This is a genomic window from Arthrobacter antibioticus, assembly GCF_030063205.1.
Taxonomy (GTDB): domain Bacteria; phylum Actinomycetota; class Actinomycetes; order Actinomycetales; family Micrococcaceae; genus Specibacter.
The window spans coordinates 398,499-456,169 of sequence record NZ_JASISQ010000002.1; the positions used below are offsets into that span (position 1 = coordinate 398,499).

49 protein-coding genes, 1 tRNA gene and 1 pseudogene (1 of these 51 only partly in view) are annotated in these 57,671 nt (G+C 58.3%); 40 read left to right on the forward strand and 11 right to left on the reverse strand.

The window, feature by feature from the left end; genetic code table 11:
* From QMG40_RS06985 to QMG40_RS07020, 8 genes are all read left to right on the forward strand, one after another.
* Nucleotides 1-1,372, forward strand: the 3' portion of a protein-coding gene (locus tag QMG40_RS06985; protein ID WP_283529774.1) for a sulfate adenylyltransferase subunit 1. Its footprint begins 2 nt before the window's first position; 1,372 of the gene's 1,374 nt are visible here — the last part of the coding sequence; its start codon straddles the left edge of the window (only 1 of its three bases is visible, at nt 1); its stop codon occupies nt 1,370-1,372.
* Between the two features lie 233 nt (nt 1,373-1,605).
* Nucleotides 1,606-2,601 (forward strand): urea transporter, encoded by a 996-nt coding sequence (locus tag QMG40_RS06990; RefSeq protein WP_283529779.1) that lies wholly within the window; start codon nt 1,606-1,608, stop codon nt 2,599-2,601.
* 82 nt (nt 2,602-2,683) lie between these two features.
* Nucleotides 2,684-3,775, forward strand: coding sequence for a GTP pyrophosphokinase (locus QMG40_RS06995; protein ID WP_283529781.1), 1,092 nt, complete (start codon nt 2,684-2,686; stop codon nt 3,773-3,775).
* A gap of 132 nt (nt 3,776-3,907) precedes the next feature.
* Nucleotides 3,908-5,095: an ABC transporter substrate-binding protein gene (locus QMG40_RS07000; protein WP_459252965.1), complete on the forward strand. Its 1,188-nt coding sequence runs from the start codon at nt 3,908-3,910 to the stop codon at nt 5,093-5,095.
* The gene (locus QMG40_RS07005) at nt 5,092-5,889 is read left to right on the forward strand and encodes an ABC transporter ATP-binding protein (protein WP_283529784.1); all 798 of its coding nucleotides are present in this window, start codon (nt 5,092-5,094) and stop codon (nt 5,887-5,889) included. Before QMG40_RS07000 ends, QMG40_RS07005 begins: the two co-directional genes overlap by 4 nt.
* Nucleotides 5,882-6,778: an ABC transporter permease gene (locus QMG40_RS07010; RefSeq protein ID WP_283529792.1), complete on the forward strand. Its 897-nt coding sequence runs from the start codon at nt 5,882-5,884 to the stop codon at nt 6,776-6,778. The genes QMG40_RS07005 and QMG40_RS07010 overlap by 8 nt, the downstream gene beginning before the upstream one ends.
* A gap of 113 nt (nt 6,779-6,891) precedes the next feature.
* Entirely contained in the window at nt 6,892-8,172 is a 1,281-nt protein-coding gene (gene cobA, locus QMG40_RS07015; protein WP_283529799.1) for a uroporphyrinogen-III C-methyltransferase, read from the forward strand.
* A 33-nt stretch (nt 8,173-8,205) separates the two neighbouring features.
* Nucleotides 8,206-9,675, forward strand: coding sequence for an FAD-dependent oxidoreductase (locus QMG40_RS07020; protein WP_283529807.1), 1,470 nt, complete (start codon nt 8,206-8,208; stop codon nt 9,673-9,675).
* Between the two features lie 32 nt (nt 9,676-9,707).
* Here QMG40_RS07020 and QMG40_RS07025 read toward each other — a convergent pair whose 3' ends face one another.
* Nucleotides 9,708-11,156, reverse strand: coding sequence for a PucR family transcriptional regulator (locus tag QMG40_RS07025; protein ID WP_283529814.1), 1,449 nt, complete (start codon nt 11,154-11,156; stop codon nt 9,708-9,710).
* Between the two features lie 91 nt (nt 11,157-11,247).
* Here QMG40_RS07025 and QMG40_RS07030 point away from each other — a divergent pair, with 91 nt between their 5' ends.
* The 5 genes from QMG40_RS07030 (at nt 11,248) to QMG40_RS07050 (ending at nt 17,464) form a co-directional block, all read left to right on the forward strand.
* A complete protein-coding gene (locus tag QMG40_RS07030; RefSeq protein ID WP_283529823.1) occupies nt 11,248-12,729 on the forward strand; it encodes a gamma-aminobutyraldehyde dehydrogenase in 1,482 nt (493 codons plus the stop codon).
* A gap of 83 nt (nt 12,730-12,812) precedes the next feature.
* Nucleotides 12,813-14,174, forward strand: coding sequence for a 4-aminobutyrate--2-oxoglutarate transaminase (gene gabT / locus QMG40_RS07035; RefSeq protein WP_459252966.1), 1,362 nt, complete (start codon nt 12,813-12,815; stop codon nt 14,172-14,174).
* Nucleotides 14,175-14,382: 208 nt separating this feature from the next.
* Complete coding sequence (locus QMG40_RS07040) at nt 14,383-15,432, forward strand: hypothetical protein (protein ID WP_283529837.1); 1,050 nt, start codon at nt 14,383-14,385, stop codon at nt 15,430-15,432.
* Nucleotides 15,433-15,581: 149 nt separating this feature from the next.
* The gene (locus QMG40_RS07045; RefSeq protein WP_283529844.1) at nt 15,582-16,646 is read left to right on the forward strand and encodes a hypothetical protein; all 1,065 of its coding nucleotides are present in this window, start codon (nt 15,582-15,584) and stop codon (nt 16,644-16,646) included.
* Nucleotides 16,643-17,464: a universal stress protein gene (locus QMG40_RS07050; protein ID WP_283529852.1), complete on the forward strand. Its 822-nt coding sequence runs from the start codon at nt 16,643-16,645 to the stop codon at nt 17,462-17,464. Before QMG40_RS07045 ends, QMG40_RS07050 begins: the two co-directional genes overlap by 4 nt.
* A gap of 31 nt (nt 17,465-17,495) precedes the next feature.
* On the opposite strand, the gene rarD is transcribed toward QMG40_RS07050, so the two are convergent.
* Complete coding sequence (gene rarD / locus QMG40_RS07055; protein WP_283529859.1) at nt 17,496-18,482, reverse strand: EamA family transporter RarD; 987 nt, start codon at nt 18,480-18,482, stop codon at nt 17,496-17,498.
* A gap of 269 nt (nt 18,483-18,751) precedes the next feature.
* On the opposite strand from rarD, the gene QMG40_RS07060 reads away from it, so the two are divergent.
* The 3 genes from QMG40_RS07060 to QMG40_RS07070 all read left to right on the forward strand — a co-directional run bounded on the left by QMG40_RS07060 (nt 18,752) and on the right by QMG40_RS07070 (nt 22,603).
* Entirely contained in the window at nt 18,752-20,167 is a 1,416-nt protein-coding gene (locus QMG40_RS07060) for an FAD-dependent oxidoreductase (protein WP_283529866.1), read from the forward strand.
* A 119-nt stretch (nt 20,168-20,286) separates the two neighbouring features.
* On the forward strand, nt 20,287-21,795 hold the full coding sequence (locus QMG40_RS07065; RefSeq protein ID WP_283529873.1) for an amino acid permease: 1,509 nt from the start codon (nt 20,287-20,289) through the stop codon (nt 21,793-21,795).
* 13 nt (nt 21,796-21,808) lie between these two features.
* The gene (locus tag QMG40_RS07070; RefSeq protein WP_283529877.1) at nt 21,809-22,603 is read left to right on the forward strand and encodes an oxygenase MpaB family protein; all 795 of its coding nucleotides are present in this window, start codon (nt 21,809-21,811) and stop codon (nt 22,601-22,603) included.
* A 70-nt stretch (nt 22,604-22,673) separates the two neighbouring features.
* Here QMG40_RS07070 and QMG40_RS07075 read toward each other — a convergent pair whose 3' ends face one another.
* Complete coding sequence (locus QMG40_RS07075) at nt 22,674-23,309, reverse strand: DUF2461 domain-containing protein (protein WP_283529879.1); 636 nt, start codon at nt 23,307-23,309, stop codon at nt 22,674-22,676.
* Between the two features lie 151 nt (nt 23,310-23,460).
* Between QMG40_RS07075 and QMG40_RS07080 the strand changes: the two genes are divergently transcribed.
* The gene (locus QMG40_RS07080; protein ID WP_283529881.1) at nt 23,461-23,925 is read left to right on the forward strand and encodes a Fur family transcriptional regulator; all 465 of its coding nucleotides are present in this window, start codon (nt 23,461-23,463) and stop codon (nt 23,923-23,925) included.
* A 5-nt stretch (nt 23,926-23,930) separates the two neighbouring features.
* Nucleotides 23,931-25,430 (forward strand): catalase, encoded by a 1,500-nt coding sequence (locus tag QMG40_RS07085; protein ID WP_283529883.1) that lies wholly within the window; start codon nt 23,931-23,933, stop codon nt 25,428-25,430.
* Between the two features lie 91 nt (nt 25,431-25,521).
* Here the strand turns inward: QMG40_RS07085 and QMG40_RS07090 are convergent, their stop codons facing one another.
* The gene (locus QMG40_RS07090; RefSeq protein WP_283529886.1) at nt 25,522-25,908 is read right to left on the reverse strand and encodes an ankyrin repeat domain-containing protein; all 387 of its coding nucleotides are present in this window, start codon (nt 25,906-25,908) and stop codon (nt 25,522-25,524) included.
* Entirely contained in the window at nt 25,905-26,801 is an 897-nt protein-coding gene (locus tag QMG40_RS07095) for a hypothetical protein (RefSeq protein ID WP_283529888.1), read from the reverse strand. The genes QMG40_RS07090 and QMG40_RS07095 overlap by 4 nt, the downstream gene beginning before the upstream one ends.
* Before the next feature lie 116 nt (nt 26,802-26,917).
* On the opposite strand from QMG40_RS07095, the gene htpX reads away from it, so the two are divergent.
* The 4 genes from htpX to QMG40_RS07115 all read left to right on the forward strand — a co-directional run bounded on the left by htpX (nt 26,918) and on the right by QMG40_RS07115 (nt 30,638).
* Nucleotides 26,918-27,784 carry a zinc metalloprotease HtpX gene (htpX, locus tag QMG40_RS07100; RefSeq protein ID WP_283529890.1) on the forward strand — a complete coding sequence of 289 codons (867 nt, stop codon included), beginning with the start codon at nt 26,918-26,920 and terminating at the stop codon, nt 27,782-27,784.
* A gap of 115 nt (nt 27,785-27,899) precedes the next feature.
* Nucleotides 27,900-28,616 (forward strand): histidine phosphatase family protein, encoded by a 717-nt coding sequence (locus QMG40_RS07105; protein WP_283529892.1) that lies wholly within the window; start codon nt 27,900-27,902, stop codon nt 28,614-28,616.
* Entirely contained in the window at nt 28,597-29,967 is a 1,371-nt protein-coding gene (locus tag QMG40_RS07110) for a sensor histidine kinase (RefSeq protein WP_283529894.1), read from the forward strand. The genes QMG40_RS07105 and QMG40_RS07110 overlap by 20 nt, the downstream gene beginning before the upstream one ends.
* The gene (locus QMG40_RS07115) at nt 29,964-30,638 is read left to right on the forward strand and encodes a response regulator (protein ID WP_283529896.1); all 675 of its coding nucleotides are present in this window, start codon (nt 29,964-29,966) and stop codon (nt 30,636-30,638) included. The genes QMG40_RS07110 and QMG40_RS07115 overlap by 4 nt, the downstream gene beginning before the upstream one ends.
* A gap of 154 nt (nt 30,639-30,792) precedes the next feature.
* On the opposite strand, the gene QMG40_RS07120 is transcribed toward QMG40_RS07115, so the two are convergent.
* Nucleotides 30,793-31,281 carry a YajQ family cyclic di-GMP-binding protein gene (locus tag QMG40_RS07120; protein ID WP_283529898.1) on the reverse strand — a complete coding sequence of 163 codons (489 nt, stop codon included), beginning with the start codon at nt 31,279-31,281 and terminating at the stop codon, nt 30,793-30,795.
* A gap of 251 nt (nt 31,282-31,532) precedes the next feature.
* On the opposite strand from QMG40_RS07120, the gene QMG40_RS07125 reads away from it, so the two are divergent.
* From QMG40_RS07125 to QMG40_RS07140, 4 genes are all read left to right on the forward strand, one after another.
* Entirely contained in the window at nt 31,533-31,856 is a 324-nt protein-coding gene (locus QMG40_RS07125; RefSeq protein ID WP_283529900.1) for a hypothetical protein, read from the forward strand.
* A 206-nt stretch (nt 31,857-32,062) separates the two neighbouring features.
* Nucleotides 32,063-32,147, forward strand: a tRNA-Tyr gene (locus QMG40_RS07130).
* A 140-nt stretch (nt 32,148-32,287) separates the two neighbouring features.
* Nucleotides 32,288-33,046 (forward strand): hypothetical protein, encoded by a 759-nt coding sequence (locus QMG40_RS07135; RefSeq protein WP_283529902.1) that lies wholly within the window; start codon nt 32,288-32,290, stop codon nt 33,044-33,046.
* A 114-nt stretch (nt 33,047-33,160) separates the two neighbouring features.
* Nucleotides 33,161-33,802: a sunset domain-containing protein gene (locus tag QMG40_RS07140; RefSeq protein ID WP_283529905.1), complete on the forward strand. Its 642-nt coding sequence runs from the start codon at nt 33,161-33,163 to the stop codon at nt 33,800-33,802.
* 71 nt (nt 33,803-33,873) lie between these two features.
* On the opposite strand, the gene QMG40_RS07145 is transcribed toward QMG40_RS07140, so the two are convergent.
* A complete protein-coding gene (locus QMG40_RS07145; protein WP_283529907.1) occupies nt 33,874-34,116 on the reverse strand; it encodes a hypothetical protein in 243 nt (80 codons plus the stop codon).
* Nucleotides 34,117-34,332: 216 nt separating this feature from the next.
* On the opposite strand from QMG40_RS07145, the gene QMG40_RS07150 reads away from it, so the two are divergent.
* Nucleotides 34,333-34,716: a thioredoxin family protein gene (locus QMG40_RS07150; protein WP_283529909.1), complete on the forward strand. Its 384-nt coding sequence runs from the start codon at nt 34,333-34,335 to the stop codon at nt 34,714-34,716.
* Nucleotides 34,717-34,832: 116 nt separating this feature from the next.
* Here QMG40_RS07150 and QMG40_RS07155 read toward each other — a convergent pair whose 3' ends face one another.
* The 3 genes from QMG40_RS07155 to QMG40_RS07165 form a co-directional block, all read right to left on the reverse strand.
* Nucleotides 34,833-35,114 (reverse strand): putative quinol monooxygenase, encoded by a 282-nt coding sequence (locus tag QMG40_RS07155; RefSeq protein WP_283529912.1) that lies wholly within the window; start codon nt 35,112-35,114, stop codon nt 34,833-34,835.
* Nucleotides 35,115-35,161: 47 nt separating this feature from the next.
* On the reverse strand, nt 35,162-36,115 hold the full coding sequence (locus QMG40_RS07160) for a DNA-3-methyladenine glycosylase family protein (protein ID WP_283529914.1): 954 nt from the start codon (nt 36,113-36,115) through the stop codon (nt 35,162-35,164).
* 213 nt (nt 36,116-36,328) lie between these two features.
* Nucleotides 36,329-37,321 (reverse strand): LysR family transcriptional regulator, encoded by a 993-nt coding sequence (locus QMG40_RS07165; RefSeq protein WP_283530136.1) that lies wholly within the window; start codon nt 37,319-37,321, stop codon nt 36,329-36,331.
* A gap of 178 nt (nt 37,322-37,499) precedes the next feature.
* Here QMG40_RS07165 and QMG40_RS07170 point away from each other — a divergent pair, with 178 nt between their 5' ends.
* From QMG40_RS07170 to QMG40_RS07185, 4 genes and pseudogenes are all read left to right on the forward strand, one after another.
* The gene (locus QMG40_RS07170; protein WP_283529916.1) at nt 37,500-40,958 is read left to right on the forward strand and encodes a bifunctional proline dehydrogenase/L-glutamate gamma-semialdehyde dehydrogenase; all 3,459 of its coding nucleotides are present in this window, start codon (nt 37,500-37,502) and stop codon (nt 40,956-40,958) included.
* A gap of 140 nt (nt 40,959-41,098) precedes the next feature.
* Nucleotides 41,099-42,484, forward strand: a pseudogene (locus QMG40_RS07175) (cystathionine beta-synthase).
* 31 nt (nt 42,485-42,515) lie between these two features.
* Entirely contained in the window at nt 42,516-43,697 is a 1,182-nt protein-coding gene (locus QMG40_RS07180; RefSeq protein WP_283529918.1) for a cystathionine gamma-synthase, read from the forward strand.
* Nucleotides 43,698-44,107: 410 nt separating this feature from the next.
* Nucleotides 44,108-44,785: a LysM peptidoglycan-binding domain-containing protein gene (locus tag QMG40_RS07185; RefSeq protein ID WP_283529920.1), complete on the forward strand. Its 678-nt coding sequence runs from the start codon at nt 44,108-44,110 to the stop codon at nt 44,783-44,785.
* A 262-nt stretch (nt 44,786-45,047) separates the two neighbouring features.
* On the opposite strand, the gene QMG40_RS07190 is transcribed toward QMG40_RS07185, so the two are convergent.
* Nucleotides 45,048-46,448: an amidohydrolase gene (locus QMG40_RS07190; RefSeq protein WP_283529922.1), complete on the reverse strand. Its 1,401-nt coding sequence runs from the start codon at nt 46,446-46,448 to the stop codon at nt 45,048-45,050.
* Between the two features lie 99 nt (nt 46,449-46,547).
* On the opposite strand from QMG40_RS07190, the gene QMG40_RS07195 reads away from it, so the two are divergent.
* The 9 genes from QMG40_RS07195 to QMG40_RS07235 all read left to right on the forward strand — a co-directional run bounded on the left by QMG40_RS07195 (nt 46,548) and on the right by QMG40_RS07235 (nt 57,549).
* A complete protein-coding gene (locus QMG40_RS07195) occupies nt 46,548-47,297 on the forward strand; it encodes an SDR family oxidoreductase (RefSeq protein ID WP_283529924.1) in 750 nt (249 codons plus the stop codon).
* Between the two features lie 103 nt (nt 47,298-47,400).
* Nucleotides 47,401-47,535: a K(+)-transporting ATPase subunit F gene (kdpF, locus tag QMG40_RS07200; RefSeq protein WP_283529926.1), complete on the forward strand. Its 135-nt coding sequence runs from the start codon at nt 47,401-47,403 to the stop codon at nt 47,533-47,535.
* 8 nt (nt 47,536-47,543) lie between these two features.
* Complete coding sequence (gene kdpA, locus QMG40_RS07205) at nt 47,544-49,199, forward strand: potassium-transporting ATPase subunit KdpA (protein ID WP_283529929.1); 1,656 nt, start codon at nt 47,544-47,546, stop codon at nt 49,197-49,199.
* Nucleotides 49,196-51,310, forward strand: a complete 2,115-nt coding sequence (kdpB, locus tag QMG40_RS07210; protein ID WP_283529931.1) for a potassium-transporting ATPase subunit KdpB — start codon at nt 49,196-49,198, stop codon at nt 51,308-51,310. The genes kdpA and kdpB overlap by 4 nt, the downstream gene beginning before the upstream one ends.
* 4 nt (nt 51,311-51,314) lie before the next feature.
* The gene (gene kdpC / locus QMG40_RS07215; protein WP_283529933.1) at nt 51,315-51,896 is read left to right on the forward strand and encodes a potassium-transporting ATPase subunit KdpC; all 582 of its coding nucleotides are present in this window, start codon (nt 51,315-51,317) and stop codon (nt 51,894-51,896) included.
* Nucleotides 51,897-51,917: 21 nt separating this feature from the next.
* On the forward strand, nt 51,918-54,494 hold the full coding sequence (locus QMG40_RS07220) for a DUF4118 domain-containing protein (RefSeq protein ID WP_283529935.1): 2,577 nt from the start codon (nt 51,918-51,920) through the stop codon (nt 54,492-54,494).
* The gene (locus tag QMG40_RS07225; protein ID WP_283529937.1) at nt 54,491-55,165 is read left to right on the forward strand and encodes a response regulator; all 675 of its coding nucleotides are present in this window, start codon (nt 54,491-54,493) and stop codon (nt 55,163-55,165) included. Before QMG40_RS07220 ends, QMG40_RS07225 begins: the two co-directional genes overlap by 4 nt.
* A 198-nt stretch (nt 55,166-55,363) precedes the next feature.
* A complete protein-coding gene (locus QMG40_RS07230) occupies nt 55,364-56,833 on the forward strand; it encodes an MFS transporter (protein ID WP_283529940.1) in 1,470 nt (489 codons plus the stop codon).
* Nucleotides 56,834-56,895: 62 nt separating this feature from the next.
* Entirely contained in the window at nt 56,896-57,549 is a 654-nt protein-coding gene (locus QMG40_RS07235) for an MOSC domain-containing protein (protein ID WP_283529942.1), read from the forward strand.
* The last annotated feature ends 122 nt before the right edge of the window (nt 57,550-57,671 follow it).

The following is a 57,671-nucleotide window of genomic DNA, read 5'->3' on the forward strand; positions in this document are numbered from 1 at the left end:
GAGCGCAACTATCAACGAGACACCACTGGCCCAAGCCACTCTGTTTCGCTTCGCCACGGCGGGCTCCGTCGATGACGGCAAGTCCACGTTGGTGGGCCGCCTGCTCCACGATTCCAAGGCCATCCTGGCAGACACCCTTGACGCCGTCACCCGCACCTCTGCGGCCCGCGGTTTCGGTGGGGAAAATGGCAGCACCCAGAAGATCGACTTGGCTCTGCTCACCGATGGCCTGCGTGCCGAGCGCGAACAGGGCATCACCATCGATGTGGCTTACCGCTACTTCGCCACGGACCGCCGTAGCTTCATTCTTGCCGATTGCCCCGGACACATCCAGTACACCAAGAACACGGTGACGGGCGCTTCGACGGCGGATGCCGTCGTCGTACTGATCGATGCGCGCAAAGGCGTGCTTGAGCAGACCCGGCGCCACCTTTCGGTGCTGCGCCTGCTGCGGGTGCCCAATGTGGTGGTGGCCGTGAACAAAATCGATCTGGTGGGTTTCAGTGAGAACATATTCCGGGACATTGAAAACAATGTTCAGGAAGTTGCGGCCAACATTGGGCTCACTGACGTTGTGGTGGTCCCTGTGTCCGCGCTGGAGGGTGACAATGTTGTCCAGCGCTCCGCTCACACCCCTTGGTACACCGGTCACAGCCTGCTTGATCTGTTGGAGACGCTGGCCACGACCGATGAACTGGAGCGTGGGCTTGAGCCGTTCCGGTTCCCGGTTCAGCTAGTGATCCGTCCCCAGGGGGCACTGGCGCCTGAGCTTGCTGACGCGGACGACGCCGGAGCCTCCTTTCGCGACTATCGCGCCTATGCCGGGCAGATAGCTTCCGGAGAGGTATCCGTGGGCGATGAAATTACGGTGTTGCCCTCGGGACGCATCGCTTCGGTGGTGGGCATCGACTTTGCCGGGCGTGCGCTGGATACGGCTGTGGCGCCGCAGTCAGTGTCGTTGCGTCTGAGCGAGGAGATCGACATTGCCCGTGGAGACGTCATCGCAGCAACCGGCACCTTTGGGGAAGTCAGCCAAGATGTTTACGCCGAACTGTGCTGGCTGTCCGCTAAACCGCTGCGCGAGGGGGCCAAAGTGCTGATCAAACATGGCAGCAAAACTGTGCAGGGGTTGGTTCGTGCGGTGACGGGCAAGCTGGATTTGGAGTCTTTTGCGTATGCAGGAGCTTCCGGTCTGGAACTAAACGACATTGGCACCGCCCAAATTCGTTTGGCTTCACCGCTGCCTGTGGAATCATACGCCCGCCACCGCCGGACCGGAGCGTTCCTAGTGATCGATCCGCAGGATGGGAACACCCTGGCGGCCGGACTAGTCAGAGACCACCCGGGTGATCGCGACCGTTACAGTATCTAGCGCCACGTGTGTGAAAAAAGCCGCCGGTTGCGGGTAAAGCCCCCCATTGACGGGGTTCTTTACCCGCAACCGGCGGCTTTTTGGGCTCTGCGATCCGTTGACGTGGAAGTGTTGATGGCTCTGGACAAAGTCTTCATGTTCTTCGGGAACGTGTTCAATGCAGATTTGGCACCGAATCCACTTACCTGCGCGCCGTGTGTCAGAGTACTTAGAACCGAGAGTAAAGTCTCGATGTGGAACATAATCAACAAGCCGCCCGACCATCGAGGGGACCCCTGCCCCGGGGAGCGGCCGGTACGCTTCTGCGTGGTTTCTCGCAGATCTTCTTTCAGGCTCAAATACTCCCGGGCCTGCTCATTCTTGCTGCCTTCGCCGTGGCCAGCTGGCAGATGGCGCTGCTGGCAATACTGGGCGCCGCAGCTTCCACCGCGAGCGGGGCATTGATGCGGGCACCGGCCGCAGTGGTGCGTGCTGGGGACCATGGTTTTTGTGGAGCGCTAGTGGGCGCGGCAGCTTTCGCAGCCATCGGTGGCGGTGTGCCTGGAGCCATTGCTGCGGTTCTGGGAGGCGCTGCGTGCGCGCCCGTCACATGGGTGGTTCAAAGAGTATTCCGCACAGCCCTACTCGAGCCCCTCAAACTGCCCTCCATTACCGCACCGTTCTGCATTGTTGCCGGCATCTTGTTCTTTGCCACGGCTGAGCGCCGCGTGGCTCCGGCCTACATTGCGTTGGATGGATCCCCCCTTGCACTTTTTCTGCGCTCCATTTTGGCCAATGTCTCCCAAGTGATGCTCATTGACTCCGTCATTGCTGGCGGGTTGATCCTGGCAGCCTTATTTTTCTCCCAGTGGAAAGTTGGGGTGGCAGCAATCTTAGGCAGCGTGCTGACAAGTGTGATGGCCGCGGTCATTGGCGCGGAGCCCCTGTTATTGGGACATGGCATGCTGGGATACTCCAGTGTGCTGGTGGCTATTGCGATGGCTGCGTTATTCGTGGCTGGTTCTTGGCAACCATGGGCATTGGCAGCGATTGGAGCGCTGCTTGCCGGTGCGCTTTCGATGCTCTTTCAGGGTGTGCCCGCCCTCTACACCTGGCCGTTTGTGGTGGTCACCTGGCTGCTGCTGATTGTGGTTCACCTTGTGCCGGTCCTGAAACGGGCGCCGGGGCACGTAAGCGCCGGTACAGATCTGGTTGGTCCTGGGAGCAGGAGCCTGCCAACGGCTTTGTGAGCCAACACTATGCCGATACGCAGAGGGGTTCGCTTTAGTATGGCTCCTTGGACGCTGGCAAGAGTTGGGCTGGACAACCCCTGTGAAGGTGGGAGAATTTGAAAACAAGGGCCGGGTGGCTGGCCCTGCCGGGAATGGCAAGGGGGACACCATCAACAGTTCGATCGCAACGGGCGCGGGGGCAGCCGTGGAAGACCAACGTTTCCAGGCAGCAGCCCTGAGACAAGCGGCCCAGGCAATCCGCAACACGATCGTGGGCCGGCTCCATGATGACGGTCTTAATCACCATGACGTGCAGTTCAGGGTCAAGAAGGCCGAATCCGTAGCCGAAAAATTGGCTCGCCGTGATGAGCACGGCAATCTGAAATATCCCGGCGGCCTGGAATGCTTGGATGACTTGATCGGGGTCCGGGTTATCTTGTTCGTGGAATCTGACATAGAGGCGGTGGCGATTGCGTTGAGCAGCCAGTTCACTTGTTTGGATGATGAAGATAAAACTGCCATGATGCGAAAAAACGGTGGCATTGGCTACGCCGGGCGCCACCTGACGCTGCAGATCCCGGCGGATGGTGCACCCAGCGGATGCCAGGAGTTCCCCAGTTACCGATTTGAGGTGCAGATCCGCACTGTCCTCCAGCATGCCTGGGCTGAATTTGAGCACGATATTCGTTTCAAGGGCTCAAGCGGGGACAACGCCGAGATTAGCCGCGCTTTCACCATGGCTTCCACTCTCATTGAACTTGCAGACCAGCAGTTCGTGAACATCAGCGACACCTTAAAGCGGCTGCAGGCCGAAGGCGCTATTGCCAGCGTTCCTGAAACGCAGTTGCTCGACGCCGGGTCCCTCCAAAATGTGCTGACCCGCGCCTTTCCTAAATACCGCAGTAGCAAGGAAAACCAGTACGACTGGATGGTCCGGATCCTTGCGGCCAACGGAATCGATACTGTCAGTGCCGCAGAAGAGTGGTTCCAGTCCATCGACCCGCAGCGCGTGGCCCAGCTCATGGCGTATAGGTTCTCCCCGGGGCAGGTACGCATTGCCGATGATCTCTTGCTGGAATCGTTTGGGGAGTCTTATGTTGACGCCACCAAGGAGGTTGGCAGCGACACCAACCGTGAAACCAAACTGCGCTCGCGGTTGCGCAGGCTCCGGACAGACACGGATCACGGTTAGCCGAGACCGCACTTTCCGGTGTGAAGTGAGCCGGGTTCGCAACATCAACTCTTTGTGACGTTGCATGAACCTGCGTGACCTTGGGAGTCCCCTTCATTGAAGCGGGGCAGCCATATTCCCTACCGTTTAGGCATGAATACAAGGGGAAGCCAATCCGGCGGGCACCAGCCAGAAGCGTCATCGGCCCGTCCTGGACTGCCACTGCGGCGCATCGTGGCCGGAGAGCAGCCTCAACACAAGTGGCGCACCATGGAGATTTTTATCGTGGCAGCCCTTGTGGCCCTGATCGGAGCCGGGGCCGCCGTGGCAGGAGTGAACTCGAAAGAGGTAGCTGCCGAAACCGTGGCCACAAGAACCGCACCAGCGGCTCTGCTCAAGCTGGGTTATTTTGGCAACCTCACTCACGCACCGGCCCTGGTTGGCGTTGAAAAAGGATTTTTTGCCAAGGATTTAGGTGCAGCCGCACTGCAAACACAGGTCTTCACCAATGGTCCTTCAGCCGTCGAGGCGCTCAACGCCGGTGCCATTGATGCCGCCTACCTTGGCCCCAACCCTGCACTGAATTCATTTGTGCAAAGCGGTGGCGAGTCCATCCGCATCATTGCTGGGGTTGCTTCCGGGGGAGCGCAGTTCGTTGTCCGCCCGGATATCACCGATGTTTCCCAACTCCGTGGCAAGACCATCGCCACCCCGCAATTGGGTGGCACCCAGGATGTGGCACTGCGTAAGTGGCTGGGCGACCGCGGACTATCCACCAACACTTCTGGTGGGGGAGATGTCAGCATTAATCCCACAACTAACGCCCAGACGCTGCGGTTGTTCCAAGAGGGGAAGATCGACGGCGCCTGGGTGGCCGAACCCTGGGCCTCCCGACTGGTGGAACAAGCCGGCGCCAAAGTACTTGTTAACGAAGCTGATCTCTGGGAGAACGGAGAGTTCAGCACCACGGTGTTAGCTGTCAACAAGAGATTTTTGGCGCAGCATCCGCAAACGGTGGAGGCGTTGCTGGCAGGACATGTTGAGTCGGTCAGCTGGCTGCGTGGGCACCCAGAGCAAGCTGGCACGGTCATCAACGAGGCGCTGACCGTGGCCATTGGTCAACCGTTGGAGGAGAAGGTCATTGCTCGGTCGCTGTCCGAGCTGGTTTTTACCTATGATCCGCTGGCCGGCACTTTCCCCACCCTGCTAGAGCATGGAGTCAGTGCAGGGGTTTCCAAACCGGCGGACCTCAACGGGCTCTTTGAACTGACATTGCTTAATAAGGTACTCAAGGCTGCCGGGGAACAACCCGTAACGGCAGCGGGATTAGGTGCGGAATGACTGAACTGCTGATTGCTGACCGCCCCGCCGGAACTAACAGCGCAAGCGGGGCCGACGGCGTGGGCCGGGCACCCGCCGTCGTCCTGGAAAACTTGGGTAAACGCTTCGGGACAGGGCCGTTGGTGCTGGAGGATGTGAGCGCTACGGTGCACCAAGGTGAATTTGTGGCACTGCTTGGGGCCTCAGGCTGCGGGAAGTCCTCGCTGCTGAACATCATTTCAGGTCTTGACACACCCTCCTCCGGTGCACTTGAAGTTCCGGAGGCGGGTGCAGCATTCATGTTTCAAGACCCGTCCCTGTTTCCATGGCTCAGCGCACGTGGCAACGTGGAACTTGCCCTGAAACTCCGCGGTGTACATAAAGCCGAGCGGAAGGCGCGTGCGGCCGAGTTACTTGAGTTGGTGAATCTGGGCCATTCGGTAAACAAACGTCCCCATGAACTTTCCGGCGGGATGCGCCAACGCGTGGCGCTGGCCAGGGCGCTGGCGCAGGACAAGCCATTGCTGTTGATGGATGAGCCATTTGGCGCACTTGACGCCATCACCCGGGACCTGCTGCACAACGAACTTGAACGGATCTGGAAAGAAACCGGCAGGACCATTATTTTTGTGACTCACAACGTGGCCGAAGCCGTGCGGTTGGGCCAGCGTGTGCTGCTACTTTCTTCCAGACCCGGACGAGTTGTGGCGCAGTGGGAAGTCACCGAAGAACATCAAACCAATGTCAGCGCGGCAGGGGAGCTCACCGGGGACATCACCGCTCGACTGCGCGAGGAGATCCGCCGACATGCCTGAAACAGTAACCTCCCCCCTGAATGAGTTCAGTAGCGCCCATGAGCTGCGTTCCCTGGAAGCGGGATTGGATTCCCTGCAGTCTGAGGCTGTTGAACGCCGGGGGATCGATATGTCCAGGGTGTTGTTGCCCTTGGCCGCGCTCCTTGTCCTGGTGGTGGCTTGGCAGTTTTATGTTTCGTTGGGGCTGCGGCGCCGCGACCTGGTGCCGGGTCCACTGGATGTGCTGGCATCATTGGGGACACTGTGGCAAGAAGGCGCCTCACAAGGCGCTATTTGGACGTCGTTGCAGCGCGGAATCATCGGCTTCACCATTAGCATTGTGGTGGCCACTCCCATTGGTCTGTTGCTGTCCCAGGTCCGGATCCTGCGCCGCGCATTCGGACCGCTGATCTCCGGTCTGCAAGTCTTGCCGTCCGTGGCATGGGTACCGGCAGCCATCGTTTGGTTCGGGCTCACCGACGCCACCGTTTATTTCGTCATGTTCATGGGGGCCATCCCCTCAATTATCAATGGTTTGATTTCCGGTGTGGATCAAATCCCGCCGCAATATCGACGCATGGGACAGATCCTGGGTGCTTCGCGTTGGGAGATGGCCGTGAATGTGGTGCTTCCGGCCGCACTACCTGGCTACGTTGGCGGACTGAAACAGGGCTGGGCGTTCTCGTGGCGTTCCCTCATGGCCGCAGAGATTATCGCCATGGGCGGCAGCCTCGGCTTTGGTTTGGGTTCGCTGCTGGAGCAGGGCCGCCAGCTCTCCGACATGGGCATTGTCATGTCAGCGATTCTGATCATTCTTTTTGTGGGCATTGCCGTTGAATTACTGGTCTTTGCCCCGGTGGAAAAACGGCTGTTGCATGGCCGTGGTTTGCTGGCTGGAAGTACCCGATAACGGTTGCACGCACGCACTCACGGTGCGGCTTGAATATGTCCCCCTGTGACTTCCCATGAACGGGTATAACGCCCACTTTCTCACTCAATACCTCACTTATCTAAGGTCATTTCATGGCAATTGTGGATCTTTACCCAACCTCCCTGCGGCTGCTTGGCCGTCCCGTCCTTGTAGTGGGCGGGGGCACCGTGGCAGCACGTCGTGCCAAGGCCCTGCTCGACGCCGGAGCTCACGTGACCTTGGTGGCTCCGGTTCTCAGCGCCCCGGCTCAGGCGTTGGCTGCCGCAGGATTGATTAGCTGGCATGCCCGGAACTACAAAAGCTCCGACATGGCCAACATTTGGTACGCGGTGGCAGCCAGCCAAAAAAAGGATGTGGATACCCAAGTTGCGCACGATGCCGAACTTAACAAGACCTGGTGCGTGAACCATTCCGACGCCACCGAGTCGAGCGCATGGACGCCGGCCGTGGCCACGGTGCAGGACATTAAAGTGGCAGTTAACGCCGGGGGAGACCCGCTGCGGGCAGTTTCCATCCGAAACGCCATCGCCGCGGCCCTGGAAAGCGGGGATCTGCCGTTACGGCGTTATCGGAATACCGCCGCCGCAGCTACCCAAGCCCAGCACAAGAGACTAGGTTCGGTGGCTCTTGTGGGTGGCGGTCCCGGTGCCGAAGACCTCATCACGGTACGTGGGCGCAGGCTCCTGGCCGAGGCCGATGTTGTCGTGGCCGACAGGCTTGGCCCGCGAGGACTGCTTGACACTCTTGGCGATGATGTCAGAATCATCGAGGTAGGAAAAACACCCGGACACCACCCCGTCCCGCAGTCTGAAATAAATGCCATCCTTGTCCACGAAGCACAGGCGGGGAACCGGGTTGTCCGCCTTAAGGGCGGGGATCCGTACGTGCTGGGCCGTGGTGGCGAGGAAGCCATCGCCTGCCGGGAAAGCGGCGTTGATGTTGAAGTCGTCCCTGGAGTCACCAGCGCGGTGAGCGTTCCAGCCGCAGCCGGGATTCCTGTCACACACCGTGGCCTGGCCAAGGCCTTCACCATGATCAGTGGCCACGAAGAACTTGAAAACGTCCCGCAGGGTAGCGAGCACACAGTGGTGTTACTGATGGGGGTGGGTACGCTCAACCGTTCCATACCGATCTTGGCCGCCGCCGGCCGTGGGCAGGACTGCCCAGTAGCTATCATTGAAAACGGTTATGCCAAGGACCAGCGCGTCACCATCGGCACTTTAGGCACTATTGTCCACCTCGCCCAAAGGGGTAAAGTCCGCAACCCGGCAGTGGTGGTGGTAGGTGATGTGGTTCGGGTCAGCCCGTTGGCACCGGCGCAGCTCGCCACGGCACACTACGGTACGCGGGAAACTATCAGAACCTTCTCTTAGACTTATCCATAGACCCCTTTGAAGCACACAGAAATGAGCACAGCCGTGTCAGTAAATACCTCAGTGACCAGCGCAGCGCCCGGAACCCCCGAGCGTCCGCTGCGCATTGCCGTTATTGGTTCAGGCCCGGCCGGGGTCTACGCGGCGGATATGTTGACTAAAAGCGCTGATGTGCGCGACGGATTGGTCCTCAGTATTGACCTTTTTGACCGCTATCCCGCCCCCTATGGCCTCATTCGTTACGGTGTTGCCCCGGACCATCCGCGGATCAAGGGCATCGTGAAAGCCCTCTACAAGGTCCTTGACCGCGGCGATATCCGCTTCTTTGGCAACGTGGATTACGGCACAGATCTTGCACTGGAAGACCTCCAAAAGCACTATGATGCCGTCATTTTTGCCACAGGTGCCATCAAGGACACCGATCTGAACATCCCCGGCATTGAACTAGAGGGTTCTTTTGGCGGCGCCGATTTTGTCTCTTGGTACGACGGGCATCCCGATGTTGCTCGCGAATGGCCACTGCACGCCAAAGAAATCGCCGTCATCGGCAACGGCAACGTGGCCCTTGATGTGGCACGCGTTTTGTCCAAACATGCCGACGACCTGCTGGTGACGGAAATTCCGGCGAACGTCTACGCCGGACTAAAAGAATCTCCTGTCACTGACGTGCACATTTTTGGTCGCCGCGGCCCGGCCCAGGTGAAGTTCACACCCATGGAGCTGCGCGAGCTCAGCCATTCTCGCGACGTTGACATTGTCCTCTACGAGGAGGATTTTGACTTCGACGAGGCCTCCGACATCGCTGTCAAGACCAACAATCAGGTCAAAACCATGGTCAACACGCTCACCAACTGGCTTGTTGAGCAGGAGGACGACGCCGCCGATCCCACCACGGGTGCGTCCCGCCGTCTGCACTTGCACTTTTTGCATAATCCTGTGGAGGTGACCGGTGAGGATGGCAAGGTCACAGGTATTAAGTTCGAGCGCACTGAGCTCGATGGCACAGGCAACGCCCGCGGCACAGGGAAGTTCATCGACTACCCGGTTCAGGCCGTTTACCGCTCCGTGGGCTATTTTGGTTCCGCCCTGCCGGACGTTGAGTTTGACCACCGTCGCGGGGTTGTCCAAAACGACGCCGGACGCGTGCTCAGTGCTGACGGCACCCATGTGCCGGGTATCTATGCCACGGGCTGGATCAAGCGTGGACCGGTTGGCCTGATTGGCAGCACCAAGGGCGACGCACTGGAAACCATTACGCACCTGCTCTCCGACCGCGAGTCCCTGCCTGTGGCGGCAGAGGCAGCCCCGGAGGCAGTGGTTGAACTGTTGGACTCCCGCGGTGTGGAGTTCACTACGTGGGAGGGGTGGCTGGAACTTGACGCCCATGAGTGCGCACTTGGCGTGGCGGCTTCGGAAGGCGGGCCGGTCCAGCGCGAACGGGTGAAAGTGGTTTCCCGCGAGGAGATGGTGGATGTTTCCCGTGGAGCATCGATCCTCGGATAAACCGACATGGTTGCCCCCGCACGTTGGATGATTTATGCGGGCGGGGATAACCTGCGCACTGCCAGAGCCAACCATAACTGCACACGGTCGGCGGTCAAAGCAGGATCGTAGCCGGTGAGCTCGGCGATCTGAGTGAGTCGGTAACGCACAGTGTTCCTGTGCAGTGCCAGAGTCTGGGCAACAGCCGCCACAGAACCATTGAGCCGTAAATATGTTTCCAAGGTCTCAACAAGTTCCGCCCCGTGGGTTGCATCGAAGGCAGTGAGAGGTCCCAGCGCCTCAGCAGCCATGTCCGCCATGGGGACGTCTTCGCTAGCGAGCAGCAAAGACGTCAGACTCAAACGCTCAGGAACATTGACTTCCAAACCGCGTGTGGCGGCCTCGCGTGCTTCGAAATAGCTCCACCGCAAGCCGTTGGCTTGGGAATAGGCGCCGCCAATTCCTACCGCGGCAGAGACACCTATATGGTGCATTTGGTGGCTCAAGGCCCTGCCCAACACGGCAGGATCGCCAGCCGCGGTTGGAATGACAAATAAAAGTTCGTCTTTGCCCTCGGAGCTGACAATGGCAGCAACTGCGGTTTCCAGACCTGCCGGGAGCGAAATGGTTGAGAGGGTCTCGAACTTGTTTTCTTCGGCACTGACCAGCAGCACAAAGTTTTTAGCTGCGGGGGAAATCCCCAAATTTTCCAGCCGGGCGGCAGAGTCGGCAGCCTCCAGTGTGCCCCGAATAATGTAACCGAGGACCTGCCCGGCAATTTGCCGTGCACTTTGCCGCCGTTGGATTTGGTTGTTCAGTTCAATGCTGATGAGCCCACGGGCGTAGTCAACAATTCCATCGTCATGAAAAGGATTGCGCAGCCAGAGGGTGCTGGAATCACGCTTTCCTGTAGACAGCGCAACTGCATGCCAGGCGCAGTCCTCTGGAACAGCACCACTGGAAGTTGTGGCCACTTCGCCACCGTGCTGGGTGATGACAAGATCAGCAGCCACCATCAATGACAGTTTTTTCAGTAGTGCAGGCAGCCCTCCACCAGTCAGAAGTGCCCGCGCCAACACTTGGTGTTCGCGCAGCAAACGCTCCAACTTTGTGTAATGATCCGAGGAACGGGCATCTGCCACCAACTTGCCGATCGCAATGAATGGGGTGCTGTAAGGGACCTCCACCACCGGAACCGCCCAGCGATTTGCTTCGGCCAACAGGGCAGGAGGAACGGAACCGTGTTCAAAACCAACGCCAAAACCAATGCCGACGGCGCCGGCGCGTTTGATCTGTCTGACAAAAGAACGCTGGGCGTCCGCGGTGCTTTGCCGGGCGCCGGTGGTGAGAACTAGCTCGCCGCCACTGAGGAACGCCTGCGGATTTTCAAGTTCCGTGACAGCCACCCAATCGATGGCAGCACTAAGGGGTGTTCTGGTTGAGCCGAGATTTTGCAGACGCAAACCGGAGGTACCTATGAGGTCTGCCAAGGAGAGTGCCATGCAACAACTATACAAACGCACTACTCATTATGAGAACCGTGGTGCAGTTGACTATTCGCTTCCACCCCGTTCCGGGCTTAGGCTGTCGCATATGCGGTGCAACGTCCGCATCACCCCTATCGAGCTAAAGAGGTTGAACACTGTGGTCCGAACCTTGCAGAACTTCATTAACGGAGAATTCGTCCCCGTCACCGGGTCCGAGTCTTTGGATATTGTCAATCCAAGCAACGGCGAAATAGTGGCCAACGCGCCGATCTCCAGCCAAGACGATGTGGATGCGGCCATGGAGGCCGCGGCAACTGCCTTCAAAACCTGGAAACATGCAACTCCCGGGCAGCGTCAAACCGTGCTGCTCAAGCTTGCAGATGCTGTTGAGGCACGCAGCGAAGAACTTGTTGATGCGCAGCACCGCAACACAGGCCAGATCAAAGAGATGATCGCCCAGGAAGAGGTAGCAGCAGGTGCTGACCAGCTTCGTTTCTTTGCCGGTGCAGCACGTCTGCTTGAGGGCCGCTCGGCCGGAGAGTACATGGAGAATTTCACTTCATATGTGCGCCGCGAACCTGTTGGCGTCATTGCCCAGGTTACTCCTTGGAACTACCCATTTTTGATGTTGATCTGGAAGATTGGCCCGGCATTGGCGGCCGGTAACACCGTGGTGGTCAAGCCAAGCGACACCACCCCGGAAAGCACGCTTGCCTTTGCCGAGATTGCCAAAGATATTGTTCCCAAAGGCGTGCTGAACTTTATTTTGGGCAACGGCGCAACGGGCGCGGCCATGGTTGAACACAAGACTCCTGCCATGGTTTCAATCACCGGCTCAGTCCGGGCCGGCATTGCTGTTGCCACCGGAGCGGCCAAGGGCCTCAAACGCGCACATTTGGAACTGGGCGGCAAGGCCCCCGCCATCGTTTTTGCCGATGCCAACTTGGGGAAAACTGCTCAGGAGATTGCCGAGTACTCCTTCTTCAACGCCGGCCAGGACTGTACAGCCATCACTCGTGTGTTGGTTGAGGAGGGCGCACATGATGAGTTCGTCAGTGCGCTGGCCACGGCGGCCAAGGGTCTGGAAACCGGAAATAAAGACGAATCCAAGAATTACTTTGGTCCGCTAAACAACGTCAACCATTTCAACTCGGTGGTTAAGGTTGTGCAAAACATTCCTGCCCACGCAACAGTTGTTGCCGGCGGAAAACAGGTGGGCGAGAAGGGGTTCTTCTTCGAAGCAACAGTTGTTGACGGTGTGAAGCAGACTGATGACATTGTCCAGCAGGAGACCTTTGGCCCTGTTATCACCGTGCAAAGCTTCAAGACCGAGGAAGAGGCTGTGGAGTTGGCCAACGACGTCGAATATGCTTTGGCTTCCAGCGTCTGGACCTCAAACCACGGGGTTGCCATGCGCGTCTCCCGCGACCTGGACTTTGGTGCCGTGTGGATTAATACCCACATCATGCTCACGGCCGAGATGCCCCATGGTGGGTTCAAGCAGTCTGGCTACGGCAAGGACCTGTCCATGTACGGCGTTGAGGATTACACGCGAATCAAGCACGTCATGAGCAATCTAGACGTTTAATTCAGCACCTGGTTGGCGCGGGTTCACTCCCGGACCTGCGCCAACATCACTATGAGAATTTCACCACGTTGAAAGGAATGTCCATGTCAGATATTCAGTACCGCCTTGCCCAAAAGCGCCAGATTTTGGGGACATTCCCCGGCCCAAAGTCGACTGCCTTAGATGTCCGGCGCAAGGCTGTTGTGGCAGGCGGGGTCGCCTCCACAGTGCCGGTTTACGTGGCAGACGCTGACGGCGGCATCCTCACCGATGTTGACGGCAACTCTTTCATCGATTTGGGTTCAGGCATTGCGGTCACCTCGGTGGGTGCATCGGATGCCAACGTTGTGGAAGCAGTCCGTGAACAGGTGGGCCATTTCACGCATACCTGCTTCATGGTGACCCCGTACGAAAGCTACGTTGCGGTTGCGGAAGAGCTCAACGCGCTGACCCCGGGTACGCACCAGAAGCGTACAGTGCTGTTCAACTCTGGCGCAGAAGCAGTTGAGAACGCAGTGAAGGTGGCGCGTCTGGCCACCGGCCGTGACGCCATTGTGGCTTTCGATCATGCCTACCATGGCCGCACCAACCTGACCATGGCACTGACGGCCAAGGCCATGCCATACAAAACGAACTTCGGTCCCTTTGCACCTGAGATCTACCGTGTGCCGATGAGCTACCCGTACCGCGAAGAAGCTGAAATCAAGGGCGAGGAAGCAGCACGCCGCGCCATCACCATGATTGAGAAGCAGATTGGTTCAGACTCCGTCGCGGCCATCCTGATCGAACCCATCCAGGGTGAGGGCGGCTTCATTGTCCCGGCAGATGGCTTCTTGCCCACGCTTGCCGCTTGGGCTAAGGAAAACGGGGTCGTCTTCATTGCAGATGAGGTCCAGTCAGGCTTCTGCCGCACAGGTGAATGGTTCGCCACACAGCACGAAGGCGTAGTCCCTGACATCATCACCATGGCCAAGGGAATTGGCGGAGGCCTGCCACTTTCAGCTATCACTGGCCGTGCCGAGCTGATGGATGCCGTGCACCCGGGCGGGCTCGGTGGGACCTACGGCGGCAACCCGGTGGCCTGCGCCGGTGCTTTGGCCGCTATCCGCACCATGAAGGAGCACGACCTCAATGCCCGGGCGCAGAGAATTGAACGGATCGTCACCGACCGTTTCAACGCTTTGGTTCAGGAAATGGGCGCGGCGGGCATCATCGGAGAAATCCGTGGCCGTGGCGCCATGATGGCTATTGAACTTGTTAAGCCCGGGACCGCAAATACCACCAAGGAAGTCAACGCGGAAGCGGCCAAGGCCATCGCCGGCGCTTGCTTGAAGGCCGGTGTCATTATCTTGACCTGCGGCACCTACGGCAACGTCATCCGCCTGCTTCCCCCTCTGGTCATCAGCGAGGAGCTGCTCAACGACGGCCTGGACGTGCTCTGCGACGCAATCCGCGCAACCAACTAACGCCCCAGGGGCACCATCCTCAGTTTCTCTGACTAAAGCTGTGAATCCTGCAGTGAAGGGAACGACGGCGGCACTCTAGTCCGGCATCCAGCCAGACTAGAGTGCCGCTTTCTTTGCTGGGACCTGTGACTATGCCGGCAGCTTGCAGATGAGAATTTGTCTCCGGGTTAGGCTTGGAGAAGTTTCATTCACGCACCGAGGGGGTTGCATGGGGCAGATGAATTTCGATCCAAGATACCCGGCTGAGTTTCAGCCGGGTGGCGACTCGCTGCCGTGGGTGGCCACTGCTGAGTTAGGCTCACCCCAGTCTGACCCGCCCCAGCTTGAAGAGCGGGTATCGGTGGCCACCGATACCCGTGGCCAAAACGGGGCACAGGTTGCCGCCGACCCGGCCGATTGTGCGGCTAGCGAGGAAGCCCCGCCGGTCGAGCTTGTGAACGAGCCGGTGCCCTGGACTGCACGGACTTGGCTGGTAGGTCTTGGCGCGGGTGTTGTAACTATCCTGTTCGGCATATTTTGTTTACTGCCAAAGGCGCCGCACGTGGACGGCTCGTTCGACGCCAACTACATGAGCGTTGCGTTGTTCTTTCCCCTGCCGAATAAATGGCTGGCTTTGGGGCCTTTTATTCTCATTGCAGGGATGGGCATGCTTGTCACAATGCTCATTGCGGGAGCTCCCCGACACCCCAAGGCAGTTCGTTGGTTGAGAAGCGCTGCCGCAATGCTGGCAATTGGAGCTCTGAGCGCTGCAACAATCGCGCTCTACGCAACAACCTGGCATCCGGAAATTTTGTTTGCTATGTATGGCGATCCAGCACAGTCACCCGAGATATATCCTTGGCTGCAGCTGACCTACCTTTCGACAATGCCCTTGGCTCTGTTCGGGTTGTGCGCGGGTGCGGCTCTGGTGATCCTGCGGCCTACTGACAGCGGAAAGAATGCGTCCTCAGCAGTTCACGCTTTTGCTACGGGCATAGTTTTGCTTGTAGGCACTGCTGTGGCGTTTAACGCGCCAGAGATTTTCTTCTCCTCCATGGGCCCTAAAACCTTCACTTTCGAGGATGCCAACATGCAGCTGACCCCGTGGCCTGTCACCCTGATCCAGGTAGCCCCGTACCTGTTGCTGGTGGGGTTGGCCGCGATGCTACTCGCCTTGTTTCTGCAGTTCAGAAAAGTCGGTGAGCATCGGGTAGCTAGGGAGGCTGCAGTCGAGCCGGAGCCATTGAGCTCTGGCGCAGACCCTGGGAGCGGAATATGAGTTCAGATTTTGATCAGCGGTACCCGTCCATGTTTCAACCCGGCGGAGAGTCAAACACAAGCGAACCTGATCCGGCTGTGCCGACTGCTCCAACTGCTCCAACTGCTCCAACTGTGCCGAATGTGCCGACTGTGCCGACTGTGCCGACTGTGCCGACTGTGCCGACAGCCCCGGCTGCTCCACCGCAGCATGCGCGAGAGCACGTTCCCGTGTTGGTTCAGGATGAGCGGCAAACACAGTGGAGTGCTAAAACCTGGATCTGGGGATTGAGCGGGGTACTGATAACTTTTGCTGGCGCGGTTTTTTGTTTGCTTGCAGGATTCCTGATTCCTTCTGCACGAAGTGCGGATCCGACGAATTTTCACGGCATCATGGTGATTCCGTGGGGGAGCGCCATTCTCGGCGGGGCTCCTGCCTTGTTTACGGCGAGCGTGGGGATGCTGGCAGCCCTAATTTTCTTGGCTTCGCGGCACTATACGGACCAAAGTAGGTGGTTCCGGGGCGGGTTGGCCCTCATCGGGCTGGTGTCTCTTGGCTTTGGAACGCTTGGCCTATTTGGAGCGACTTTGATGCCTGAACTATTTTATAATCCGGTTAGATCTCAAGAGAATGCCAATCAGATCCCTTGGCCGTACTTTTTTCAGTTGAGCAATGGACCCTTGCTGATTCTTGGCCTGATCATCATTGCCATTCTGATCATGGGGTGGCCAGCTGCTAGCAGGAAACCTGGTGCCTTCTCCGGCAAGGCTGGAGTCCTTACCGGTATAGCTTTTATCGGGTTGGGAGTTTGGACGTGGTTTGCACCGCAGCTCTTTCCGCTGGAGTTGGGCTCGGAGACTCGTTCTATTGACGGGTTTGATTACAACACCACCCCGTGGCCGCAAATCCTCACCGGTGTGGGCGACCATCTGAGCATGGTGGGCTTTGGTGCCTTGTTCTGGGGGTTGCTGCTTCTGCTGACCCACCGAACGCCTCTAGCCAGTCCGCCAGTTGCCAAAGAGGCTGAGGGAACAACTCAGGAAAATCCAGAAGTAACACGCAGGCGGTATCCCCAAGCGCAGCAACTGAGGTGGAGCGTGCCGAATATTCTGGCACGATCGGCCCGTAAAACCTTTTCCCACAGGCGTCTGCGCTGTACAGTCAGTGCTACGAACGCCTCAGAGCGCGCAGCGATGTGCTGCGCCATAGAGGCCTGTCGAAGGGTCTTTTCATGAAATATGTAGTGGGGTACCGGCCCGATGAGCGTGGCACTGACGCCATCGCCCTTGCCGGGGTCATCGCAACAACCCAGGGTGCTGAGTTGCATTTGGTCAACGTGGTCCATGGCAAAAAGACGGCAGATGCAGACCTGGAAAAACATGCGCTGTCCATGGTGCCGGACGGCGTCACGGCAACCTTTTCCACACGGGTTGCCGACTCTTTTGTGCATGGTCTCATTGATGCGGCGAAAGAAGACAAGGCGGTGCTGATAGTTGTCGGGGCGGCAAGCAATGGTCTTTTCAAGCGCTTCACGGTGGGTTCGGTGGCAAACGGGTTATTGCATGCCTCTCCGGTCCCGGTGGCCCTCGCCCCGCGAGGCTACAACCGCAGGGACCCGCTGACACGGCTAACAGTTATGACAGGCATGCGTGAGGGCTGGCAGGCGGTGCTCGAGGTCGGAACAACTGCGGCGCAGCGGCGGCACGTGCCGCTGCGGCTGGTTTCCGTAGTTGAAATTGATCAAACCAAACAGTCCGATTTTGATCTTGACAACGCCCTGAGCCCGGCCAAACAACACGTAAATACTGTCCTGAAAGCGGCCGCGGCTAAACTCCCGGCAAATACTGTCACAGTGACATTGGCCCATGGCCGCAACATTGAAGAAGCCGTAGATGGGATTGGTTGGAAGTCCGGGGAACTTGTTATTGTGGGCTCCAGCCGTCTGGCTGAGAACAGAAAAATCTTCCTTGGCTCTACCGCTAACAAGATATTACGCTCGCTACCCGTGCCCATGGTTGTGGTGCCACGAGACTTCCAATCGCAGGGAATCTAAGGCGCGGATACAAACCTGCTTCCCCTGCCAGCTAGGCTGCGGCATACTTCCGCAGCCTAGCTGTCCGGCTATATGACAGAAGCATGTCTGTGATGAGGATGGCCAGGGCCGCCCAAACTATGCCGAAACCAATCCACCGGGCGTTGCTCATATGTTCACCCAACAAGGTGATGGCAATGACGAACTGTATCAACGGGGTCATGAACTGAAGCAGCCCTATCCCTGTCATTGACAACCGGCTGGCGGAAGCCCCGAAGAACACCAGCGGAACGGTAGTGGCAATTCCGGTTGAGGCAAGTAACCAAAAGTGGCCAGCGCCCAGACCCGTCAGAGTTGCCTGACCCATGAGTGTCACAACAATCATGGCGGCGATAGCCAGTGGACTCAGAACAGCTGTTTCAATGCTCAGGCTGGTTATTGCGTCAACTTTGCCTCCGACCCTGTTTTTGACAAATCCATAGCTCCCAAAGCTAAAAGCCAATACCAGCGCAATCCATGGCAGCTTGCCGTAGCTAAAGGTCAACACCACAACGGCGGCAAACCCAACACCCATGGCCACCCACTGCAAGGGCCGGAGTTTTTCCTTCAGAACCACAACGCCTATCAAGACTGAAACGAGCGGGTTGATGAAGTAGCCAAGAGAGGCTTCGATGGTGTGGCCCGTGGTGACGGCAAAAACGTACGTCAGCCAGTTGACAGCTATCAACAGTCCGGCAATCGTCAAAGTACCCATGGTGCGTCTGCTCTTGATGGCTACGCCAATCTTTGCCCATCCGCGGCTAACTGTGATGATCAGGGCACAAAAGACCACCGACCAGACAACGCGGTTGGCGACGATTTCAATGCTGTTGGCGGGGATGAGCAAGATGAAATAAACGGGCATCATGCCCCACAGACCGTAGGCAGAAAAGCCGTACAGCGTCCCAGTGGCACTTTTTGATCTGGCCGGTTTACCCGTCTTCAAACGCTTACGGGGATGGGGTGTTGTTTGGGGTTCGCTAAGGGTCACAACCCTCATAACAACACTGATGCAGAATATAATCCATATCCACTTGGCAACGATTGGACGGTTTGTTATCCCCAAGACTTTGCAAATACAACGTTTGCCTGCATCGCAAGCGGTGCAGGGTCTCGGTGAGTGTTTGATCACTTTCAATCTCTGACACTTACAGAGCTCGCGTATTCGCAATTAGACTACTTAAGTGGCGCTTAATTAGCGCTTCCATGTGTAACAGTTGATGCAGTCGTGTTTCTTGTTGCGATTCACAGTTCGGAAGGACTCCTTTCTTGGCTAACTTGAGCGCCACCCGCCCATTCCGCGTCGCCATCATTGGCTCTGGCCCGGCCGGCGTCTATGCGGCAGATATATTGACGAAGTCTCAGGAAGTTTCTGGCGGCGACGTTCAAGTCAGCATCGATATTTTTGAGTCCCAGCCGGCCCCCTACGGCCTGATCCGCTACGGTGTGGCCCCAGACCACCCTCGGATCAAGGGCATCATGAATGCCCTCCACAAGGTTTTGGACCGTGGCGATATTCGCTTCTTCGGCAATGTCAGCTACGGTCGCGACCTCACGCTTTCAGACCTTCGCTCCTTTTACGACGCCGTTATCTTTGCCACGGGTGCCACCAAAGACACGGTGCTTGAGGTCCCAGGCGTAGATCTTGACGGTTCTTATGGCGGTGCCGACTTTGTCTCTTGGTATGACGGACATCCCGATGTTGGACGTGACTGGCCCTTGACCGCAAAAGAAATCGCCGTCATAGGCAATGGCAATGTGGCACTTGATGTGGCTCGTGTGCTCTCCAAACATGCCGACGACATGCTTGTTACCGAAATCCCTGACAACGTGTACGCGGGGTTAAAAGCTTCCCCCGTCACTGATGTGCACATTTTTGGCCGTCGTGGTCCGGCCCAAGTTAAATTCACACCATTGGAGTTGCGCGAACTCTCCCATTCACGCGATGTGGACATTGTTCTTTACGACGAAGACTTTGACTTTGATGAAGCCTCAGATGCAGCCATTAAAACCAACAATCAAGTCAAGATCATGGTTAACACGCTGACCAATTGGCTAGCTGAAGAACACGATGAAACCCGGGTCCCGGCGTCACGTCGCCTGCACCTGCATTTTCTGCACACACCCGTAGAAATCGTTGGCACCAACGGTCACGTCTCAGGCATCCGGTTCGAACGCAACGAACTCGATGGCACTGGAAACGTCAGGGGTACCGGGGAGTTCATTGACTATCCCGTGCAAGCCGTTTACCGCGCTGTGGGCTATTTTGGTTCTGAGCTTCCGGACATCGATTTTGATACTCGCCGCGGAGTTATCCCGAACCGCGGTGGACGCGTGGTGGGCGCTGACGGCACTGAAGTACCCGGGCTTTACGCGACGGGCTGGATCAAGCGTGGTCCGGTTGGACTGATTGGCAGCACCAAAGGGGATGCGCTGGAGACCATTGGCTGCCTGTTGGAAGATAGACTAAACCTTCCGGTTGCGCAGCATCCAGGCGAAGCTGAAATTGTGGATTTACTGGAGTCACGTGGAATCGAATTCACCACCTGGGAGGGCTGGAACAAACTCGATGCGCATGAGAAGCACCTGGGCACCAGCTACGTCCCGGCGGCCGGGGTTGAAGTCACACGCGAACGGGTTAAAGTTGTGGATCGCGAGCAGATGGTGAACATTTCCAAGAAGTAGACCAAAAGTATGAACCGCGAGTCTCATGTTGTATGAAGAAATACGTAGAATACACTCGGTTTGGTAAGGATTCGCTCTTGTTAGCGGGTTCCAAAGCACCTGAGGATTAAGCGGTTTTTATGAATTTGTTCCGAACTAAATCTATCGAACTCTCCCTGGCTGATGCCGAGGAACCAGGCCACAAACTCAAGCGAACCTTGACAACGTGGGACCTGATGATCATGGGAATCGCTGTGGCTGTTGGAGCCGGCATTTTCTCAGTCGGGGCGCAGGCTGCAGCCCACCATTCGGGCCCAGCTGTCACTGTTTCCTTCGTTTTGGCGGCAGTCACCTGTGCTCTGGCGATCATGTGTTACGCAGAATTCGCTACCGCGATCCCCGTCGCCGGCAGTGCCTACGTTTTTACCTACGCCACAGTAGGTGAACTTCTGGCATGGATCATAGGCTGGAACTTGATCTTGGAACTGCTCATGGCCGCGTCCGTAATTGCCAAATACTGGGGTATTTATCTGAGCAATTTCTTCGAAGCGGTGAACCTGAATATCCCTTCCAACTTTGCCGTGGGACCACTTACGGTTTTTTGGGGGCCACTGGTTGTGGTGGCTGTCTTTACCTTCGTTTTGGTCATGGGCACTAAGCTGGCCGCGCGTATCAATAACGTCTTCACGTTGATCAAAATCGGCATAGTTCTCTTCGTGATTGTGGTTGGTTTCTTTTACGTCAAAGTAGAGAACTACCAACCCTTTATGCCACCGTCTGAGCCGGCGGCTGCGACAGACACATCGTGGCAGCTGCAACCGTTCCTTTCGCTTCTGACAGGGGCTGAACCGGCCATGTATGGCTTCGCCGGAATTATTTCCGGGGCAGCCTTAGTGTTCTTTGCCTTCATCGGGTTTGACGTTGTAGCAACGAGCGCTGAAGAGGTTAAAAACCCGGCAAAAACACTTCCGCGTGGTATCTTCGCCGGTCTGGCCGTTGTGACAGTCTTGTACATCCTTGTCACTCTCGCGGTGACAGGCATGGTCTCCTATAAAGATCTGGCCGCCGTAGCCGAACCGTCTTTGTCCACAGCGTTTTCTTTGGTAGGTGCTGAATGGGCAGTAGTCATCATTTCGTTGGGCTCACTGATTGGTCTCACAACTGTCATCATGGTGCTCCTTATGGGCCTGGCTCGCGTCATGATGGCTATGAGCCGCGACGGGCTGTTGCCACGTGGACTGAGTAAGACCTCGGATAAACATGCAACTCCTGCCCGTACACAGATCCTCAGCGGCGTCTTTGTGGCGATTCTGGCCGGGTTCACTCCTGTTGAACTGCTCAGTGAAATGATCAATATCGGAACTCTTAGCGCTTTTGTGATGGTCAGCATCGGTATATTGGTTCTTCGGCGCAAGCGCCCCGACCTTAAACCCGCTTTCCGTGTCCCTTTTGGACCTGTCATCCCCATTCTGTCCACCCTGCTGTGCATTTACCTGATGCTGAACCTAGCCACACTCACCTGGGTGTTTTTCGCGATCTGGCTGGGCGTGGGTCTGGTGTTTTACTTCAGCTACGGCCATTGGAATTCGCGTCTTGGCCGTGAGCAAGCCAAAGAAAAAATACAGACTGACTTGGACAAAGTGGACTAGTCAGGGCACCTGCATGAGTGGATTCAAAGAAAAACCTGATCGATCTCCCAAAGTGCTGGCGGACGTGGCACCGGAGTCACTGTTGCTACTAGGGGCCGGCAGTGCAATATTGTTGCAGCTGGCCAATCCTGCTGTGGGTTACGGGGTGGCACGACATTCAAATTTTGCGGCCGATCCGCTGAAGCGACTGCATGGCACGTTGAGCTACATTTACGCCCTCAGCAACGGCACTCCGGCGCAACGAAAGCACGTACAACAACAGGTTCAGCGAGCCCACCTTCCCGTGAAGTCTGCGGCCGGTGCGGGGAACCCCGCTTATAACAGTGCTGATCCGGCCCTGCAATTATGGGTTGCCGCCACACTTTACAAGTCAGCGGCGCAAACGTACGATTCCATATTTCCCGCACTGGATGCTCGTGATGGCGAATCTGTGTATCTTAGTTACTCGGTGCTGGGGACGGCGTTGGGAATGCCTGCGCAGCTGTGGCCTGGCTCAACCGCCGACTTTGCCGAGTACTGGGCACAGCAGCTTGGGCAACTCAGCGTTGATGAAACAGTCCGGGAAGTTGCAAGGGAACTACTCGCCGCCAAACATGCACCGTTGTGGATCAAGGTAATCATGCCGGTGGCTCGTTTTCTGACCATCGGATTTCTGCCTCCTGCCGTGCGCCAAATGTATGGCTTCAACTGGTCGCCACGGAAGGACAAATATTTGCGGCTCTCACTAAGGGCGGCAGCGCTTCTGGCGCGAATTACCCCGCGATGGATCCGGCACTCCCCGATGCGCTACTACCTCAAACGCATCTGAGCGGCCAGGAGAGAGTGCCTAGTCCCTATGCTCTGCGCCATCGCAGCACCTGGCCCGTGGTGCAAAGCGGTCACGGCGCAGCGAAACGAATGATCCAATCTATAAGTGGACGCAATTGATCCCAGAGCGCGCTTATGTGTTCCTTCGCCGCCACACTTTCTAACCATTCCGGAGTACCCAAGGCAACGGAAGCGCTGAGCGTTTTGTGTTTCAGTAGCTCCTGTCGAGGATGATCTTTGGGGAATCCGCGCGGCACGGTCGCCAGCGTTTGTCCCTCGATTTGCAGGCCGGCAGCAACGAGATCTGCAGTGAGCTTCGCCAGTAACTTTCCGCTCACCGAGGCTTCCACGGCACTACGGTACCGGGACAACTGTGCCGGTGCGAAGGAGTGGTAACCACCTCCCACCTCGAGCCCGCCAGCACCGAGCTGCAAATAAAATCCCACCCCTTCGTAGTGAGAAATGAACAGTCCCTGTGTTGTTTTATAGGGCTCCGCGTTGGCTGAAAACCGCATGTCCTTGTATGGGCGGAAGATTTTTCCTGAACCGAATCGTGGCTCAAGCTCACGGAGGAGTGCTGCTAAGGGGGCCACAACAACCTCGTCATAAGTGGCTTTATGACTGGCCCACCACTGGCGGTTGTTATTCTGCTGAAGATCGCCATAGAAGTCCAACGCCGCCTCGGGAATGCCAGTGAAAGTATCCATAAATCAAGCCTAAAGTGGCGGGCTAACGGTCACTAGGGCGCTACGAACTTCTGTGGACACATGCCTGATTTCATTGGCTGTGGAGGAATCACGCGGCAACCTTAGGACGGCCTAACTGGACTGAGTCCAAAAAGGGGGCGATAGTTGACACATGGTCACCAAAGCGCAGTCGGAAGAGATGTTGCGAGCAGTTTCACTGCGCGTGACACGCCCCCGACTTGCGGTTTTGGAAGCTGTTAGCTCCAACCCGCACGCCGACGCCGACACCATCATTGGTGAGGTTAGGAGCGTGTTGGGCAGCGTTTCCAAGCAGGCCGTCTACGACGTCTTGGCAGTCCTTGTCGAGTCAAACTTGGTGCACCGCATTGAACCAGCAGGATCGCCGGCGCGATTCGAAACGCGGGTGGGGGACAATCACCACCACGTCGTGTGCCGAACCTGTGGGGACATTGCCGACGTCGACTGCGCTGTCGGCCACGCACCTTGTTTGCACGCCTCTAACAACCACGGTTTCAGCATTGATGAAGCCGAGGTCATCTACTGGGGCACTTGCCCGGACTGCGCAAGCAAAAGACTTTTGAATGAACAAGATCTCACTACCGCAAGGAGCGAATAGTAAACATGACTATCGAAAACACCGCGCCGCTGACCACTGCCGCAGGCGCACCAGTTGCCAACAACCAGGACAGCCTCACCGCCGGACCCCGTGGTCCCCTGCTGTTGCAGGATGTCTGGTTCCTTGAAAAGCTGGCGCACTTCAGCCGCGAGGTCATCCCCGAGCGTCGCATGCACGCTAAGGGCTCAGGTGCCTTCGGAACCTTCACGGTCACCAATGACATCTCCAAGTACACCAAGGCGAACATCTTCTCCGAGGTCGGCAAGCAGACTGAAATGTTTGCTCGTTTCTCCACCGTTGCCGGTGAGCGCGGTGCAGCCGACGCCGAGCGCGACATCCGCGGCTTCTCGCTGAAGTTCTACACCGATGAGGGAAACTGGGACCTGGTGGGCAACAACACCCCCGTGTTCTTCTTCCGCGACCCACTGAAGTTCCCCGACCTGAACCGCGCCGTCAAGCGCGATCCACGCACCAACATGCGCAGCGCCGAGAACAACTGGGACTTCTGGACCAACCTGCCCGAATCCCTGCACCAGGTCACGATCGTCATGTCCGAGCGCGGCATCCCCGCCAGCTACCGCCACATGCACGGCTTCGGCTCACACACCTTCTCCCTGATCAACGCCGAAGGCGAGCGTTTCTGGGTCAAGTTCCACCACCGCACCCAGCAGGGCATCAAGAACCTGACCGACGCAGAGTCGGCTGCACTGGTTGGTTCGGACCGCGAGTCACACCAGCGCGACCTCTTCGACTCGATCGAGAACGGTGACTTCCCCAAGTGGAAGCTCATGGTTCAGATCATGCCTGAAGCGGACGCCGAGACGTACAAGTACCATCCGTTTGACCTCACCAAGGTCTGGAGCAAGGAAGACTACCCGCTGATCGAGGTTGGCGAGTGGGAGCTGAACCGCAACGCTGAGAACTACCATGCAGACGTTGAGCAGGCTGCTTTCGCACCGGCCAACGTGGTTCCGGGTATCAGCTTCTCGCCGGACCGCATGCTTCAGGGCCGCCTGTTCTCCTACGGTGACGCCCAGCGCTACCGCCTCGGTGTCAACCACCACCAGATCCCGGTGAACGCACCGAAGAACCCCACTGCCAACACGTACCACCGTGACGGTCAGGGCCGCGTTGATGGCAACCAGGGCCGCACCCCCGGCATTGAGCCGAACTCCTACGGCCGCTGGCCCGAGCAGCCTGCGTACGCCGATCCGGCCCAGGCTATTGGCGCGGTTGCCGACCGTTTCAACTTCCGCGAAGACGATGCCAACTACTTCGAGCAGCCCGGCATCCTGTTCCGCGAGAAGATGGACGACGCCCAGCGCCAGGTGCTCTTTGAGAACACCGCACGCGCCATCGACGGAGCCTCCGAGGCCACCGTTGAGCGTCACATCTACAACTGCACCCAGGCAGACCCGGCCTACGGCGCGGGAGTACGTGCGGCCATCGAAGCGCTGCAGGCAGAGAAAATCTCTGCCGTGGATGTAAACTCAGACGCCGTTTAGCAATTCCCTGAACTGCCCGGAACAGACCCTTGTGGTCGGTTCCGGGCAGTTTTTTGTGGGCGCCAGGGTTACCTAAGCAGTGCCGCAGGGACTATCCCAGCAGGTGTTCGCGGCCAAACATGGCGGCTGCGGCGCGCGCGGAGGGGGTTCCGGCGTCGAGGTCGGCACCTGCTGCCACGAGTAACGCAGACACGGCATCCTCGCCTTTGAACAAAGATCCTGCCAGGGGAGACTGGTCCCGGCTGTTGCGGATATCCACATTGGCGCCGCGTTTGAGCAGCGCGGCTACAGTCTCCGAGGCTCCCTTGTAGGCGGCCAGCATCAGCAAGGTGTTGCCTTCGGGATCCTGGACGTCGATCGCCAGCCCGTGATCGAGAAATTCGGCCAGTTCAGTGGTTTTTCCGTCACGGGCCAGATCCATGGCAAGGGCAATGATCCGGGCAGTTTGGTCTTCGTTGAGTGAGGGGTTGTTGGTCATCTCTTTACAATATGCGAAGTGTGCCTGGTTTTCCCCTGTAAGGGTTCTGTGACCGGTGAATCCAGCCCGCCACCAGTGACAAAACCGGCTACCTGAGCTAAGCCGTCACCGTGACGACGGCCAAAGATGTGGAATGTGAGAGGTGCCTGTGAACTCCACTGATCGTTAACCCAGACGGTGACACCTGCGTATGCTGGACGGGCTTGGGAAACCAGGGACTCGAGTGTGTTTGCCAGCTCCAGCAGTGCCATCGGGTCCATGGGGTCCAGGGTGGCAAGGGCAGTCCGGGGCTGCGCGGTCCAATGCCCTCCCTGGAACGGTGTACCGGGGAGGGCGCGGACCGGCTCAATACAAAATGGACGATCCGCCCACCCGGCATGTTCCCCTGTAGGTCCAAGGTCCGTTGGAAGTTCTTGGCCCGAGGATTCGGCAGAAGGCGCTGAGGCACTATCCGAGTCAGGACCGGGGCCTTGGGAGGAACTAGTGCCTTCTTGCCAGCTGCGCAGCGCCTCATCCAGTGTGCGGGTTTCTCCTACTCTCAAGCGTTGGTGCGCTGGCAGGCGAAGGGCGGAAGCCGCCGTCGTGCCTTCAGGCAGAGAGAAGAACAGGTGCAGGGTTGGTGTGGAAGTTTCGGCGAGCGGTTCGCCCACGGCGTCACCAACGGGCTGCCAGTTCAGTGCAATATAGAGCTGTGCGGCTGTTGCGCCGGCAATCTCGCATAGGGCGCGGCGCAGATGAGCATAGCAGCGCAGGAGATCGGCTGCGGATTCCGTGCCGAACTCGATGGAAGGGTCATTGAGCCGAAGCACATAATGGCCCTGCGTCAAGGGAAAACCGGGGCGTCGGGCGCTCCAGAACGTAGAGGAGTGCAGGTGCGTGCGAATCGGTGCCAAGGCAATCCCTCCCAGTGGATAGGCGCACCATCGATGCCCTGCCAGCATAACTCAAGTGGTTAGCCAGCTTGGCCAGCTTGTACAGTTTAGAAACTACTAGTGAAAGTGACGTGGGCGTGCACAGGCATTTCAACGGATTGAAGACAGCAGCTCTCTTTGGCGTGCTGTGGGCGGTTCTGCTTGGTATTGGCGCCATCATTGCTGCAGGAACCCGCAGTACCGTGCCGCTGTGGATTTTTGCGTTAATTGGCGTTGGCACCACCGCCTACGGCTACTGGAATAGTGAGAAAATCGCTATCCGTTCTATGCAGGCCTACCCAGTGAATGAGGCACAAGCTCCTGGGATCTACCGGATAGTTCGCGAACTATCGGCTAAAGCCAACCAGCCCATGCCGGCCATTTATCTTTCCCCAACGCAGGCACCCAATGCTTTTGCCACTGGACGAAATCCTAAAAATGCTGCAGTTTGTTGTACTGAAGGCATCCTCAACCTTCTTGACGAGCGCGAGCTGCGAGGGGTGCTGGGGCACGAATTGACGCATGTTTATAACCGCGATATCTTGACGTCCTCAGTCGCGGCGGCAGTTGCTGGTGTAATTACATCAGTGGCCCAGATGATGCTTTTCTTTGGCGGGAATCGCCGCAATGCCAACCCGATTGCCATGATCGCCATGGCATTACTGGCGCCGCTGGCGGCATCCATGATTCAACTAGCGATCAGCCGCACCCGCGAGTACGACGCCGATGAAGATGGTGCCACTTTGACTGATGATCCGCTGGCGCTGGCCTCCGCCCTGCGCAAACTGGAGCTAGGCGTGCAGCGGGCACCGCTGCCCGAAGAACAAAAATTAGTTAATACCAGCCACCTCATGATCGCCAACCCTTTCAAGAATGGCGGGGCTAAGAAACTCTTTTCCACCCACCCTCCCATGGCTGAACGGATAGCGCGTCTGGAGAAGATGGCCGGGCGAGAACTGCATTAAATCCTGCTCCGCGGCTCACGCATCCGCACTACTTGGCCACTGCTTTAGATTGACTACGGCGCCTCTGGTTGCCGGGGCTCGCACGCAGGTCAGCACAGTAGGACAGAATAGAGGCATGCGACTGATTTTGATTAGGCACGGCCAAACACCCAACAACGTCCGTAGTCTTTTAGACACCGCGGTCCCGGGGCCCGGATTAACGCTTTTGGGTGAGGCTCAGGCAGCGGCTGTCCCTGCGGCCGTGGCACATCAAAGCATTGACGCTTTGTATATATCCAATTTAACCCGCACAGCCCTGACAGCAGCCCCGCTTGCCGCGGAACGTCGCCTTGCTCCTTTAGTTAGGGACGGGTTGCGTGAAATCAGTGCTGGCAGCCTTGAACTCAAAGGCGATATAGCCTCCATCGAGGAATACCTGCGTGCCGTGAAATCCTGGCTCAGCGGCGACTTATCAGCACGGATGCCCGGGGCCGACAGCGGGTTTGAAGTATTGGAGAGGTTTGACGCAGTGGTGGAGGAGGCCGCCACCCATGAAACCGTAGCGATGGTCAGTCATGGGGCCATGATTCGTTTTTGGGCTGGTTACCGCGGCATAAACATCGACTGGTCTGATAAGAAATTCCACGATCTCTCCAACACTGGAATTGTCACCCTCGATGGGGAGCCCACTGGTAGCAACACACCGGGTGGCTGGAAAATCCAGTCCTGGCAAGGTGCACCGGCCGGGGGGTTGAGCGGATTGGATGCTGACGGACCAACGGCCGAGCTCACTACCGACGCGCTCACCGAGGTAGGCAAACGATTCAGCACTCATGGAGTTGAAGAACATTAAGGACAAGAAGCATGGGGGAGCAGGGGCTTCCTCAGATGGCACGGGTTCCGCGACTGGCGCTATGACTAGTACCGCGGCGTCAGGGGCTTTCCACACACCAACACCGTTCACCACAGTCAATTTATGGCGGTTGAAAGGGATTAGTTGGGTGTGGCTGGGCACAGCTGCCGTGTGTATTGCGCTCCTGGCTGTTGGCGCACCGCTGAATATGAGCCTGTACGGCATGGCCCTGCCTTTTGCCTTGGGCATGTCGATCCTGCATTCAGCATCACTGGGTCTAACAGCTGCCCGTCCTGTAGCCGGAGTGCTTGTTTCGCTGATACCCATGAGCGTCCTGCCGCTGGTCTCTGATCCAGTAGGGGCAGCTCCCATGCCTTTTAGTGTGATCGCCATGATTACCCAAGTCCTGGTGATTTGTGTGGCCGGGCTCCGGACACACTGGATGGTTCCGGCCGCTGGGTGGCTGGCGAGCGTGGTGGTTGGTGTTGGGTCAAACTACCTGACGATGCCGGGTGTGCAGTCTGATGGAGCCCAGAACAATGTGGTCATTTTCGCGGCTGTCTCTGGCGGGCTCATGGTCGCGGCCGTTGTGGCCCAACAATGGCAACATCTACGGGCGGAACTCGCTGCGGAAAGAAATGTCAGTGCCGAGGAGCAGTCACGACGCAGGCTGGCCGAGGAACGCACACGCATTGCTCGCGAACTTCATGACGTGGTGGCGCACGGTATGTCAGTTGTTGTGGTGCAAGCAACCACGGCCAGCTACCGGCACGCCGGGCTCAACGATGAACTGAAACAGGAATTCGATGACATTGCGGCCAACTCCCGCCGGGCCATGACTGAGATGCGCAGCATGCTTGGTTCCCTTCGCAACTCTGAAGCCGGCCGGCAACTGGGCCCACAGCCCACACTGGCCGATCTTCCCCAGCTCTTTGCCTCGGCCAGGTCAGCAGGTGTGAACATCCCCGAACCAGACCTGTCAGAGCTGGAAAGCCATGACATTGGCGAGGTCATTGCGCTCACCGCCTACAGGATTGTCCAGGAAGCACTCAGCAATGTCATTAGGCATGCACCAGGGGCGACTGCGCGCGTGCTCTTCACCGTGAATGAAAGCAAGATGAGCGAGAGCAGCCTGTCCGTTTCAGTGGTCAACTCAAGCTCGGACATCGGGGCAGTGATAGCGCAGCTGGACAAAGGCGCACATGTGGGCCAGGGCTTGATTGGGATGCGTGAGCGCGCCGATATTGTGGGCGGCTCAGTTCATTGCGTGCCAACCACCAATGGCGGGTTTGCCGTCACAGCCATTCTGCCCATGAACACCACCGACGGCAAGGGAAGTGCCCGGTCATGAACATCAGAGTACTAGTTGTTGACGACCAAGCCATGGTCCGTGAAGGATTTGCCGCTTTGCTCGGCGCCCAAGACGATATAGACGTGGTGGGACAGGCGGAAAACGGTGCTGTTGCGGTAGAAATGACTGCCATCCACCGTCCGGATGTTGTGTTGATGGATGTGCGCATGCCTGTCATGGATGGTCTGGAGGCGACTCGGCAGATCCTCGCAGGTGAAATAAACACACAGGAGGCCACCACACATGTGCTGATGCTGACAACCTTTGACGTGGATGACTACATTTACGATGCGCTGCGCCTGGGGGCCAGCGGGTTCCTCTTGAAGGACGCGCTCGCCGGTGAGCTTGTGGCGGCTGTGCGTGTTGTTGCTTCCGGAGAGGCGCTTCTGGCACCATCGGTGACGAAACGGCTGATAGAGCAGTTCGCCGTTTCAAGAGCCCGGCCGGTCCTTTCCCGGGACAGGCTCGCTGGGCTTACCGACCGTGAGCTTGAAGTGATGACATTGATTGGTCGGGGATTTTCCAACCAAGAGATAGCTGACCAACTTTTCATTGCACAACAAACAGTAAAAACGCATGTCAGTAAAATCCTGGCCAAACTGGATCTGCGCGACAGAGTTCAGGCTGTGGTGTTGGCTTACGACACGGGATTGGTTGAGCCTGGCAGTTAAATGATGGCACTTCACGCGAGGGCACGCGCAAGGGGTGCAAGCGATTAAAAACGTTTAGCCGCTGAAAGTTACTCTCAAAAAAGAGGTAAAATTCAGCGGCTAAGCGCTACTTTTTTACGTGGGCGGTGATTGCCCGCCGATATAAACTGGTGGACTAGCGCATGTTGACGAACTGTAGGTCGGCATCTTCGAACTTACGTAGCATGGACATGACTTCCTGAAGGTCATCGCGGCTCTTGGAGCTCACTCGCAGTTCATCGCCTTGGATGGTGGACTTGACACCCTTGGGGCCCTCGTCACGAATCAGTTTGTTGATTTTCTTCGCCACGTCCTGGGCGATGCCTTCCTTGATCTCGGCCTCCAGACGGTACTCCTTGCCCGATGCGAATGGCTCACCCGCTTCCAGAGACTTCAATGAGATTCCGCGCTTGATCAATTTGGATTCAAAAACATCCATAACAGCCAGGACGCGCTCCTCAGAGTTGGCTTTCAGGAGAACTTTTTCACCACTGAAGTCGATCTCTGCACCGATGTTCTTGAAGTCATAGCGCTGCGCCACTTCCTTCTGAGTCTGGTGCAGGGCGTTGGCGACCTCTTGTTTGTCCACTTTACTGACGACGTCGAACGTTGACTCACTAGCCATGATTCCTCCATATGCTGCATATTTGACCGGTTGATTTGCCACCAAGCTTAGCGCCCGAGTGCACCAAAGCGAGCAAAGGCCATAAACCGTGCAAGGTACGGATCGGTTGGGAAGCCGGCCAAAGTCAGGTGGGGAGTCCGTGGCGGGCTCGTTCACAGTTAACTCCGAGGGATCCCGGGGCAATCTCACAGTTGCCATTGGCACAGTAGTTACAGTAGTTGTTGTTCAGACAACCCGCACTAGGAGCACCGATGACCACCGCTAGGCCTACCGCGCCGACACCAGCCACCGAGGCCAACACGCGCTCAAGGAATAGCAAAAAAACTGTGGGAACAGCCATTGCTGCCGTCACCTTGGTGGCTGCGACTGTTTTGGGTGGTCCGGGTTTGATCGGTGGAACTGCCGCCGGCCTGGATCCGGCAAGCATCATCGGATCGCCCACAAATTCGGTGTCCTCCCGGCTCGCCGGGGTTCACGAAGACATGGCCCGTGCCGTGCAGTTGAAACAAGTCACCCCTGAACAAGCGTCTTTTCTGGAAAACCAGTTGGTCAAGCGGATTCAAAACCAAGCATAGAAAGTGACAGCACCCAAGGTTCGTTTTTGATTTCGCGACCAGCACCACTTCGTAGTGCCACACACGCGAATTCCAGTAGGTTTGTAGGTCATCACGACGCTCATATGCCCTCGATTCGATTCTTGGGGAAATTCCTTGTATTGTTTTACTGCTTCCACTTGTTGGGGGCGAAAGCTGAATCTGATGTTTTAGGTTTGGCTGGCCATGGCAGATTACCCGAGTGGCCAAAGGGGGCTGACTGTAAATCAGCTGGCAACGCCTTCACTGGTTCGAATCCAGTATCTGCCACCAAGAATGAGACGTCCGGAACCTTTCGAGAGATCGTTGGGTTCCGGACTTTTTTGTGTAACGCAAGGACCTGCGAAGCTATCCATGGGTGCCTGGTTTTCTGTCCGCCGGGAAATTCGGCCAAGTCGAACTACAGTTAAGGCATGGAATACGTCGTGCCCCTGGTCATCTTGCTTGTCATAGTTCTCGTTGTTGTTGTGGGATCCCGACTGTTGGGGCGACGAAGCCGGAGCCTGCCGGCTGCTACAGAAGAGGTGCGCCCAGATGAGGTGCGCCCAGAAGAGGTGCGCACGGCAGCTCGTGCCCCGGCCCCGGCGCGGAAGCACCCTGACCGGAGCTCGGCTGCCAAGGAACCGGGACGTAAGGGTGCACGGTTTGGGCGGGAAATTACTCGAGAAAATGCTGCAGAGGCGGGCGCACTGCTCAGCCCTGAAGCCCACCAGCGCGTCTACTCGCTGATTGCCCAGCACCAGGTGCTCAACGCGGTACAGGCTTACCGCAAAGCCACGCGCCTAGGCTTGGGTGAGTCCGCCGCGGCAGTCGCGGCGTTGGCACAATTTCCCCAGCCATCTCCCGAACCCGTAATGCCTGTTGTCCCGGAGGGACCGCTGACAGTGGATGACATTGTCAACGCAGCGCCCGAGGCAGGGAAAGTGGACCCCAAAGCGGGGGTGAAGCCAGCAAGCGTTCCCGGCGCTTACCGCTACCGGGCCATCGTTGCCAGGGGTGAGGACGTCCGGGAGGTTGCCAGTACGCGCCTGAATGAGGAGAGCTTCGCGCGGATCCGCGACCTGGCTAGGTCGGGTAATTACGACGCCGCTGCCCGCCTTTTGCGAGACCATGCGGACATTGGCGAGACCGAGGCGCAAGAATTTGTAGCCATGATTGGACCCGAAGACTAAACCTCTATCAGTAAACGGGCAATCAGGGTAAAGCAGCAGATGGATGCCAGCGGCTAGACTGAAGCATCATTGATAGCATGCGGTCAACTGACTGCAATCTCTTCGGGAGAGCCCTTGAGCCATTCTGCCTTTTCTAACTTGCCAGCTGTGGGCCGTGCCATGTTCATAGTAGTCACCGCTTTTACGCTCGTGGTAGCTATGCTGGCTCTTCCAACACGGGCTGAAGCGGCTGCGCCCAGCACCTCGCGTGTCATTACTTTCTCTGCAGGTCCGGCGACGGTCGCCAAGGGTAAGACGATTACGCTCATCGCTCAGGTACAGAAGCTCACTGCCAAGACTTGGGTGAATAGTGGCAGTGTCACAGCGGCCGTTTATTTTGATCCTGATGGCTCAGCTCCGAACAAAGCCATGCAAGCCGTGAAAAGCAGTACCACTGGCTACATCAAAGTTGGCTTCCCTGCATCTGTCTCAGGTACGTGGACACTGCGTTTACCAACGCAAGGCACGCTCAGGGCATCCGACTCAGGCAAAAGACACGTCAAGGTTGTTTCAGCGTCCAAGCCCGCACCCAAACCGGGCTCCACAAAACCAGTTAGCAAGTGGAACTGTCCCACATGGGCCCCTATCAAAGGCAATGCTTCCAGTAAGATCTACCACCTGAAAGGTCAAAGGTTTTACTTGCGGACCACGCCGGAAATTTGTTTTAGTACCGAAACAGCCGCAAAACAGGCTGGATACCGAAAGTCCAAAGTTTAGGCAGTGCAAAATTGTAAAAAAGAACGCCCGGTCCAGTTTTGGATCGGACGTTCTGAGACCGTGCTCTAAGATCAGTGGCTCAGCTTTTCACTTTCAAGTACAAAGCCATCCTGGTGGTGGATGAGCTGGCGCCCCATGCCTGAGTCGAGTTGGATCCAGAGGCACTGGCGATCGTGGGAGAGCGTCTCCACCCGGCCTGACAGGCGCCAGCCACGGCCATTGACCAGCGCCACGGGCTCGTCTTTGGATAGAACCGGCCAGAGATCATGATTCTCAGGGTCAATGAACGAGCGGTGATGGATCGGACGTGTCATGGTTTCTCCTAGTGTGAAAGTCATCGCTGCTTCCTTTTCTCGTAGTCAACACCGCCAGTATGCGCGCACAAGGTGAATCCGCTGTGAATTACATGTGTCTATCCATCCAATTTCCCGTGAAACTAGGTAATTTGTGCGTGAAAGTAGATACCGGTGCCCTCACGCGCAGAGCGAAATAGTTGGCCATCGCTGATGTCTCTCACGTACCGTTGCAGCATGGCTACTGTTGAAATAACCACTGAATCCTTTGGCACCACCATCGAATCAAATGACATTGTGATAGTTGATTTTTGGGCTTCTTGGTGCCAGCCCTGTCTGCAATTTGCCCCCACCTATGAAGCGGCCTCGCAGAAACACGATGGCATTGTCTTCGGTAAGGTTGACACCGAAGCGCAGCAGCAGCTTGCGGCCGAAGCCAATATCACCTCTATCCCGACGTTGATGGCGTTCCGGGAAAAAGTCCTGGTTTTCGCCCAGCCGGGCGCGCTGAACGGTACTCAACTTGATTCCGTCATCGACGCCGTCAAGACACTGGACATGGCAGAAGTTCACGCCGCGGTTGCTGCCAAGCAAGCCGAGAATCCCGCAGCGCAAGAATAGGGTTCGCACCGGCAGCGCAACTGCATGACGCTGCAATTATTTAGCTCCGCAACGACTAGGTGGGGTGTGGCGCTGAACAGCGCCACACCCCACCTAGTCGTTGTTTTTGTTAGGTGTTACTGGGGACGTTCCAGTTTGACTGGCTCCGCCAATAAGGCGCTCAAGGACTCGTTCAGGTCCTGCACTGCAATGCCCTTGCTGTGCTTGTCCAGGTCTTCCTCTGACGCCCACACCTCCGTCAAGACAATCTTTTCTTCCGATTCCTCGGTAATTTCGTATTGGATGCAGCCGTCTTCTTCCACCACTTGTTCAATGGCGATTTCAAGTGCAAGTTTCACACGGAAGAATTCGCCTTCATTGGGAATGAAGGTGGCCTGTAAGTTGATGATTTCGCTCATGAAACAAGCGTAGTCTGTGTCGCTGGCTGAACTGATGTCCCAGCAGGTTAGTGACGGCGGTGATCTTGGATTGTCATCCGTGGGCCAAATGTCGGTTTGTGAAAGCCGCTCAATTGCAGCATGCGAACCACGCGCTGTCGGTGTCCTCGCCAAGGTTCCAGCAGAGCCAGCATGCCGGCATCATCCACGGCTTTACCGGCCAGGGCCCAGCCCACATAGGCGGCCAGGTGGTAGTCACCGACGGCTACCTGATCGGCGTCGCCATGAGTGCGCTGGGTGACTTCCGCCGCAGTCCACACGCCTATACCTGGGATGCTTTGCATCTTCGCAGCAGCGTCCACGGCCGGCAACGATGCGAGCCTTTCCAAACCAGTAGCGGAGCCCGCCACCCGCATCACGGTTGCTGAGCGCTGCGGCCCCACCCCAGCTTTGTGCCACTCCCACGACGGAATGGCTGCCCACTGAGGCGGGGTGGGAGCAACCATCAGATCTGTTGGGATGTCCGGGTGGATACCCGAGCCTGGAGCTGGGGAGCCAAATTTGCGCACCAGTGCGGCATATCCCCGGCGAGCCTCTCGTGCTGTCACCTTTTGCTCCAGTATGGCCGGGATCAGGGCGTCAACCATGCGCCCTGTGGAGGGCAGACGCACTGCCGCATGACGCCGTCGTGCTTCCCTAATTTTGTGCGGAAGGGTGCTTGCAAACGCGTGGGAGTCGAAGTGAGACCAGTCATCGTGTGCCCCCAGCAGCCCTGGCACACCAACCAAGGCATGCTCGGCGCCGGGTCCCCACGAGCGGATGGTGAGCGTGTTGTTGTGCTGACTAATCCCGAGAGTTGCCGGGCCCGCCGGAGTGTTGGAAGCCAGCCAGGCTGTGCTGTCCGTGAGCCGGATGGTGGCGTCACCGGGGCCGCGGCCAAGGATGCCCAGAGTTTGGTGCAGTTTGTATGGACCGCCGGCATCCCAGTCCATGGTGGGTCCCGGGGTGGCTAATTCGGTCATGCTTCCATGGTCGCATGTGCATGGTCGCATGTGCACGGTCGCCTGTGGCGAGAGTTGAGCGAAGAACATCGTGAGCGTGGGCACTTCTCCTTATGGAAGTGTGACGGCGCAATGCGTAGGCCGGAGATTCCCAAGGCAGCCGCTTCAGTCCCTTCGCCGGGCCTGTTGCTAAGGGGTATCCAGTTCAGGTGGAACCTGAAAATGGTCCCGGGTTCACAGAGTAGGTATGACTTCTTGGCCGCACTCCGGGGCAGGCTCCGAGCTCTCGAGGCTTTTGTTCGGTTCAGCAGAGATACTCAGCGCTGTCTGGGCCAGGATTTCCCGGCAGGCCAGAATTGCCGGCCGGCTCCGACTGGCGCGCCGAGCGGCCGTGAACACCGTGCGCCGAGGGATCCCCGGCAGTTCCAACAACATCAGCGCCGGTTTCCGTCCCGTCCACATCAGATCGGGCATCAGCCCCACAGCGTTGCCGGATTCAATAAGGCGTACCTGAGCCTGAAGATCGGCTGTTTCAAAACGCACATCGGGTTCGAATCCGGCCTGCCTGCATGCCTGTTCAGCCCAATGGCGAGAGGCGGCTCCGCGCGGCTCCATCACCCACGGTAAATCGCGGGTGTCCTCGATGCCCGTGATGGGTTCGCTGCGCAACCGTGAGACTGTTCCTTCAACTGTGGGAGAGGGCACTGCCAAACGGATGGTGTCGGTTGTTAGCAGGACCCTGTCCAGCTCGGGATGTCGGGGCGCTGCATGGCCCGGATACTGCTCTGCCACCACCATGTCGAAATCGCGGGCCCACGTTTCATAGAGTGCGGTTTCAGGCTCGCGCTGAGTCATCTCAATGCGCACTTCGGGGTAGCGCTGCGACATGGCCGTGAGCAGTTCCGGCAACAGCGCCAACGCCGCGGATTGAAACACGGCCAGTTTCACCGTTCCAGCCACTGTTGTCAGCGAAGCGGCGATCTCTGCTTCGGCGCGCTCCAGCGACTCCACGATGTCTGCAGTATGGGCCACGAGAATTTCCGCCTGCGCCGTCAACTGCACTCGCCGACCAACTTTTCGGAGCAATTTCACCCCGGTTTCCTTCTCCAATAAGGCCAGCTGCTGGGACACGGCAGAGGGGCTGTATTGCAGGGCTATAGCCACGTCGGCGAGGGTTCCGCGGATGTGTAGTTCACGCAGTAAACGCAGCCGTCGCACGTTCAGCAAGGTGTACCCCAGATCAATAAGAAGAACTGTCCAATATTCATCAAATAACACCACTTTTCCTTAATGAATATTAGTCCCATACTGGAGCTAATAGGAACCCCGCGAAAGGCGTCACAGGCGACGCTTGGTGCGCGGTTGCACGTATGAAGGCACCAGTAGAAATGAGCAATGAAACGCCATGAACAGCACAGCTCCTGCGGCTACTGCCGCGAACATCCCGGTCCCAGGCGACGAACTTGCCGAGGAGAGCATCGCCTTGGTTCGGCGGTGGTTGGCTGAAGCCGCTACGTTCCCAGCTGACGTCTCCGCCCAGAGGCTGGCCGGGGTCCTGAAGGATCCGGCGGGACTGGACTTCACGGTCGGCTTCGTGGATGGTGTCATCCGCCCTGAAGACGTGGTTGTGGCTGGCCGTAACCTGGCGGCACTGGCTCCGAAAGTACCGGCGTTTTTGCCGTGGTACATGCGCAGCGCCGTTCGTTTGGGCGGGGTTATGGCCCCGATCATGCCCCATCTGGTCATTCCGATTGCCCGCAGGGTTTTGCGCGAGATGGTGGGACACCTCATTGTCGATGCCACCGACGCCAAACTGGGCCGGTCCATCGCCAAGATCCGCGCGGATGGCACAGAGCTGAACATTAACTTACTTGGCGAGGCCGTTCTCGGTGAAAAGGAAGCCGATCGTCGCCTTAAAGGGACCTTGAAGCTGCTGGCAAGAGACGACGTTGATTACGTCTCCATCAAGGAGTCCTCCACCGTGGCGCCGCACTCCCCATGGGCTTTTGATGAGGCCGTGGAGCATGTAGTGCAAAAACTGACGCCGCTGTACACCCTGGCCAATTCTTTCCCGTCCCCCAAGTTCATTAACCTGGATATGGAAGAGTACAAAGACTTGGGCATGACCATCGCCGTATTTAAACGGATGTTGGACAAGCCGGAGTTCAACAACCTTGAAGCCGGGATTGTTCTGCAGGCCTATTTGCCTGACACCCTGGCCGCCATGATCGACCTCCAGGAGTGGGCGGCTGCGCGTACAGCCGCTGGAGGTGCGCCTGTCAAAGTGCGTATTGTCAAGGGTGCCAACCTGCCCATGGAACAGGTGCAGGCCTCCGTTAACGGCTGGCCATTGGCTACCTGGGGCTCCAAAATGGACTCCGACACTAACTACAAGCGAATTGTGAACTATTCGCTGACTCCGGAACACATCAAAAACGTACATATCGGTGTGGCCGGCCACAATCTCTTTGACGTGGCCCACGCTTGGCTACTTGCCAAGCAGCGCGGGATTAGCCCTGATTCGGGGCAGCTGGAGTTTGAAATGTTGCTGGGCATGGCAACTGGGCAGGCGCAGGCAGTTCGGCGTGACGTTGGCTCACTACTGCTTTACACGCCCGTAGTGCATCCGGGTGAGTTCGATGTCGCCATTGCGTACCTGATCCGCCGGTTGGAAGAGGGCGCCAGCCAGGACAACTTCATGTCAGCTGTCTTTGAGCTCTCCGATAATGAAGCACTCTTTGAACGCGAGAAGAACCGCTTCCTGGACTCTCTGACCGCGCTGGATAGCGAGGTGCCCGCCTCGAACCGTGTGCAGGACCGCAACAAGCCCGCACAGTCACGCGGCCACAACACTGAGGGCTTCGCAAACACTCCCGACACGGATCCTGCGTTGGCGCAGAACCGGGATTGGGGCCGGGAGATCCTGGCACGTGTGCCCTCCTCCACGCTGGGCAATGATCTGGTTGCAGCAACCTCCGTCACCGAGCTGGAGCAGCTAAACCAGATTGTTGACACCGCTGTTGCTGCCAGCACGGCCTGGAGCGCCATGAGTGGTGCCGAGCGTGCTGTCATCTTGCACCGCGCAGGGGACGTGTTGGCATCACGCCGGGCAGAATTGCTGGAAGTTATGGCATCCGAAACCGGGAAGACTCTGGACCAGGGAGATCCCGAGGTCAGTGAGGCCATTGACTTTGCACACTTCTATGCTGAGCGGGCCAAAGACCTTGAAACGCTCGACGGCGCAACCTTTGTCCCAGCCAAACTCACAGTTGTGACCCCGCCGTGGAACTTCCCCGTGGCAATTCCGGCAGGGTCCACGCTTTCGGCACTTGCCGCGGGCTCCGCCGTCGTCATTAAACCTGCGCGTCAAGCACAGCGCTGTGGCTCCGTCATGGTCCAGGCGCTATGGGATGCAGGTGTTCCGCGCGAAGTTCTGGCGTTGGTCCAACTTGGTGAAAGAGAGCTGGGTCAGGCACTGGTAGGGCACCCCTTAGTGGATCGTCTTCTCCTCACCGGTGGCTACGAAACGGCGGAACTGTTCCGTAGTTTCCGCATTGACCTGCCCCTATTAGCTGAAACTTCCGGTAAGAACGCCGTGATCGTCACCCCCAGCGCGGACTTTGACCTCGCGGCAAGAGACGTGGTCCAGTCAGCGTTTGGGCATGCCGGACAAAAGTGTTCAGCCGCTTCGCTGGTCATTATGGTTGGCTCCGTGGCGCAGTCGAACCGATTCCGGAATCAACTCCTAGATGCAGCTTCCAGCCTCGTTGTTGGTTACCCGGAAGTAGCCACCAGCCAGATGGGGCCCATCATTGAGCCCGCGGCAGGCAAGCTCCACACGGCGTTGACAACGTTGGATGAGGGGGAAAGGTGGGCCATTGAGCCGCGTCAATTGGATAACACAGGACGGCTCTGGTCACCAGGGGTACGCACCGGGGTGGTTGCCGGCTCCTACTTCCACCTCACAGAGTTCTTTGGCCCCGTTTTGGGGATCATGCGCGCTGACACCCTCGAAGAAGCCATCTCAATGGTCAACACCATCGATTACGGTCTGACAAGTGGTTTGCACTCGCTGGATTCAACCGAGATCGGTATCTGGATGGACACCATTGAAGCCGGGAACCTGTATGTGAACCGTGGTATTACCGGGGCAATCGTGCAGCGTCAACCGTTTGGCGGCTGGAAGAAATCGGCTGTTGGTGCCGGCACCAAGGCTGGTGGACCCAATTACCTGATGGGGTTGGGCAGCTGGACTCCGGCGCAATCCACCGCCACCGAACCGTTGGGGGATACGGCACGGAAAATGATTACCGCCGCGTCAAGTCTCACAGAAGATGAGCAGGCCTTCCTGCGCCGGGCCCTGACCAGTGACGCCGCTGCCTGGGCTGCTGAATTTGGAGTCGCCAAGGACGTCTCAGCGCTGTCCGCGGAGCGCAACGTGTTCCGCTACCGGCCATTGAATCCGCTGGTTCGTCTTGCCGAGGGCGGCTCCATAGCGAAGCTGCTACGTGTGCTTTCGGCAGGGATCCTGGCCGGCTCTGTTCCGGAAGTTTCCTCCGGAGCCGAACTTCCCAGCGCCATTAATGCACTGCTGTTGAGCCTGCGTATCAGCGTGAAAGTGGAGAGCGATGCACAGTGGTTAACTACTGCCCGCCGGTTCGGAGCTGGCCGGATCCGTCTCATTGATGGCGATGCCACGGCTGTATACCAGGGAACTGACGGCCGTCCGGACCTGGCGATCTATCACGGAGAAGTGACCGAGGCCGGTCGCCTCGAGATGCTGCCGTTCCTGCGCGAGCAGGCCATCGCCATCACCGCCCACCGCTTCGGCACTGCGGATCACCTCTCGGACGAGTTGATCTAGCCAGATCCTGTTTATGTACCCACTGCTGCCTCTGGCCCCGTTCGAACGCCTGTTCAAGCGGGGCCAGAGGCGGCAGTGGGTACAGTCCCAAAGGGTAATGCTTCTTGGCCCAGATCTGGCAGGGGGCTACGTTTGGATATATGAAGTATGCGAATTCCGTCTTGGACCTTATTGGCAATACACCGCTGGTCAAGCTGAACAAGGTCACCGACGGTATTCAAGCAACCATTCTGGTGAAGCTTGAATACATGAATCCTGGTGGCTCGGCCAAGGACAGGATCGCCGTCAAAATGCTTGACGAGGCCGCGAAAGACGGCAAAATTGGTCCAGGTGGCACAGTGGTTGAGCCTACGAGCGGGAACACCGGCGTTGCTATGGCGATGGTTGCCCAAGCTCGGGGCTACAACTGCACGTTTGTGGTTCCGGACAAGGTGGGCGAGGACAAACGTGCCGTTTTGCGGGCCTACGGTGCACAGGTGATCGTTACCCCGTCGGCGGTCGCTGCCAACAGCCCGCAGTCCTACTACGGGGTTTCTGACCGGCTAGTAAGGGAAATTCCGGGCGCTTACAAGCCAGATCAATTCTCAAACCTCAACGGGCCCCTTAGCCACTACGAGACAACCGGGCCCGAAATCTGGCGCGACACCGAAGGAAAGCTCACGCACTTCGTGGCCGGAGTGGGAACAGGGGGCACCATCTCTGGAACAGGACGTTTCCTGCGCGAAGCTTCCAAGGATCGCCCCGAGGCCCACGGCGGTGAAGTTCAGATCATAGGCGCGGACCCCGAGGGCTCTGTGTACTCAGGCGGCACCGGGCGGCCATATCTTGTGGAAGGTGTGGGGGAGGACATCTGGCCGGCCTCCTATGATCCCTTGGTACCGCACAAGATCATCGCCGTGACTGACAATGACAGCTTCGCCATGACCCGGCGCCTGGCTCGCGAGGAGGGCCTGCTCGTGGGCGGCTCGTCCGGCATGGCGGTGGTTGCGGCTCTGGCCGTTGCCAAGGAGCTGGGGCCGGAGGCCGTTATTGTTGTCCTTCTACCTGACAGCGGGCGCGGGTATCTGGCTAAGATCTTTGACGATAAATGGATGCAATCCTACGGTTTCTTGAAGGTCTCGGATGAACCCGCCATCGGAGATATCCTGCAAACCAAGACCGGCGGATTGCCCGAATTAGTACATATCCATCCCAATGAAACAGTGCGTGATGTCATTAATCTCATGGCCGAATATGGTGTCTCGCAGATCCCCGTGCTTTCCGCCGAGCCCCCTGTTGTCATGGGTGAAGTTATTGGTTCCGTTGATGAGCGCACGCTGACTGGCAAGTTATTCCGGCACGAAGCCAAAATGACTGACAAAATAACCGAACACATGTAGGCCCGCCTGCCCATCATCGGTTCGCTGGAGCCGATCTCCGCCGCACGCACCAAATTAGAGGTTGTGGATGCGCTGATGGTCACATTTGTGGGCGCCCCCGTGGGTGTGCTGACCCGCCATGACCTGCTCAATTACCTCAACGATTGATAACTCAACGACTGGCTTTAAGGAGCATTTAATGTCCAATCCACACTCGGACTCCACTGGATTTAACACCCGCGCGGTGCATGCGGGGCAGACCCCGGATCCCACCACCGGAGCTGTTATTCCGCCGCTGTACCAAACCACTACCTTTGCCCAGGATGGGATCGGCAAGCTGCGCAATGGTTACGAATACGGCCGTGGTACCAATCCCACCCGGGATGCCCTGCAGGCACAGCTCGCGGCACTGGAGGGTGGCGAGTTCGCGTTCAGCTTTGCATCCGGCCTCGCCGCGGAGGATGCGCTGATCCGTGCGCTGTTGCTCCCCGGCGATCATATTGTCATGGGCAATGACGTTTACGGGGGAACGTACCGGCTCATCAGCAGGGTCCTTTCTGTCTGGGGAATCAGTAATTCTGTTGTGGATATGAACGACGGCGCCGCGTTGGCTGCCGCCGTTGGTGCTGGCGGGCCAGAGGGTGCAACAAAGATGATTTGGGTGGAAACACCCTCGAACCCGATGATGAAGATCACCGATATTTCCGCACTTGCCGAGGCGGCTCACGGTGTTGGCGCGCTGCTGGTGGTGGATAACACGTTCGCTTCTCCTTATCTGCAGAATCCGCTCTCGCTGGGAGCGGACATTGTGGTGCACTCGACAACTAAATACATCGGTGGGCACTCGGATGCCTGCGGTGGCGCCGTTATTCTCTCTGACGCGGAAGCTGCAGAGAAGATCGGGTTTGTGCAGTTTGCCGTAGGTGCTGTGTCCGCGCCAATGGAAGCCTGGCTGACAACTCGGGGGTTGAAGACTCTTGGCGTGCGGATGGACAGGCATTGCTCCAACGCGCAGGCCGTAGCGGAGTGGCTGAGCACGCGTCCTGAAGTGGAGCGCGTGCTGTATCCCGGACTGCCCGGTCACCCCGGACACGAGTTGGCGGCCCGTCAAATGCGCGGCTTTGGTGGCATGATCTCTGTTCAGTTCAAGGGTGGTGAAAAGGCGGCACGCCAAGTGGCGGAATCCACCCACGTATTTACCTTGGCTGAGTCATTGGGTGGGATTGAATCGCTGATGAACTACCCCTCGGAGATGACCCATGCATCGGTGAAAGGCACCGAGCTGGCCGTGCCGGAGAATTTGATTCGTCTCTCTGTTGGCATCGAGGACATTGCAGACTTGATAGCGGACTTGGATCAGGCGCTGAACACCCTGAACTAAGCCCCTGACAGCCCCGCCCTGTTGAGGTTGGAGATGATGACACCCAGGAGGAACGATGGGGTGTCATCATCTCCAACCTCAACAGGGTTTTGGCGCTCATAATGGGTCCACGCTGCACCCCAACCTGATATCGACAATAAAAGTACGCATACACCATGAACCTGTTAAAAGATGTGACAAAAAGGTAACAGTTACCTGATTTGCATATCGATTTGGTTTCGACTTACTGTTAGACATGTCCTTTTGGACAGGCCGCGTTCTTTGGTGGCCACGATTGCCCGGACCTGCCCACACCGAACACCGTCATGCGGCAGGTCACGGAAACAACCTCCATATTTACAGGTTGGACGGTGGTGCACAGATGTCCGGGGACGGATGGAGCGCGCGGTGGCCTTTGGGAGAGCGCATCGATGAAGAATATTAAATTGGCACGAAATTTTGGCCGCGTACTAGCAGTAGGTGCCCTCGTGGGTGGCGGCATGGCAGTAGCTGGAACCGGAGCTAACGCCGCAGACGGCGGTACTTGGGACGCACTGGCACAGTGTGAAAGTGGCGGAAACTGGGCCACCAACACCGGCAACGGATTCTCCGGTGGACTGCAGTTCACGCCCAGCACCTGGGCCGCCTTTGGTGGAGCTGGCGCTCCGGAAAATGCCACACGGGCGCAGCAGATCGCTGTTGCTGAGAACGTTCAAGCCGGTCAGGGTTGGGGCGCATGGCCCTCTTGCGCCGCACAGTTGGGACTTAGCGGCGGGGGCGGAGCCGCATATTCGCCTGCCGCAGTGCCCGCAGCACCAGCACCCGTAGCCGCGCAGTCCGGGGAGATCGTACCCCAGCAGCAGGTTCCCGTTGAGACGTACGTCCAGCAGGCCCCTGTTGCTCAGGCTCCAGTTGCTCAGGCACCTGCCCCGGTCCAGATTGCCCTGAGCGGGGAGAGCTACACCATCGAATCCGGTGACACCTTGGCGAGCATCGCAGACAAGCTGGGCATCGACGGTGGCTGGGAGACGCTCTTCCAAGCCAACGCAGGCACCGTTATCCACCCTGACCTCATCTTCACCGGAGCGGTTCTGCAGCTTCCGGCATAACCCTAGTAATCGCTGAGCTTTTGCGCATTAAATAGCCTGCGTAAATCAAAAGAGCTACGTGAAGTTCCAGGAGTGTGGGCCCAGCCCGCAAACAACAGGTTAAACAACACCGGCCCGTGACCAAGAACCCCTATCCGCCGCTACAATGCGGGGCATAGGGCCTTGGCCACGGGCCGGTTCTGTGGTTAGGGCTGGCAGGCTGGCGGGCAGGCAGACTGGCCGGGGCAGTCGGTGCCTGCGGAAGTTTCACCCGCTGCGGAAGTTACACCCGCGGTGCTGTGACGCCCAGTTGCCTCACGTCGTCGTACTTGTATACCGGTTTGCCACCAATGAAGACCTGCAGCGCCCGTTGCATCACATCTAGCGGGTCCCCACTCCACAGGACCAAATCCGCGTCCTTGCCAACCTGCAATGAGCCAACCCGCTCTGCCAAGCCCAGAACCTTTGCGGGGTTGATGGTGATCGCATTCAGCGCCGTTGTCCTATCCAGGCCCTCTTTGATCGCCAAACTTGCTTGGTGTGCCAGGAAGTTGATAGGCACAACAGGGTGGTCCGTAATGATGGAAATTTCAACACCAGCGGCGGCCAGTTTTCCGGGATTCGCAATGGACCGGGCGCGTAGCTCCGGTTTGGACTTAGTGGTGAACAGCGGACCAATCAGCACAGGGATACCCCGTTTGGCCAGAACGTCACCCAACACGTGGGCTTCAGTGCCATGGTCAATGACAAGATCGTAGCCAAACTCATCAGCCAGCCGGATGGCTGTAGCAATGTCGTCGGCTCGGTGGCAATGTTGACGCCAGGGAATCTCACGGCGCAGAACCATGGCCAGTGCTTCCATATGTGCGTCCCGAGGACGCGGCTCAGGCAGGGCCAGCCAGTTCTGAGCGGCCATAAACGCCTGCCGGATCACTAGCGCCGTACCCAAACGGGTGGAAGGAGTTTTCTTCTTCTCACCATAAACATTCTTGGGATTCTCACCCAACGCGGATTTTAGGCCGCTGGGGGAGCGCAACACCATTTCTTCGATATACCGGCCGTGCGTATGCATCGCTACTGCCAGGCCGCCTATCGGATTCCCAGAGCCGGGGTTGACGTTGACAGTGGTGATGCCGCCAGCAAGGGCATCGTCAAAGCCGGGGTCGAAAGGGTCAACGGCGTCAATGGCCCGCACCGCTGCCATGACCGGATCCGTCATTTCATTCACATCGCTGGTGGAAGAGACTTCACCTTCCGGGTGCATGCCCAGGTGGACATGTGCGTCGATGAAGCCGGGCAGCAGCCATTGGCCCTTGGCATCGAGTACGTCGGCGCCGTCCGGGACCTGTACGGATGCGCCCAAGGCCAGAATCTTGCCGCTTTCCACCAACAGTGTGCCGTTGAAGGGATCGCCTTCTACCGGCACCACATGTGCGTTGGTGATGGCTAGAACACGCTTTTTTGCAGCAGCAGCGGCTTCCCGGATCGCGGCGCTAATAGTGGCGGTGTCGGGAGTCTTTTTTCCAGCTGGAACAGGTTTCTTGCCACCACGGTTAGGTGTGGGGGCCGCTGAAATGCCGGTCTTTAAAGCCGCTGAGCCTGGTTTTCCTGCCGGAGCAGCCGCCCTCCGGGTGACGCGGCCTGGGATGAAACCGGGTTTGGGTGCTGGCTGTGAGCTGCTCATGGCGGCCTTTCATGTGGCGTGGGGTGGACTCTTCCAAGCTACCGCGTATTTTACGCAGAGCGGGCTCCGCGGTCCGAGGCGCAGGCATAGGCTGAGATGATGGACAAGAAAACCGCGTTAATTACAGGTGTGGGCCGCAACGTTGGGATCGGGGCGGGCATTGCCAGGGCCTTGGCAGCTGAGGGATGGGACCTTGTCCTTAGCTATTGGCAGGCTTATGACGAGCGCATGCCGTGGGGAACGGCGCATGGCGACGTCGGCATGCTCACGGCGGAGCTTGAGTCTGCTGGCGCCAAGGTGTGGGGGATTCCGGCGGACTTGACGGACCCCACCGCAGTTGAGACTCTCATGGCGAGGATCGCTTCGGAAGCCGGGCCGCTGACGGGGATGGTGCTCTCGCACAGCGAATCCGTTGACTCCGGGATACTGCAGACATCGTTGGAGAGCTTCGAACGCCATTTTGCCGTCAATACTCGGGCTAGCTGGCAGTTGGTTGCCGCTTTCGCCCACCAAGTCCCGGACGACGGCGGAGCTGTGGTGGCGCTGACAAGTGACCACACAGCGTTTAACCTTCCGTATGGGGCATCGAAAGGTGCGTTGGACAGGATCATTATTGCTGCTGCCCGTGAACTGGGAAACCGGGGTATCAGTGCCAATGTGCTGAACCCAGGACCTGTGGACACCGGCTGGATGGATGGCCCCACCCGTACTGAGTTAACAGCACTGCAGCCCGGCGGACGGCTTGGCACCCCGGCAGATGTAGCTCCGATCGCGGCGTTCCTGCTCTCGCCGGCCGGACGCTGGGTCAGTGGCCAGCTGATCAAGGCAGATGGTGGTTTCAGCGCTTAGGTGCTGGCTAGCTGGGGGTGCTCGTCAGGAACGTATCAAGAAGCGGTGCCCCAGCGTTAAGAAGGCGTAAAAAAGCCCCCCACGGCGGCAAATCGGGTGTGCGATGGATCCAGACATCAACGCACATTGTGAAAGAGAGCTGGCTGTGGAATTGCTGACGTGGATAATCCTTGGGTTGGTGGGGCTGGGACTGCTGGCATACCTGCTCACGGCGCTCATTCGACCTGAGAAGTGGTGAACGCCGCCATGGAACTCAATGCTTTTGCGCTGGCCACCCAAGTGGTCATTTTAATAGTGGCCCTCGGTGCCTTGCACCAACCGGTGGGAAAATATTTAGCTGCAACATTTAGTAGTCACAAGCACTTCGTCATGGAACGTGGCTTATACAAACTGGCAGGCGTGGACCCTCACGCAGATCAGCATTGGAAGATTTACCTGCGCTCGCTGCTGGCCTTTAGCATCGTCTCCATTGTGGTGTTATTTTCCTTCCAACTGCTCCAAGGGGTGCTTCCGTTCAACCAGGGCCTGGGGTCCGTTGATCCGTGGGTTGCCATGAACACGGCCGTATCCTTTGTGACCAACACCAACTGGCAGACGTACGCACCGGAAACCACGCTGGGCTTCGGTGTGCAGATGCTGGGGCTGGCCGTGCAGAACTTCCTCTCCGCCGCCGTCGGACTCGCAGTGGTGGTAGCGCTGATCCGCGGACTCGTGCGGGCCCAAACTTCCAATCTAGGGAACTTTTGGGTGGATCTGACCCGCGGCGCACTCAGAGTGCTACTGCCCATCAGCATCATTGGCGCAGTGGTGCTGATCATCACAGGCGTTGTGCAAAACTGGGGCGGCACCGACATCCACACCCTGGTTACCGGTGCTCAGCAGACTGTCCCGGGCGGGCCCGTGGCCTCGCAGGAAGTTATTAAGCTCCTGGGCACCAATGGCGGCGGCTACTTCAACGCCAACTCCGCCCACCCCTTTGAAAACCCCAATGCGCTCAGCAACCTCTTTGAGGTGTTCTTGATCTTACTGATCCCGTTCTCCTTGCCGGCCATGTACGGGCGCATGGTGGGCGATAAACGCCAGGGCTACACGCTACTTACCGTCATGGCCGCCTTCTGGCTCATTTCCACAGCGCTGATGGGCTGGGCACTTGCCGCCTTCGCAGGCACCGGAACCAGCGTTGGTGAAGGCATTGAGCAACGGTTCGGCGCCAACGGCACAGCATTGTTCGCCACCGCCACCACGCTGACTTCAACCGGGGCCGTCAATGCCGCCCATGACTCCCTGCCGCCCTTGGCCGGCGGACTGGCCATGGTGAACATGATGCTGGGAGAAATTGCTCCCGGCGGCGTGGGCTCGGGACTGTACGGGCTGTTGGTGCTCTCAGTAGTGGCCGTCTTCATTGGCGGACTCATGGTGGGACGAACCCCGGAAATGCTGGGCAAAAAAGTTGGCGCCGGGCAAATGAAGCTGGTGGCGGTGTACATTCTGGTGACACCAACCCTGGTGTTGCTCGGTACGGCCATCACCGTCTCCATTCCTGCGCTCGCCGCCGCCGCACCCGCCGAAGGCCCGCATGGCTTCAGCGAGGTGCTGTACGCCTTCACCTCGGCCGCGAACAATAACGGCTCCGCCTTTGGGGGCATCACCAGCTCCGGACCGGCATTGGCCACCATGTTGGCACTGGCCATGTTCTTTGGCCGGTTCCTGCCGATCGCCCTGGTGCTGGCCCTGGCCGGTTCCTTCGCCAAACAACGCAAAATCCCCACTACTGCCGGCACCCTCGCCACGCACGGCCCCCTCTTTGCGGTGCTGCTTGGCGGGATCGTACTGATCCTCACCGCACTCACCTACTTCCCGGCGCTCGCCTTGGGCCCGGCTGCTGAAGGACTGCTGAAATGAACCTGACCACCCTCCGCGCGGCTCTGCCCCTGGCGTTCCGCAAGCTCAACCCCCGCCTCATGATCCATTCCCCGGTGATGTTCACTGTGCTCATCGGATCCTTCTTGTGCACCGCGGTGAGTATCCAACAGCTCATCCTGGGTTCCTCCACGGCAGTGTTTTCCATCAGTGTCACGGTCTGGTTGTGGCTGACCGTGCTGTTCGGAAACCTGGCCGAGTCCATCGCCGAGGGCCGTGGCAAGGCGCAGGCCGACAGCCTGCGTTCAGCCCGCAGCTCAGTCATGGCACGACGCCGGAGCTCGGCTTTGGTGCCCGCCGGCCAGTTGGCAGGGGAAGAGCCACAGTACAGCGAAGAAATGGTCCCCGGCACTGATCTGGTGGTGGGGGACATAGTGATTGTTGTTGCCGGGGAGTTGATCCCCAGCGACGGTGACGTCATTGAGGGCCTGGCCAGCGTTGATGAATCCGCCATCACGGGTGAATCAGCACCTGTGATCCGTGAATCTGGCGGGGACAGGAGTTCGGTCACCGGCGGCACCATGGTGCTCTCGGACAGGATTGTGGTTCGCATTAATGCAGCCAGCGGCAAAACGTTTTTGGACCGGATGATCTCCCTCGTGGAGGGCGCCACCCGGCAAAAAACACCCAACGAGATTGCCCTGAACGTACTCTTGGCCTCGCTGACCATCGTGTTCGTTGTGGCCATTATGACCTTGGCACCCATGGCGGCGTTCGCCGATGCGCTGCCAAGCCCTGTGGTCTTGGTAGCCCTGGTGGTCTGCCTGATTCCCACCACCATTGGGGCGTTGGTGCCGGCTATCGGTATAGCCGGCATGGACCGGCTCATCCAACGCAATGTGCTGGCCACCTCTGGGCGGGCCGTGGAAACAGCCGGCGATGTGACCACCTTGTTGCTGGATAAGACCGGCACCATCACGTACGGAAATCGCCGGGCAGTGGCATTTATTGCCGCCAGTGGTGTTAGTGTCAGCGAGCTGATCGAAACCGCCAGGTTGTCTTCTTTGGCCGATGAAACCCCCGAGGGCCGCTCCATTGTGGAACTGGCCGATGGGGAGGCTGAAGGAGTTGCGGCTGGTGGAATTGGCGCCACACAGGCGCTGAGTGGCGACGTTGAAATTATTGAATTCAGCGCCACGACCCGCATGAGCGGGCTGAACCTGCCTGTGGGTCATCCCGCCAACCCTGGCACCACCGTCCGGGAGGTCCGCAAAGGGGCCGGATCCGCCGTCGAACACTATGCCAGCGAGCGCGGCGGGCGGCTGCCAGCTGAAGTGCAACAGGCTGTAGAGACTATTTCCGGCACCGGTGGCACTCCGCTGCTGGTGGCCAGCTATGACGGCGAGCGCGCCCAGGTTCTGGGTGTCATTCACTTAGCGGATGTGGTTAAACCCGGCATGAAGGAGCGGTTCGCCGAGCTGCGGGCCATGGGCATCAAAACCATCATGATCACCGGGGATAACAAGATCACGGCGGCGGCCATTGCGGCCGAGGCTGGCGTAGATGACTTTGTGGCCGAGGCCACCCCGGAGGACAAGCTTGCCGTCATCAAAGCCGAGCAGGAGTCCGGGCGGTTGGTGGCAATGACAGGGGACGGCACCAACGATGCCCCGGCGCTGGCAGCCGCGGATGTGGGGGTGGCCATGAATTCAGGCACCAGTGCAGCCAAGGAAGCGGCCAACATGGTGGACCTGGATTCCGATCCCACCAAGCTGATCGACATTGTGGGCATCGGAAAGGCGTTGCTGATCACCCGTGGTTCCTTGACCACGTTCTCGGTGGCCAATGATGTGGCGAAGTATTTTGCCATTGTTCCGGCCTTGTTCGCGGCCACGTTCCCAGGGCTGGGGCTTTTGAACATCATGGGACTCTCCTCCCCGCAGAGCGCCATTCTCTCCGCCGTGATTTTCAACGCCCTGATCATTGTCCTGCTGGTGCCGGTGGCACTGCGCGGGGTCAAATACCGGGCGGTGTCCGCCGCTCAGGCGTTGTCTAGGAACCTACTGGTGTACGGATTGGGCGGCATGATTGCCCCGTTCATCGGCATCAAAGCCATTGACCTTGTTCTTTCTGCCTTCCCAACGATTGGTTAGCACTATGTACGCCTATGGACGCCAACTATTAACTGCTTTGCGATTCCTGCTGTGTGCCACACTCATTTTGGGTCTGGCCTACCCTGCCCTGGTCTTCGGGCTAGGACAGCTCATTGCTCCCGCACAAGCCAACGGTTCACTTGTCAGCGTGGATGGGAAAGCTGCGGGCTCTTCACTGCTTGCCCAGCCCGTCACGGGAGATGAATTCTTCTACCCCCGTCCCTCCGCTGTCCAATGGGATGCGGACGGGTCCTCACCGCGTAACTTCGGGCCCAATCAACCAGCACTGGTGGAGGCCCTGGCTGCTACCACTGTTGAGGTGGCTGCACGGGAAAACGTTGTATCTAAGAGCATTCCCCTTGATGCGCTGACGGCCAGTGGCTCCGGATTGGATCCGCACATTTCGGTGGCCAATGCGCAGATGCAGCTGCCTCGGGTAGCTAAAGCAACAGGGCTGGGCGAGCCCGCGGTGGGTGGGCTGATCCGGGAAAACACCAACAATGGTGTGTTGGGTTTCCTGGGTCAGCCTTCGGTCAACACCACCACGTTGAACGCCGCGCTACTCAAGGCGCGGAGCAATCCCTAAGGTACTGCGAGAATAAGCGTTATGGCACGGGGCATATTACGGATTTTTCTGGGCGCGGCACCCGGTGTGGGCAAAACCTACACCATGCTGGAGGAAGGTCGCGCCCAGTCTGCGGCAGGGGTGGACGTGGTGGCGGGCATCATCCTGGACCACGGCCGGGCCCAAACCCGGGCCCAAGTCCGTGACCTTGAGGTGTTACCCACTGTGTGTATTGCCTACCGGGACACGGACTTCCAGGAGCTCGACGTCGCGGCCCTCCTTGCGCGGCGCCCGGCACTGGCGCTGGTGGATGAGTATGCCCATAGCAACGTGCCAGGATCTGCCAACGCTAAACGCTGGCAGGATGTGGAGCAGTTACTAGCCGCCGGGATTGATGTCTACTCAACACTGAACGTCCAGCACCTTGCTTCCTTGGGGGATGTGGTGGAAACCATCACCGGGGTAAGGCAGCAGGAAACGGTACCCGATGACATTGTGCGTCGAGCAGAGCAGATTGAGCTTGTGGACATTGCCCCGGAACTGTTGCGGCAACGCCTCAGCGTGGGAAATATCTATGCCAGCGACAAGGTCGATGCCGCCTTGGCCAACTATTTCCGGTTGGGTAACCTCACAGCGCTACGCGAACTGGCACTGCTTTGGTTGGCAGACCGGGTCGAAGAAGGAGTGGCGCATTACCGCCAGAGCCACGGGATTGAAACCAGTTGGCCCATCCGGGAGCGGGTGGTGGTTGGTTTAACGGGCGGTCCTGAGGGGGAGTATCTACTGCGCCGAGCCGCCAGGATCTTGAGTCGGGTCAGTGGTGGGGAGCTATTGGCGGTGCATGTCCCGCGCTCCGATGGTGTGAGTGGGAACGCCCCCGCCGCTTTGGAGACTCAACGCCAACTCGTCACCGACTTGGGCGGCACCTATCACTCCGTGGGCGGGGATGATCCGGGGCAGGCCCTGTTGGAATTCTCTCGCAACGTTGGGGCCACCCAGATCGTCATTGGCACCTCTCGCCGGAAGCCACTGCTGGGGTTTTTGGCACGGCCTGGAGTTGGGGCCATGGTGGTGCGCAATGCCGGCGACATCGACGTGCACATGGTTCCGCACCCACTCGGTGCCACCACCAAGCGCATGCGCAACCGCGGGAAACTAAATAAAAAACGGGTAATCCTTGGCTTTGTATTGGCCGCAGTTCTGCCCATTTTGGTGCAATTAGGCACGGGGCCGCTGAGCCTGCAAACCACCATGGTCATACAACTGGCCGCCGCCATTGCCGTAGCCCTGGTGGGCGGACTCTGGCCAGCCATCGTGGCAGCTGTTTGGGGCACCTTATTGCTAAACTATTATTCGGCCCCACCCGTGGGAACGCTGACCATTAACGACCCCGAAAATCTTCTGGCCCTAGCCATCTTCCTCCTAGTGGCGGTGGCCGTGGCGCTCGCCGTTGACCAATCCGCGCGGCGCTCGCGGGAAGCCATCCGCGCCGGGGCTGAGGCAGCTACATTAAGTGAATTGGCCCGCGGAATTCTGGCTTCCCAGGATACCGTCCAGGTGTTCCTAGGTCAGGTTCGCGATCACTTCGCCATGACCTCGGTGGTGCTTTTTAGTGGCACCGGCAGTGATCTGTCCACCTGGCGAGCCGACGCCTCCGTGGGCGAGAACCCGCCGGCTACCCCCAACGACGCCGAGAACGTTGAAGAAATCTCTGAACGGTGGATGCTGGGGCTCAATGGCCGCGTCTTGCCAGCTAGCGACCGCCGCCTGCTCAGTGCTTTCGGCGCCCATCTGATGGCGTTGGAACAACGGGAAGCACTGACTCTGACACAGCGAGAAAACCAACAGCTCTCCCAGGATAATAAGATTCGCACCTCCGTACTGCGGGCCGTATCCCATGACCTGCGCACCCCCTTGGCCGGTATCAAACTCTCGGTGAGTAGCCTGCGGCAAACGGGGGTGAGCTTTAGTGCCGAAGATGAAGCCGAACTTTTGGCAACCATAGAGCACTACGCGGATAAAATGGATGCCTTGGTTGGCAACCTCTTGGACATGTCCCGGCTCAGCGCGGAAATGGTCAACCCTGTCTCGGGACCTGTGACGTGGATGGAGGTGCTGCCAGTGGCGTTGCACGGCCTTCCATCAGAACGGATCCACAGTGAAGTACCCGCGAACATGCCACCCATTGAGGCTGATCCGGGGCTCCTAGAACGCGTCATTGCCAATATCGTTGAAAACGCAGTTAAGTATGCTCCGGACTCTTTCATCACTGTGCTTGGCTCCATAGGTGGCAGCGGCAGTGCCACCATCAACGGCCATCCGGCCAGCGAATTGCGCATAGTGGATCATGGCAAGGGCGTCCCCGCAGCCGATGTTATGGCCATGTTCAAGCCTTTTCAACGGCTCGATGACGTCTCTTACGGCCCACAGGGTGGTACCGGTGTTGGGCTGGGCCTGGCCGTCGCCAAAGGTTTCACCGAAATTATGGGTGGTGTTCTGGAAGCCGAACAAACACCCGGCGGCGGATTGACCATGATCATCAGGATGCCGCTCTCCACGGGAATTTCCAGACCACCCAGTCACGAGAACCACCAGAACACTGTGAGGAAACAGCTGTGACCACTGTCTTAATAGTTGATGATGAACCGCAGATCCTGCGAGCCCTGCAAATCAATTTGCACGCGCACGGGTACACGGTTGTTCCGGCTGCCAACGGGACCACAGCGCTGGCGGCGGCCCAAACCCAGGCGATTGACGTCGTCGTACTTGATTTGGGATTGCCGGATATGGACGGGCTAGAGGTGATTGCCGGGTTGCGTGGCTGGAGTGAGGTGCCCATTATTGTGCTCTCTGCCAGGCACGGCTCGCAGGACAAAGTACAGGCACTGGATGCTGGTGCCGATGACTATGTCACGAAGCCGTTCGGGCTCGATGAGCTGCTGGCCAGGGTGCGTGCTGCCACGCGGCGGGCCGGTCCTTCGACGGCTGAGTCGATTGTTGAGGCGGCGGAATTCACGGTAGATCTTGCCAATAAGGTGGTGCATCGTGGCGGCGAGGCTGTGCGGATGACTCCTACTGAGTGGAATGTGTTGGAGTTGCTGGTGCGTAATCCCGGCCGGCTCGTTAGCCAGCAGCAAATCCTGATTGAGGTGTGGGGTCCGGCGTATGCGAAGGAAACTCATTACCTGCGCGTTTATATGGCGCAATTGCGACGGAAACTGGAGCGGGATCCGGCAAATCCTGTGCACTTATTGACGGAAGCCGGGATGGGTTACCGTTTTTCGCCGTAAAGCTTCGACTCCTGCGCACCATGGTCCACTGTGGTGCCGCAGCGATCACAGTGGCGGCACCAGCATAGTGAAACGGTGCGCAGGAGTCGAAGCCTACAAATTAGATGGCAGAATTGGAGCACGCCGCACTGCACAGTTCATGGTTACCTCCACCCGGTGAAGCGCCTCTTTTTTCGCACCCCCTTTGAAGGACACCGCATGACATCTGCCCCGCCCATCGGCAAGGCACGTACCATCGCCCTGATTTCTTTGTTCATGGCCTCGTTCATGGAACTACTCGATGCCACCATCGTCAACGTTGCTCTTCCTGACATTGAGCGTGCCCTTGGCGCCCAAAACGCCGAGCTGCAATGGATGGTGGCTTCCTACACGCTGGCACTGGCGATAGGACTGATTACCGGATCCCGCTTGGGAGATATTTACGGACGCAAAAAGATCTTCATCATTGGTCTTGTAGCGTTCACCGTTGCCTCGGTGATGTGCGGGGCAGCCATGAACCCAGAAATGCTCATTGCCTCCCGCGCGTTGCAAGGATTCGCATCAGCGGCCATGATCCCGCAGGTGCTTTCCAGCCTGCAGGTCATGTACAAACCCTCCGAACGTGCCGGAGCAATGGCAGGATTCTCAGCGCTGGCGGGTGTTGCCGCGGTTTCTGGACCCATTTTGGGCGCCATCCTGACCGATGCCGACGTCTTTGGTTGGGGATGGCGCACCATCTTCTTCGTCAATGTTCCCGTGTGTATCTTCGCGGTTATCTGCGCAGTGAAGTTCGTGCCCGAATCGGTTGCCCCTGTGCGGCACAAACTGGATCTGTCCGGAGTCGTCATTCTGGCCGTGGGCATGATGGCGATCCTGTATCCGCTCACCATGGGACGTGAGGAAGGCTGGCCGGTGTGGACGTATCTTTCCATGGCGGTGGGTGTACTGGTTCTTGTGGGCTTCGTGCTGCTGCAACGCCGTGCTGAACAGCGTGGAAAAGAGCCGTTGGTGGCTGTTTCCCTGTTCAAAAGCCGCCCGTTTGCTGCAGGTATCGCCATGATGTTCCTGTTCTTCATCCCCATGAACGGCTTCTTCCTGATCCAAACTTTGTTCCTGCAGCTCGGTTTGGAATACCCCATTCTGAAAGCCGGGCTTACCATGATCCCGTTCTCCATCATGGTCCCCGTTCTGGCTGGAATCTCTGCCGCGATCCTGGCCCGAAAGATCGGCCGGGTTGTCCTGCAGCTGGGCCCGTTGGTGGTTGCCATCGGCTTTGTGGTGCTGATCTTCACCGTCCAAGGGGTTGGCGGCACTGTGACGCCGTGGCACCTGATTGCGGGTCTGGCTCTTAGCGGCGCGGGTTTCGGCATGGTGGTGGCCCCGGTGGGCATCTTTGTGCTCTCTGAAGTCCCCACCAAATTTGCTGGCAGCGCGTCGGGTCTTTTTAACACCACGAGCCAGCTGGCAGGGGCGCTGGGTGTGGCCATTATCGGCACCATTTTCTTTGATGCGCTTGAGGGTAGCGGCGCAACCAGCCAGTCGGCGGTGTTTATAGACGGCTTCACCTCCACCATGTGGGTCATGGCCGCCGGTATGGTGCTGGCCTCTGTCGCGGCGTCGTTCTTACCTCGGTGGGCTTCAGAGTCAGACCTCCCGGATGAGGTGCCAGCAGCATTGGTTGGCGCTTAGGAAGTGCGACGCCGGGACTCACCACTGTGGGTCCGGCACCTGAGCTGCCCTAGAGTTAGGCCATGACTTTCTTGACCCCACAAACCGGCTCAGTGCTGGCCATTTGCCGAGTACACCAGCTGATCACCACTAAGACAGGGTTTGGCGCCACGGGCATTGACAAGCGCGCCATCATGGGTCCCGTTGGCATTCGTAAGTTTGGTGTATTTGGTGATGTTCAAGGGGACACCGAACATCACGGCGGTCCGGATCAGGCCATCTACGCGTACTCACAAGAAGACGCTGACTACTGGGCTGTTGAGTTGGGCCGGCCCATTCCTGCGGGTCTCTTTGGCGAAAATTTGCGCACCCAAGGTGTTGAAACCAGCCAAGCCGTGATTGGTACCCGGTGGCGGATTGGCAAGGCACTTTTGGAAGTTACTTCGCCGAGGGTCCCATGCGCCACTTTTGCCGAACGCATGGATGAGCCGCAGTGGGTGAAACGCTTCACGCAGGTGGGCCGGGTTGGTACTTATTTGCGCGTGCTGGAACATGGCAAAGTACAGGCGGGGGACGCCGTCGTACTTGAACGTGTACCGGAACACGGAATCACTGTAGGAAAGTTTTTCGCCGACCCCACACTGGCTGATGTGCTGATGCTGCAGGGCTTGGAAGCCGCGGGCGAACTGACGCTCTCCAAACATTTTTACACTCGGTTCGAGAAGATGCTCCGATAGAGAATTTCCGCTCGTCAGGCCCACCAATCATGCAGATCAGCGATGGTGTGCCGAAACTCACGGGCTCACTTTAGCTTTCTCTGTATCGCGGCGCGCAGGGATGGCCTACAATTAAAACATCC

Bases quoted from the DNA above. Each gene is read 5' to 3' on its own strand.
- QMG40_RS07000 (WP_459252965.1), top strand. From the start codon at position 3,908: ATGAATACAAGGGGAAGCCAATCCGGCGGGCACCAGCCAGAAGCGTCA.
- QMG40_RS07005 (WP_283529784.1), top strand. From the start codon at position 5,092: ATGACTGAACTGCTGATTGCTGACCGCCCCGCCGGAACTAACAGCGCA.
- QMG40_RS07010 (WP_283529792.1), top strand. From the start codon at position 5,882: ATGCCTGAAACAGTAACCTCCCCCCTGAATGAGTTCAGTAGCGCCCAT.
- cobA (WP_283529799.1), top strand. From the start codon at position 6,892: ATGGCAATTGTGGATCTTTACCCAACCTCCCTGCGGCTGCTTGGCCGT.
- QMG40_RS07020 (WP_283529807.1), top strand. From the start codon at position 8,206: ATGAGCACAGCCGTGTCAGTAAATACCTCAGTGACCAGCGCAGCGCCC.
- QMG40_RS07025 (WP_283529814.1), bottom strand. From the start codon at position 11,156: ATGGCACTCTCCTTGGCAGACCTCATAGGTACCTCCGGTTTGCGTCTG.
- QMG40_RS07030 (WP_283529823.1), top strand. From the start codon at position 11,248: ATGCGGTGCAACGTCCGCATCACCCCTATCGAGCTAAAGAGGTTGAAC.
- gabT (WP_459252966.1), top strand. From the start codon at position 12,813: ATGTCAGATATTCAGTACCGCCTTGCCCAAAAGCGCCAGATTTTGGGG.
- QMG40_RS07040 (WP_283529837.1), top strand. From the start codon at position 14,383: ATGGGGCAGATGAATTTCGATCCAAGATACCCGGCTGAGTTTCAGCCG.
- QMG40_RS07050 (WP_283529852.1), top strand. From the start codon at position 16,643: ATGAAATATGTAGTGGGGTACCGGCCCGATGAGCGTGGCACTGACGCC.
- rarD (WP_283529859.1), bottom strand. From the start codon at position 18,482: ATGAGGGTTGTGACCCTTAGCGAACCCCAAACAACACCCCATCCCCGT.
- QMG40_RS07065 (WP_283529873.1), top strand. From the start codon at position 20,287: ATGAATTTGTTCCGAACTAAATCTATCGAACTCTCCCTGGCTGATGCC.
- QMG40_RS07070 (WP_283529877.1), top strand. From the start codon at position 21,809: ATGAGTGGATTCAAAGAAAAACCTGATCGATCTCCCAAAGTGCTGGCG.
- QMG40_RS07075 (WP_283529879.1), bottom strand. From the start codon at position 23,309: ATGGATACTTTCACTGGCATTCCCGAGGCGGCGTTGGACTTCTATGGC.
- QMG40_RS07080 (WP_283529881.1), top strand. From the start codon at position 23,461: ATGGTCACCAAAGCGCAGTCGGAAGAGATGTTGCGAGCAGTTTCACTG.
- QMG40_RS07085 (WP_283529883.1), top strand. From the start codon at position 23,931: ATGACTATCGAAAACACCGCGCCGCTGACCACTGCCGCAGGCGCACCA.
- QMG40_RS07090 (WP_283529886.1), bottom strand. From the start codon at position 25,908: ATGACCAACAACCCCTCACTCAACGAAGACCAAACTGCCCGGATCATT.
- QMG40_RS07105 (WP_283529892.1), top strand. From the start codon at position 27,900: ATGCGACTGATTTTGATTAGGCACGGCCAAACACCCAACAACGTCCGT.
- QMG40_RS07110 (WP_283529894.1), top strand. From the start codon at position 28,597: ATGGAGTTGAAGAACATTAAGGACAAGAAGCATGGGGGAGCAGGGGCT.
- QMG40_RS07115 (WP_283529896.1), top strand. From the start codon at position 29,964: ATGAACATCAGAGTACTAGTTGTTGACGACCAAGCCATGGTCCGTGAA.
- QMG40_RS07120 (WP_283529898.1), bottom strand. From the start codon at position 31,281: ATGGCTAGTGAGTCAACGTTCGACGTCGTCAGTAAAGTGGACAAACAA.
- QMG40_RS07125 (WP_283529900.1), top strand. From the start codon at position 31,533: ATGACCACCGCTAGGCCTACCGCGCCGACACCAGCCACCGAGGCCAAC.
- QMG40_RS07135 (WP_283529902.1), top strand. From the start codon at position 32,288: ATGGAATACGTCGTGCCCCTGGTCATCTTGCTTGTCATAGTTCTCGTT.
- QMG40_RS07145 (WP_283529907.1), bottom strand. From the start codon at position 34,116: ATGACACGTCCGATCCATCACCGCTCGTTCATTGACCCTGAGAATCAT.
- QMG40_RS07150 (WP_283529909.1), top strand. From the start codon at position 34,333: ATGGCTACTGTTGAAATAACCACTGAATCCTTTGGCACCACCATCGAA.
- QMG40_RS07155 (WP_283529912.1), bottom strand. From the start codon at position 35,114: ATGAGCGAAATCATCAACTTACAGGCCACCTTCATTCCCAATGAAGGC.
- QMG40_RS07160 (WP_283529914.1), bottom strand. From the start codon at position 36,115: ATGACCGAATTAGCCACCCCGGGACCCACCATGGACTGGGATGCCGGC.
- QMG40_RS07170 (WP_283529916.1), top strand. From the start codon at position 37,500: ATGAACAGCACAGCTCCTGCGGCTACTGCCGCGAACATCCCGGTCCCA.
- QMG40_RS07180 (WP_283529918.1), top strand. From the start codon at position 42,516: ATGTCCAATCCACACTCGGACTCCACTGGATTTAACACCCGCGCGGTG.
- QMG40_RS07185 (WP_283529920.1), top strand. From the start codon at position 44,108: ATGAAGAATATTAAATTGGCACGAAATTTTGGCCGCGTACTAGCAGTA.
- QMG40_RS07190 (WP_283529922.1), bottom strand. From the start codon at position 46,448: ATGAGCAGCTCACAGCCAGCACCCAAACCCGGTTTCATCCCAGGCCGC.
- QMG40_RS07195 (WP_283529924.1), top strand. From the start codon at position 46,548: ATGGACAAGAAAACCGCGTTAATTACAGGTGTGGGCCGCAACGTTGGG.
- kdpF (WP_283529926.1), top strand. From the start codon at position 47,401: ATGGATCCAGACATCAACGCACATTGTGAAAGAGAGCTGGCTGTGGAA.
- kdpA (WP_283529929.1), top strand. From the start codon at position 47,544: ATGGAACTCAATGCTTTTGCGCTGGCCACCCAAGTGGTCATTTTAATA.
- kdpB (WP_283529931.1), top strand. From the start codon at position 49,196: ATGAACCTGACCACCCTCCGCGCGGCTCTGCCCCTGGCGTTCCGCAAG.
- kdpC (WP_283529933.1), top strand. From the start codon at position 51,315: ATGTACGCCTATGGACGCCAACTATTAACTGCTTTGCGATTCCTGCTG.
- QMG40_RS07220 (WP_283529935.1), top strand. From the start codon at position 51,918: ATGGCACGGGGCATATTACGGATTTTTCTGGGCGCGGCACCCGGTGTG.
- QMG40_RS07230 (WP_283529940.1), top strand. From the start codon at position 55,364: ATGACATCTGCCCCGCCCATCGGCAAGGCACGTACCATCGCCCTGATT.
- QMG40_RS07235 (WP_283529942.1), top strand. From the start codon at position 56,896: ATGACTTTCTTGACCCCACAAACCGGCTCAGTGCTGGCCATTTGCCGA.